Annotated in this window: 47 protein-coding genes and 2 tRNA genes (2 of these 49 cut by a window edge); 11 read left to right on the top strand and 38 right to left on the bottom strand. The window is 44.7% G+C overall.

Features of this window, described 5'->3' with window-relative positions; translation table 11 throughout:
* A protein-coding gene (sppA, locus tag DWB79_RS06415) for a signal peptide peptidase SppA (protein WP_016523221.1) crosses the window boundary here: on the top strand, positions 1–637 show its end. It extends 1,184 nt beyond the left edge of the window; the window shows 637 of its 1,821 coding nt (coding positions 1,185–1,821); the start codon falls outside the window, past its left edge; the stop codon is at positions 635–637.
* A 228-nt stretch (positions 638–865) separates the two neighbouring features.
* On the opposite strand, the gene DWB79_RS06410 is transcribed toward sppA, so the two are convergent.
* The 5 genes from DWB79_RS06410 to DWB79_RS06390 all read right to left on the bottom strand — a co-directional run bounded on the left by DWB79_RS06410 (position 866) and on the right by DWB79_RS06390 (position 6,905).
* A complete protein-coding gene (locus DWB79_RS06410) occupies positions 866–1,876 on the bottom strand; it encodes an ABC transporter ATP-binding protein (protein ID WP_016523220.1) in 1,011 nt (336 codons plus the stop codon).
* 14 nt (positions 1,877–1,890) lie between these two features.
* Entirely contained in the window at positions 1,891–2,997 is a 1,107-nt protein-coding gene (locus tag DWB79_RS06405; protein WP_084762281.1) for an ABC transporter ATP-binding protein, read from the bottom strand.
* Between the two features lie 2 nt (positions 2,998–2,999).
* Complete coding sequence (locus tag DWB79_RS06400) at positions 3,000–4,100, bottom strand: ABC transporter permease (protein WP_016523218.1); 1,101 nt, start codon at positions 4,098–4,100, stop codon at positions 3,000–3,002.
* A gap of 8 nt (positions 4,101–4,108) precedes the next feature.
* On the bottom strand, positions 4,109–5,038 hold the full coding sequence (gene oppB / locus DWB79_RS06395) for an oligopeptide ABC transporter permease OppB (protein ID WP_016523217.1): 930 nt from the start codon (positions 5,036–5,038) through the stop codon (positions 4,109–4,111).
* Between the two features lie 265 nt (positions 5,039–5,303).
* Positions 5,304–6,905, bottom strand: a complete 1,602-nt coding sequence (locus DWB79_RS06390; RefSeq protein ID WP_016523216.1) for a peptide ABC transporter substrate-binding protein — start codon at positions 6,903–6,905, stop codon at positions 5,304–5,306.
* 469 nt (positions 6,906–7,374) lie between these two features.
* Here DWB79_RS06390 and DWB79_RS06385 point away from each other — a divergent pair, with 469 nt between their 5' ends.
* From DWB79_RS06385 to DWB79_RS06375, 3 genes are all read left to right on the top strand, one after another.
* On the top strand, positions 7,375–8,280 hold the full coding sequence (locus DWB79_RS06385) for an alpha/beta hydrolase (RefSeq protein WP_016523215.1): 906 nt from the start codon (positions 7,375–7,377) through the stop codon (positions 8,278–8,280).
* A gap of 2 nt (positions 8,281–8,282) precedes the next feature.
* Positions 8,283–9,527, top strand: a complete 1,245-nt coding sequence (locus DWB79_RS06380) for a peptidase U32 family protein (RefSeq protein WP_016523214.1) — start codon at positions 8,283–8,285, stop codon at positions 9,525–9,527.
* A gap of 525 nt (positions 9,528–10,052) precedes the next feature.
* A complete protein-coding gene (locus DWB79_RS06375; RefSeq protein WP_016523213.1) occupies positions 10,053–11,246 on the top strand; it encodes a ZinT/AdcA family metal-binding protein in 1,194 nt (397 codons plus the stop codon).
* A gap of 200 nt (positions 11,247–11,446) precedes the next feature.
* Here the strand turns inward: DWB79_RS06375 and xdhC are convergent, their stop codons facing one another.
* The 14 genes from xdhC to fic form a co-directional block, all read right to left on the bottom strand.
* Complete coding sequence (gene xdhC / locus DWB79_RS06370; RefSeq protein ID WP_016523212.1) at positions 11,447–11,950, bottom strand: xanthine dehydrogenase subunit XdhC; 504 nt, start codon at positions 11,948–11,950, stop codon at positions 11,447–11,449.
* A 2-nt stretch (positions 11,951–11,952) separates the two neighbouring features.
* Complete coding sequence (xdhB, locus tag DWB79_RS06365; RefSeq protein WP_006188014.1) at positions 11,953–12,834, bottom strand: xanthine dehydrogenase subunit XdhB; 882 nt, start codon at positions 12,832–12,834, stop codon at positions 11,953–11,955.
* 1 nt (position 12,835) lies between these two features.
* Complete coding sequence (xdhA, locus tag DWB79_RS06360; RefSeq protein ID WP_016523211.1) at positions 12,836–15,133, bottom strand: xanthine dehydrogenase subunit XdhA; 2,298 nt, start codon at positions 15,131–15,133, stop codon at positions 12,836–12,838.
* A gap of 10 nt (positions 15,134–15,143) precedes the next feature.
* Positions 15,144–16,901, bottom strand: coding sequence for an adenine deaminase (gene ade, locus DWB79_RS06355; RefSeq protein ID WP_016523210.1), 1,758 nt, complete (start codon positions 16,899–16,901; stop codon positions 15,144–15,146).
* A 1-nt stretch (position 16,902) separates the two neighbouring features.
* Positions 16,903–18,186, bottom strand: a complete 1,284-nt coding sequence (locus tag DWB79_RS06350; RefSeq protein WP_016523209.1) for an amidohydrolase family protein — start codon at positions 18,184–18,186, stop codon at positions 16,903–16,905.
* Positions 18,187–18,392: 206 nt separating this feature from the next.
* Complete coding sequence (locus tag DWB79_RS06345; RefSeq protein WP_016523208.1) at positions 18,393–18,647, bottom strand: BrnA antitoxin family protein; 255 nt, start codon at positions 18,645–18,647, stop codon at positions 18,393–18,395.
* Positions 18,619–18,924 (bottom strand): BrnT family toxin, encoded by a 306-nt coding sequence (locus tag DWB79_RS06340; protein ID WP_016523207.1) that lies wholly within the window; start codon positions 18,922–18,924, stop codon positions 18,619–18,621. Before DWB79_RS06340 ends, DWB79_RS06345 begins: the two co-directional genes overlap by 29 nt.
* 388 nt (positions 18,925–19,312) lie before the next feature.
* A tRNA-Thr gene (locus DWB79_RS06335) sits at positions 19,313–19,385 on the bottom strand.
* 142 nt (positions 19,386–19,527) lie between these two features.
* Complete coding sequence (locus DWB79_RS06330; RefSeq protein ID WP_016523206.1) at positions 19,528–19,974, bottom strand: N-6 DNA methylase; 447 nt, start codon at positions 19,972–19,974, stop codon at positions 19,528–19,530.
* Positions 19,975–20,233: 259 nt separating this feature from the next.
* The gene (locus DWB79_RS06325) at positions 20,234–21,280 is read right to left on the bottom strand and encodes an SIR2 family protein (protein ID WP_016523205.1); all 1,047 of its coding nucleotides are present in this window, start codon (positions 21,278–21,280) and stop codon (positions 20,234–20,236) included.
* A gap of 9 nt (positions 21,281–21,289) precedes the next feature.
* Positions 21,290–22,453, bottom strand: a complete 1,164-nt coding sequence (locus DWB79_RS06320; protein ID WP_206180980.1) for a Piwi domain-containing protein — start codon at positions 22,451–22,453, stop codon at positions 21,290–21,292.
* A gap of 19 nt (positions 22,454–22,472) precedes the next feature.
* Entirely contained in the window at positions 22,473–23,156 is a 684-nt protein-coding gene (locus tag DWB79_RS06315; protein ID WP_206180977.1) for a hypothetical protein, read from the bottom strand.
* The gene (locus DWB79_RS06310; protein WP_016523203.1) at positions 23,134–24,456 is read right to left on the bottom strand and encodes a restriction endonuclease subunit S; all 1,323 of its coding nucleotides are present in this window, start codon (positions 24,454–24,456) and stop codon (positions 23,134–23,136) included. The genes DWB79_RS06315 and DWB79_RS06310 overlap by 23 nt, the downstream gene beginning before the upstream one ends.
* 96 nt (positions 24,457–24,552) lie before the next feature.
* Positions 24,553–25,428 (bottom strand): protein adenylyltransferase Fic, encoded by an 876-nt coding sequence (gene fic, locus DWB79_RS06305; protein ID WP_016523202.1) that lies wholly within the window; start codon positions 25,426–25,428, stop codon positions 24,553–24,555.
* A gap of 290 nt (positions 25,429–25,718) precedes the next feature.
* Here fic and DWB79_RS06300 point away from each other — a divergent pair, with 290 nt between their 5' ends.
* On the top strand, positions 25,719–27,227 hold the full coding sequence (locus DWB79_RS06300) for a carbon starvation CstA family protein (protein WP_016523201.1): 1,509 nt from the start codon (positions 25,719–25,721) through the stop codon (positions 27,225–27,227).
* A gap of 266 nt (positions 27,228–27,493) precedes the next feature.
* Here DWB79_RS06300 and DWB79_RS06295 read toward each other — a convergent pair whose 3' ends face one another.
* From DWB79_RS06295 to grdC, 5 genes are all read right to left on the bottom strand, one after another.
* A complete protein-coding gene (locus DWB79_RS06295; RefSeq protein ID WP_016523200.1) occupies positions 27,494–28,597 on the bottom strand; it encodes a D-alanine--D-alanine ligase family protein in 1,104 nt (367 codons plus the stop codon).
* Between the two features lie 93 nt (positions 28,598–28,690).
* The gene (locus DWB79_RS06290; RefSeq protein ID WP_016523199.1) at positions 28,691–29,833 is read right to left on the bottom strand and encodes a tetratricopeptide repeat protein; all 1,143 of its coding nucleotides are present in this window, start codon (positions 29,831–29,833) and stop codon (positions 28,691–28,693) included.
* A gap of 51 nt (positions 29,834–29,884) precedes the next feature.
* Positions 29,885–30,703: a PilZ domain-containing protein gene (locus DWB79_RS06285; RefSeq protein WP_016523198.1), complete on the bottom strand. Its 819-nt coding sequence runs from the start codon at positions 30,701–30,703 to the stop codon at positions 29,885–29,887.
* 197 nt (positions 30,704–30,900) lie between these two features.
* A complete protein-coding gene (gene grdD / locus DWB79_RS06280; protein WP_016523197.1) occupies positions 30,901–32,049 on the bottom strand; it encodes a glycine/sarcosine/betaine reductase complex component C subunit alpha in 1,149 nt (382 codons plus the stop codon).
* Complete coding sequence (grdC, locus tag DWB79_RS06275) at positions 32,046–33,596, bottom strand: glycine/sarcosine/betaine reductase complex component C subunit beta (RefSeq protein ID WP_016523196.1); 1,551 nt, start codon at positions 33,594–33,596, stop codon at positions 32,046–32,048. The genes grdD and grdC overlap by 4 nt, the downstream gene beginning before the upstream one ends.
* 320 nt (positions 33,597–33,916) lie before the next feature.
* Between grdC and DWB79_RS06270 the strand changes: the two genes are divergently transcribed.
* Both DWB79_RS06270 and nudC read left to right on the top strand, forming a co-directional pair.
* Entirely contained in the window at positions 33,917–34,441 is a 525-nt protein-coding gene (locus DWB79_RS06270; RefSeq protein WP_016523195.1) for a cysteine hydrolase family protein, read from the top strand.
* 76 nt (positions 34,442–34,517) lie between these two features.
* Positions 34,518–35,309: an NAD(+) diphosphatase gene (gene nudC, locus DWB79_RS06265; protein ID WP_016523194.1), complete on the top strand. Its 792-nt coding sequence runs from the start codon at positions 34,518–34,520 to the stop codon at positions 35,307–35,309.
* 90 nt (positions 35,310–35,399) lie between these two features.
* On the opposite strand, the gene DWB79_RS06260 is transcribed toward nudC, so the two are convergent.
* From DWB79_RS06260 to DWB79_RS06230, 6 genes are all read right to left on the bottom strand, one after another.
* A complete protein-coding gene (locus DWB79_RS06260) occupies positions 35,400–37,166 on the bottom strand; it encodes a thiol-activated cytolysin family protein (protein WP_016523193.1) in 1,767 nt (588 codons plus the stop codon).
* 698 nt (positions 37,167–37,864) lie between these two features.
* Positions 37,865–38,782: an AEC family transporter gene (locus DWB79_RS06255; protein WP_016523192.1), complete on the bottom strand. Its 918-nt coding sequence runs from the start codon at positions 38,780–38,782 to the stop codon at positions 37,865–37,867.
* 279 nt (positions 38,783–39,061) lie between these two features.
* Positions 39,062–39,361 (bottom strand): acylphosphatase, encoded by a 300-nt coding sequence (locus DWB79_RS06250; protein WP_016523191.1) that lies wholly within the window; start codon positions 39,359–39,361, stop codon positions 39,062–39,064.
* A 49-nt stretch (positions 39,362–39,410) separates the two neighbouring features.
* The gene (locus DWB79_RS06245) at positions 39,411–40,205 is read right to left on the bottom strand and encodes a histidinol-phosphatase (RefSeq protein WP_016523190.1); all 795 of its coding nucleotides are present in this window, start codon (positions 40,203–40,205) and stop codon (positions 39,411–39,413) included.
* Between the two features lie 594 nt (positions 40,206–40,799).
* Positions 40,800–42,437, bottom strand: coding sequence for a hypothetical protein (locus DWB79_RS06235; RefSeq protein ID WP_016523189.1), 1,638 nt, complete (start codon positions 42,435–42,437; stop codon positions 40,800–40,802).
* Between the two features lie 80 nt (positions 42,438–42,517).
* Positions 42,518–43,378: a flagellin N-terminal helical domain-containing protein gene (locus DWB79_RS06230; protein ID WP_016523188.1), complete on the bottom strand. Its 861-nt coding sequence runs from the start codon at positions 43,376–43,378 to the stop codon at positions 42,518–42,520.
* A gap of 334 nt (positions 43,379–43,712) precedes the next feature.
* Between DWB79_RS06230 and DWB79_RS06225 the strand changes: the two genes are divergently transcribed.
* Positions 43,713–46,145, top strand: a complete 2,433-nt coding sequence (locus DWB79_RS06225) for an endonuclease MutS2 (protein ID WP_016523186.1) — start codon at positions 43,713–43,715, stop codon at positions 46,143–46,145.
* Between the two features lie 78 nt (positions 46,146–46,223).
* On the opposite strand, the gene DWB79_RS06220 is transcribed toward DWB79_RS06225, so the two are convergent.
* On the bottom strand, positions 46,224–47,396 hold the full coding sequence (locus DWB79_RS06220) for an HD-GYP domain-containing protein (protein ID WP_016523185.1): 1,173 nt from the start codon (positions 47,394–47,396) through the stop codon (positions 46,224–46,226).
* A 76-nt stretch (positions 47,397–47,472) separates the two neighbouring features.
* Here DWB79_RS06220 and DWB79_RS06215 point away from each other — a divergent pair, with 76 nt between their 5' ends.
* Complete coding sequence (locus DWB79_RS06215) at positions 47,473–48,336, top strand: hypothetical protein (RefSeq protein ID WP_016523184.1); 864 nt, start codon at positions 47,473–47,475, stop codon at positions 48,334–48,336.
* A gap of 327 nt (positions 48,337–48,663) precedes the next feature.
* Here the strand turns inward: DWB79_RS06215 and DWB79_RS06210 are convergent, their stop codons facing one another.
* From DWB79_RS06210 to DWB79_RS06180, 7 genes are all read right to left on the bottom strand, one after another.
* Entirely contained in the window at positions 48,664–50,685 is a 2,022-nt protein-coding gene (locus DWB79_RS06210) for a motility associated factor glycosyltransferase family protein (protein WP_016523183.1), read from the bottom strand.
* The gene (locus tag DWB79_RS06205; RefSeq protein WP_016523182.1) at positions 50,666–52,543 is read right to left on the bottom strand and encodes a penicillin-binding protein; all 1,878 of its coding nucleotides are present in this window, start codon (positions 52,541–52,543) and stop codon (positions 50,666–50,668) included. The genes DWB79_RS06210 and DWB79_RS06205 overlap by 20 nt, the downstream gene beginning before the upstream one ends.
* Positions 52,534–53,061, bottom strand: coding sequence for a signal peptidase I (gene lepB / locus DWB79_RS06200; RefSeq protein WP_084762280.1), 528 nt, complete (start codon positions 53,059–53,061; stop codon positions 52,534–52,536). Before lepB ends, DWB79_RS06205 begins: the two co-directional genes overlap by 10 nt.
* An 85-nt stretch (positions 53,062–53,146) precedes the next feature.
* Positions 53,147–54,349, bottom strand: coding sequence for a coenzyme F420-0:L-glutamate ligase (locus DWB79_RS06195; protein ID WP_016523180.1), 1,203 nt, complete (start codon positions 54,347–54,349; stop codon positions 53,147–53,149).
* 61 nt (positions 54,350–54,410) lie between these two features.
* A complete protein-coding gene (locus tag DWB79_RS06190) occupies positions 54,411–54,785 on the bottom strand; it encodes a hypothetical protein (protein WP_252722468.1) in 375 nt (124 codons plus the stop codon).
* A gap of 11 nt (positions 54,786–54,796) precedes the next feature.
* Positions 54,797–55,189, bottom strand: a complete 393-nt coding sequence (locus DWB79_RS06185) for a (deoxy)nucleoside triphosphate pyrophosphohydrolase (RefSeq protein ID WP_016523178.1) — start codon at positions 55,187–55,189, stop codon at positions 54,797–54,799.
* Positions 55,190–55,192: 3 nt separating this feature from the next.
* Positions 55,193–55,591, bottom strand: coding sequence for a hypothetical protein (locus tag DWB79_RS06180; RefSeq protein WP_016523177.1), 399 nt, complete (start codon positions 55,589–55,591; stop codon positions 55,193–55,195).
* 354 nt (positions 55,592–55,945) lie between these two features.
* Here DWB79_RS06180 and DWB79_RS06175 point away from each other — a divergent pair.
* Together DWB79_RS06175 and DWB79_RS06170 are read left to right on the top strand one after the other, a co-directional pair.
* Positions 55,946–56,019: transfer RNA gene (locus DWB79_RS06175), tRNA-Ala, on the top strand.
* 49 nt (positions 56,020–56,068) lie between these two features.
* Positions 56,069–57,671, top strand: the 5' portion of a protein-coding gene (locus DWB79_RS06170) for a hypothetical protein (protein ID WP_016523176.1). The gene runs 56 nt beyond the window's last position; 1,603 of the gene's 1,659 nt are visible here — the first part of the coding sequence; it begins with the start codon at positions 56,069–56,071; the stop codon falls past the right edge of the window.

Here is a 57,671-nt window from a genome sequence, read left to right as displayed (position 1 = left end):
CGGCAAACCTGTTGTTGTGTCGATGGGCGATATAGCAGCCTCGGGTGCATATTGGATTGCGTCTTCCGCCGATTATATTTTTTGTTCACCCTATACCATTACCGGTTCAATCGGTGTCTTTGCCGTTTCACCATCTATTCAAAAGGCTGTACAAGAATACTTCGGAATCCATGTAGATGGAGTAAGTGTTTCCGGCCGCATGCCCTACTCAATTTTCCGCAATCCGACCGACGCAGAAAAAACACAATCGGAATTGGAAGTTATGCATACATACTCAATCTTTTTAGATACGGTAGCGCAGGGCAGAAACCTGCCGCGTGCGACGGTCGAAGAATTGGCTCAAGGGAAAATCTATTCCGGTACGCAGGCAAAGGAGCTACAGCTCGCTGATGAATTGGGCGGTTTTACCGATGCCGTCAATTATGCTGCGACCAAAGCAGGTATAAAGGAAACATATTCGTTAAAAGTTTTATACAAAGAGCCGCCTGTAACCGACGAAATCTTAAAAACGTTGCTTGCCGACAATGTACGGTTCTACAAAACCGCCGACCTGCAAGTACTGTATGAGCTTTTCCGGCTGCGCTCAAAAAAAGGCTTTTATGTATATACCCCCATCAAAGCACCAACGGAAGAGTGAAATCAAGCAAACGCATCAGACATTTTTTTGAATTCCCCGCAAAATCAACATACCCCGACGCTTGCGTCGGGGTATGTTGATTCCGTCTGATGCGTTTGCTCTGCTAGTCCTGAAAAAAGTGTGCGAAATTTTTTCAAAATTTCGCACAGATAGAAAACACTTAAAGGTTTACCGCCTTAGTCCTTACAGCATTGCAATTTTCAGTTGTTTGCCGAAAACGGCGACAGCTTATTCGCAGAGGAAACACGCAACTTGGTGTCCGTTACCTTTGTCTTTCAGCTGTGGAATAGTGTTTTTGCAGTGCTCCATACGCTTGGGGCAGCGATCATAAAAATAACAACCCGTGCGCTTTTCCGCAGGAGAAGGCACATCTCCCGACAAGATAATCCGCTTGCGCTTGCGCTCAATTTCCGGATCCGGGATAGGAGCAGCAGACAGCAGCGCTTCCGTGTAGGGGTGCAGCGGCTTTGAGTAGAGCTCTTCGGCATTCGCAATTTCTACGATAACGCCAAGGTACATAACCGCAACCCGCGTGGAAATATACTGAATAACGGCAAGGTCGTGCGCAATAAACACGTAGGTAAGCCCGAATTCATCCTGCAAATCCTTAAAGAGGTTAAGAATCTGCGCTTGGATAGACACGTCGAGCGCACTGACCGGCTCGTCTGCAAGGATTAACTCCGGCTGAAGTGCAAGCGCACGGGCAATACCGATACGCTGCCGCTGCCCGCCTGAAAACTCATGCGGGTACCGGTTGCGGAAAAAGCGGGAAAGTCCAACCTTTTCCATTAACACCTCGACACGGTCATCAATTTCTTTTTGGGTATACGAAAGGATGCCGCGCTTCGTTAAAATCCGCATCGGTTCCGCGATAATATTTCCTGCCGTCATGCGCGGATTCAGCGATGCATACGGATCTTGGAATACCATCTGCATATCTTTTCGCGCCTGCATCAGCGTGTGGTGTGAACAACCGGCAAGCTCCATCCCCTTAAACAGGACGGAACCCGATGTCGGTGTATACAGCTGTGCAATAGCACGAGCTGCAGTTGATTTTCCGCAACCGGACTCCCCGACAAGACCGAGCGTTTCACCCTTTTTGACCGAAAAACTGATGCCATCTACCGCACGGATCGCACCTTTCTTACGAGAAAAGAGGCCGCCTTCCGCAAACGGAAAATGCATCTTTAAATCCTTGACGGTCAATAATGCTTCCGATTCGTTATATTTTTCTTCCATAAAAAAGCGTCCTCCTATTCGTTATTTTCCGCAGATTCAGCTGCCGCATTGTTCGATACGGAAGCAGCTGGAACAGCCTCTCCGCCTTGCGTTGAATCTTGGAATACGGCGGCCGATTCCTTCGCAGCGTTGCCCGACTGATAGAGCCAACAACTCGTGCGGTGACTGGGCGAAAGACTGTATGAAGCGGGATACTCCGTCTTACACTGCGGCATCGCTTCACTACAGCGCGGATAGAACGGACAGCACGGCGGCAAGTCGATAACATTCGGCGGCTGCCCGCTGATAGAGAACAGGCGTCCTGCATTTTTCTTGTCCATCCGCGGCACCGATTTAATCAACCCGCGCGTGTAGGGGTGTGCAGGATTTGCAAACAGTTCATCCACCCCACCCTGCTCTACAATACGCCCCGCATACATAACGCACACGCGGTCGCACATACCGGCCACCAATCCGAGCGAGTGGGTAATCAAGATAACGGCAGTGCCGAGCCGGGCGCTCAAGTCCCCGATTAAGTCCAAAATCTGTGCTTGAATGGTAACGTCCAACGCGCTGGTCGGCTCGTCGGCAATCAGCACTTCGGGGTCGCAGCTTAATCCCATCGCAATCATAACGCGCTGCCGCATACCGCCTGAGAACTGGTGAGGATAGCAGTCAACCCGCTTTTCCGCTGCGGGGATGCCGACAAGCTTGAGCATTTCAATCGCCCGATCACGTGCATCTTTTTTCGATAAGCCCTGATGCAGCCGAATTGTTTCTATCATCTGCGTCGAGATTTTTAAGAAGGGATTAAGGCTCGTCATCGGATCTTGGAAAATCATTGAGATTTTATTTCCCCGCAGCTGCCTAATCTCTTGCTTATCCATCTTGAGCACGTCTTTACCGCCAAACCACACCTCTCCGCCGATAATTTTCCCCGGAGGATTCGGAATGAGGTTCATAACTGCTAAGTTGGTTACGCTCTTTCCTGAACCGGATTCACCGACTATGGCGAGCATTTCGCGTTTATGCAAATCGAAAGAAACACCGTCAACAGCCTTTACGATGCCGGCATCAGTCCAGAACCATGTTTGTAAATTTTTAACCTGTAATATTTTCTCGTCTGATTTTTGATTATTCATCATTACACCCTGTTTTTACTCTGAGGATCGAAGGCATCGCGGAGGCCGTCGCCGAGAAAGTTCATTGCAAATAAGAAAACCGTCATTGCGATTGCCGGAACCAACAGCTGCCACGGATAGATCGTCATTACGTTTACACCATCGGACACAAGCGACCCCCATGAAGCGCGCGGAGCTGAAACACCAAGTCCCAAGAATGAAAGAAAACTCTCGTTCATAATAAAGCCCGGGATGGAAAGCGTTGAGTAAATAATGATAATACCGAGCGTGTTCGGCAGTATGTGACGGAAGATAATGCGCGGCGTAGAAGCGCCCATCGAACGAGCTGCTTCGACAAACTCAGCATTCTTTAAGCTGATAACCTGTCCGCGTACAACGCGCGCAATAGTCAGCCACGAAACAAGCGCAATCGCGACAAATAGGATGACGATATTTTGCCCCAAGATCGCCATCATAATGATAACGACGAGCATATACGGCAAACCGTACATAATATCGACAAAGCGCATCAATACGTTATCGAGCCAGCCGCCGAAATAACCGCTCACCGCGCCGACCAGTACGCCGATAAAAAGCGAGGTAATCGTACCGATCAATCCGATCATAATCGAGATACGGCCGCCATATACGACACGGGCAAACATATCCCGACCGAGCGCATCCGTACCTAAAAGATAGCGGCGGTTATGCACCGGATTGTTCGTTACTTCCCGCTGTAACGCAGCGAGCTCTTCCTTTTGCTTTTGAGAAAGTTCCGCGCAACCTTCTTTTTTTGCCGTACGCATCATATCCGCACGGAGGACACGCACCATCATATCCCCTGCCTTACTAAGAGAAGGAGGCAGGTTTTGGTGGATAATCGTCTGCTCGGAATAAGAATAAATCGGCAGAATTGGTGCTAGAAGAGAAAGCGCTGCATAAAAGCTCACAATGAACAGCCCCATAAGCGCCATTTTGTTTTTTTTCAGCCGTCGCCATGCATCATCCCAGAGAGATATCGGCTTCATCGATTGGTTGAATTCATTAACCGGAAGATCACCCTTCGTTTTAACCGGTGTGCCTTCCTGAGTTTGGTTTGTGCCGTCCGTTTGTTTAACGTCCATCTTAAGCCTCACTTATATGAAATGCGGGGATCGATAACCGCATAGAGAATATCAACAACAAAATTCATCAAAATCAAAATGATGGAATACATAACTACCGTTCCCATAATCAGTGTATAGTCACGATTAAGAGCAGACTGTACAAAGAAGGTACCAAGCCCGGGAACTAAAAATATTCTTTCGATAACAACAGAGCCGGTAATAATACCTGCAAAGGCAGGCCCAAGATAGCTGATAACCGGCAGCATTGCACCCTTTAATGCATGCTTAAAGAGCACTACCGGATACGAAAGCCCCTTTGCATAAGCTGTGCGGATATAATCCGAACGCAGCACCTCCAACACACTGGCACGGGAAAGACGGGCAATGTACGCAAAATACGGCAGCGATAGTGCAAGCGCCGGCATAATAAGTGTCTTTAACCCTTGACGGCCGGTAATCCAGCCGGAAGTCGGCAACCATTTTAATTTTACTGCAAAAAGGAGCATCAAAAGCGGACCGACAACAAACAGCGGCACCGAAATACCGATAACAGCTATAGACATCGCCGCATAATCGGCAACAGAATTACGCTTTACCGCAGAAACAAGTCCCACCAGCAAGCCGAAAAATAGAGCGCTGCAAAGAGCCGTAATACCGAGAATAAGCGAATTCGGCATTGTATTGCCGATTAAGTCATTGACGGTATAATCTTTATATCTGAACGACGGACCGAGATCTCCCCGCAGCATATTCCCCAAATACCGCACATACTGCTTCGGAATCGGTTCATCCAAATGATAGACCTTATTGATGTTTGCAAGCACCTCAGGCGGCGGATTCCGTTCAGCGGAAAAAGGTCCCCCGGGCGCAACTTTCATGATAAAAAAGCTGAATGTTACAATTAAAAAAAGCGTCGGAATCAAACTGATTAACCGGCGTATGATAAATCGAATCATGCTTCCCCCAAATTCATACGTGTTTACGGAAGCATTGACAGGATTAAAAAAGAAACACCGATTCTCCGTTCATTATAACAAACCGGTATCCTTGCGAATAATATCAATACTCCACTCAATTTTTTAATTTAAAGAAAGCTCGGAGATGTCTCAAAAGTGGTTACTTTTTCGCCATCCCCGAGCTTCCGCGGCGCCGGAATATTCTGTTCAGGAATCAACCGACGCCATGGGACGTCTTACAACCTCAGGTTTTAAGAGCGCCTCATTATTTTACTTTCTTCAGACCGACATACGGATTAATATTCTGCGGATTGGTATACCAGCCTTCCCACTTGGTCGTGTCGATAAGGTTCTGGCTGACATACGAATACATCGGCAATATTCCCTGATCTTCGGTTAAGAACACAGTTTCTGCATCGTGCAACACTTGGAAGCGTTCCGCCCCACCTTTCATAGTAGCAGCTTTACGGATCAATTCATCGAACTTAGGATTGCTGTATTCACCGTCATTGTTGCCGCTGCCGGTTATAAACAGTTCCAAGAAGGTGTTGGGATCCTGATAGTCGCCAACCCATCCGGCACGGGAAATATCAAAATCATGCTGATTACGCATATCGAGGAATGTTTTCCATTCATAATTCTGAATCTTAATATCGATACCGAGGTTACGCTTCCACGAAGCCTGTACATATTCAGCAATGAGTTTATGACCTTCCAGCGTATTGTAAATAACCGTCATTACCGGGAACCCTTTTCCGTCGGGATATCCAGCCTCTGCAAGAAGCTTTTTCGCTTGCTCAGGGTCGTAGCCTGCGCCTTCACCGGGTGTATAACCTGCCATCGGAGGAACGATAGAACGAGTTGCAAGCTGACCTGCTTTTGTTACCTTTTCCACCAATTCCTCACGGTCTAAAGCCATTGTTAATGCCTTACGTACACGAACATCCTGCAACGGCCCGCGTTTTACGTTAAAGATGTAGTAATAGGTAGAAAGCTGGGGCGCTACCTGATAGTCGGGCAGCTGCTTAACTTCATCGATACGGGGAACAGGAATACCGGTATCCCAATCTATCTCTCCGGCCTTATATTTTTCAAAAGACGTATTACTGTCTTCGATCGGTAAGAACGTTATGCGTGAAAGATGAATATTTTCCTTATTCCAATATTTCTCGTTCGGCACAACGGTAACTTTTTCCTGAGGTACCCATGATTCAAGCACAAAGGGACCGTTTCCAACAAAGTTGCCGGGTTTAATCCAGTCGGCGCCAAATTTTTCAATTGTATGCATCGGCACTGCATTGAAAGCATAGTGTGCAATAACATCGGCCGCATAAGGCGCCGGACCGGTCAGTTGTACTTCAAAGGTCTTATCATCCACAGCTTTAATTGCAACAGCAGAAGCATCCGCCTTACCGGTGTTGTAATCTTCCGCTCCCTTTACGATTAAACTAATCATAAAGGCATACTGCGAACCCGTTTCGGGCGCAAGTGTACGCAACCATGAATCGACAAAGGTCTGTGCGGTAATCGGCGTACCGTCACTCCATTCTGCATTACGTAGGTGGAAGGTATAGGTCATGCCATCCTCACTGATATCCCACGATTCTGCAACACCCGGTATCGGATTACCGGTTTTGGGATCATACGTTACCAAGCCTTCAAACAACGCCATATTGATGCGGTGTTCGGGCACACCCTGAATTTTTGCAGGATCCAAGCTCTGCGGTTCAGCGCCGTTACCGATAATAAATTCCGCATTGGCATTACCGGCTGCTGAAGTTTTTTCACCGCTCTGCCCGCCGCAGCTTGCTAAAATCAGCGCGACGCTTACCAAAGCAGTTAATAAGCATACCATTTTACGCTTCATACTCTACTTCTCCTTTTAAGTTATAGTGAGTGATATTATTTAATTATACATAATCTTGTCATTATATCAAGTATATTTATACAGTAAATCAGGAAAAACCGTATATTTTTGCATTTTCTGCCAAGACAAACGCATCAGACACTTTTTTGAGTATCCCGCAGAATAATGAGGCTGTTCAACCAGAATAACGCCAAGGAATTGCCATCCGTGTCAATTCCTTGGCTGCCGGTTTTTTCAAAAACCGGTTTCTGTTTATCACCTCTGCCATCCTTGGCAGTTCTGACTGCGGCTCAAATGGTCTCACAGCCTCATTATTCTGCGATTCTTATCTATCCTATCCGATGCGTTTGTCCTTCTCTCCAGATTAAATGTGCAAAATTTTTAACAAAATTTTGCACAAGAAGTAGATACCCCGCATATTTGCAAAAGGGGGCTGGAATGAGCGAGGAAGATTTTGTATACTACCCCGATGGATGGGACAAATTCATTACGTCAGATTCAAAAGTCATTCAAAAAGGCTCTTTATTCTCCTAAAATACCATTGAGTACCATTCGAGAAGAATACGACTCCTTTTTTTATGCGCCGTATCTACCAAACAATACGGATATAACACGCGATACTATCGGTTCAGTACCGCTAGAGATATTAAAACCGGAAGTAGCGGCGGCAAACCGTGTTATCCTTTATGCCCACGGCGGGTCATTTGTAAATGGTTCCTGTAAGGCTTCGCGGAACTTTTGTGCTTCGTTTGCTCACGAATGCGCGTGTACATTGTTTTTGCCGGAGTACCGCCGTGCGCCGGAATATCCTTTTCCTGCCGGCTTGGAGGATATCTTTATTACCTATCGAGGAATACTAAAAAAATACGATTTTCCTCCGGAATCGGTCGTTATTGCAGGGAACGAGGCGGGAGCAAATTTAGCGGTTGCGCTTGTCCATTACTTAAAACAGAAAAAATTGCCGCAGCCGGCAGCACTCGTGCTTATTTCTCCATGGCTGGATGTTTCATGCTCAAACGAAGAAATACATACATTACAAAAATCCGATAAATTTTTGCTGAAAGAGTCGCTTCAGGCAGTTGCCGGACGCTATACAGCAGCTGACAATTTCCAGAACCCGCTGGTATCTCCGCTTTATGGCTCCTTTGCCGGTTTCCCTCCGGTCTTTATTCAATGCGGCGGCAAGGAAATCCTGTCGGCAGATGCAAAAGCGCTCGCACAAAAGATTGAGGCGGCCGGCGGACAGGTACAGTTAGATATATGGCCTGAGATGTGGCATTTCTTTCAGGCGATGGACGCACAGGCAAAAGAAGCTCACTTAGCGGTAGAAAAAATGGGGCAATGGGTGCAGTCTCTTTTTATTGAGGAAGAATAACGATGGAATTGGTAGCCCCTGCCGGAAATCTGGAAAAACTGCACTATGCATGGGAATATGGAGCGGATTCCGCCTATATCGGTCTCAAAAATTTTTCCTTGCGAGTAAAAGCAGACAATTTTTTTACCGACGAATACAAAGTCATCAACGCACTGAAAGAGCATTATGCAAAACAGGGAAAACCCAAGAAACTGCTCTGTGCACTGAATATTTCTTTTCATAATGAGGACATTAAGGCCTTTTTAGCGGAAACCGATTATTTTAAGCTTTACCCCATTGACGCCTTTATTATTCAGGATATCGGAATGGTTTCCGTACTGCGCAAGCATTTCCCCAATACTCCGATTCATCTCAGTACACAGGCAAACTGTATCAATTATGAAGCGGTACGGGTATACCGCGACTTGGGATTTAAGCGCGTGGTGCTCGGCAGAGAGGCTTCGCTTGCCGATATTGCCGAAATAAAAGCGCATGTGCCGGAGATGGAGCTTGAATGCTTTGTACACGGTGCGATGTGCATTGCATATTCGGGGCGATGCCTTATCAGCGCATACCTTACCGGTCGCAGCGCGAATGCGGGGGCTTGTACTCACTCCTGCCGGTGGGACTATTCGCTTGCCGTTGAAGAGAAAGAGCGTCCGGGAGAATACTTTCCCGTAGAAGAGGGCGGCGGCTATACGGCGCTTTTTTCGTCCAAAGACCTCTGCATGATCGACTACCTTACCGACCTGAAAAAGGCGGGAGCCGATGCGCTTAAAATAGAAGGAAGAATGAAAAGCCTCTATTATACTGCGCTCGTTACCCGCGCCTACCGGAAGCGGATCGATGCCTTATGTGGCAAAATCTCTCCTGCCGAAGCGGAACCATTTGTGAAAGAGCTGTACAATACGGCGCACCGTGCATTCGGTACCGGCTTTTATTTTTCAAAGAATGATGCAAATAAAACCACCCGCGGGGAATCAAAGTCGCCGTATAGTATGGCCGGTACTATCGGGAAAGACCTCGGCAATAACCGCTACGAATTTATATCTATGAATAAGATTACCGCAGATATGCCACTTGAATATATCGGCCCCGACATCTGCGCAATCGAAGACCGCAATTACACACTGCTCGATCCCGAAACCGGCGCCGCCCGCGACTGGGTATGCCATGGCCATCCCTGCATTATCGAGACGACCGTCCCGCTGAGCAGCGGCTTTATTGTGCGGACAAAGAGCCGTGAAAATTCGGAAACGACGGCATAGACCTTATATTACTATAGGAAACCTCGAAAAACTGAAAGCCTATCGGCTTTTTCTATAAGGAAATTATTCATTATATCCGCTAAAGCGGATTGCAAAACGGTTTTTGGACAGTTTCCTTAAGCTTTAGATGCGAGTTTAAAATTAAGTCATTACTATATAAAGACTTAATTTTAAACTCGCTATCAGCTATGCTGATGGCGATGTCCAAAAAGTAACCAACTTTTGAGACATCCCCAAGTGATTATGATCCAAACTGTTAGAAACGGTTGACATTTTAACTAAAGCTTGTTATTATAAGCATACACTATGCAGCTATGAATCAATGATATGAATAGTAGATGTTATTCCTCCCAAAATAAGTGTTAGAGCGGTCTTATTTGTCCCCATAAGGCCGCTCTTTTTTTATTCCTGCGGGTTTTTAATACCATGGCGCTCTGCATCGGGGTTATGGATTATACAATCTGTCAGAAGTGGTTGACATTTTTTACAAATTTTGTAAGTATAGGCAAACATTAGGAGGTTTAGATGTTACCTAAAAAACATATCGTATACGGAGCGGCAGTATTGCTGCTTGCCGTATTTTTTACCGGATGTAAATCGACATCCGCGGCTGTAAAGCTCGAAGCGGGAAATGAACTTTCTGCGTGGAAGGGTGAATGGCAATCCTTTAGCGCGATTTCCGGCGCAACTCAGCTGAACGACGCATATAGAATGCAAGCGGAAAAGATGCCGTACTATACCGAAGACGGATTAAAGGCAGCGGTTTCCAAGATGTTTGCAACGCCTATCGTAAAAGCAAAGTTTGACGGTTCCAACACCGTACTGTTTACCGTAATGGACAAAGACGGCAATGAAAAACAAATTCCGTGCGAATACCGTTATACCGGAATGAAACCCATGCAAGGGGTTGAAGGCCATTCATGGTATGCATTTGAGGCGATCAAACCGGTGCAGGGCTTAGCGGAAGCGCAATATTTTATTATCGTACCTCCGCATCGAGATTCCGAAGACAGCTTATTGCACTGGCATGCACGGTTCGGCAGCAGAGACATTAAGTCGCTGGTAGAAAGCGATCCGCTCTGGTGGCCGACCTACGCCGATACGGCAGTCTCGAACGAAAACCTGTTAAAAGAAATAACCGATACGATTAAGGAAGTTGCGGAGATGTTGCCGAAAGCGCCCCTTATGCCGTATACGGGTAAATGGGTCAACACTGCACTGATCTACGACGATCCGCGTCCTGCCGTTCAGGAAGCATATACAAAGCTCATTAAAGAATTTTCCGGCAAGAAAGACGGCAGCGACTTTACCAAAGAAGAAATCATTATGATAGCGAAGAAAAGCTACGGCACCGCTTCTGACTTCACCCATCTTGAGTTTATTACCGACAACGATAAAAACGAAATGGTTGTATGGAAGGGTGATACCGAACTTTCGAGAGTTGCTTACAGCCGCGACGGCGCCAATAAACTGCGCGCTATGGCAAATGCATTTGTTGCATCCGACCGGCAAAAAGCGGGAAAATTCGCCTTTTTATCGATGACGACACCGCACGGCAGTCCCGCACACATGCATGTATGGTACGGTATGAAGCCGAGCGAAATCGAAAAGACGGACGGTAAAAAGCCGACCTGTATTCCGGCAGACAGCTCTGAAGAACTGGTCGCAAAGCGCGTACTCGATACATGTCGTAAGCTTTTAAAAGAGGCAACAAAATAATCTAAGGAAAAAGTAGGAGAGAACCTCTAAAAACCGATTCGTAGTCTGCAAGGCGAACAAGTTAATGAATTTCCTTACAGAACAAGCCGAGAGGCTTACAATTTTTAGAGGTTCCCCATTACATTAAAAAGCGCCGCTAAAAACATCATCGCGGATAGGCTTACGATTTTTAGCGGTACCCAATACTCAAGCCCCGAACCTTACGCGCCTGCCTTTTTCATTTGTTCAAGGTTTTCAAGATTTTGCTTCATCGCTTTTTCAACAGCGCGGAGAATGTTTTCGTAGCCGGTGCAGCGGCAGAGGTGTCCGGAGATAAGCTTACGCAGCTCCTCCCGTGTATACAGCTTTCCGCTGCCGACAATTTCTACCGCCGTCAAAATAAGCCCGGGAGTACAGAAGCCGCATTGAACCGCCGCTTCATCGATAAAGGCCTGTTGTATCGGATTGAGTTCTCCGTTTTCACCCTGCAAGCCTTCAACCGTCAAAATACTCTTACCGTCCGCCCATACTGCAAGGTAAATACAGCTATCGACGGACACTCCGTCTATCAACACGGTACAGGCGCCGCACTCCCCTACTTCGCAGCCTTTTTTAACACTGGTCAACGCAAGCCTATTGCGAAGCGCGTCGGCAAGCGATTCCCGAACATCAACGGCAAGCTCGCGTTGCTTCCCGTTTACCTTCATACTAATAATTTTTAACATGCTTACACCTCCTGCCGCTCGACAGCTTTCCGTAAAGATCGCACCGCTATTTGCTTGGCGGTATTAACTCTGAACGCTTTTGACGCGCGCCACGAGTCACGGGGATTGATATCCGTGAGAAGCACTTCCTGCAAGCCTTCATATAATGCATCATTGATTTCTTTACCGGTCAAAAAAGCCTCGGTATTTTTACAACGCAGCGGTACCGGAGCGGCAACGCCGAAGCACATACGCACCTCATCGATTTTTAAGGCGCCATTTTCCCGTTTGGTTTTTACAAGGGAAGCGCAGCTCAAGTTCGCAATATCCATCGCATTACGCATCGCATACTTGATGTAATCGCCGGTAAAGCCTTCGTAGTCCTTCTTTTTAATGAGGAATGAGGTTACCAACTCGCCTTTTTGCAGTACGACCTTTCCGGCGGATACGTAAAATTCCTGCACGGGAACCAACCGCACTCCATCCGGGCCGGTAATTTCGACAACCGAGTTATAGCATTGCTGGCTCGGCGCGGTGTCGGCGCTGGTTACACCGTTAGAGATGTTCCCACCTGCGGTTCCCATATTCCGTATTTGAGGCCCACCTACTTGATCGGCCGCATAGCCGAGCATCGGTAAGTGCTTTTGCACGATGGGGCTTCCGGTTAATTCGCTAAAGACCGTCAGCGGACGGATGCGGATCGTACCTTCCTCGTCTATGCTCACACCGCGCAATTCGGGGATGCCGAAAATAGACACGACATTCCGTCCGGCAAGTTTACCTTCCCGCATTTGAATCAGCACGTCGGTGCCGCCGGCAAGAATAACCGGATTTTCGGTACGGACTAAGGCGCTTACGGCATCGGCGATTGATGTCGCTTGATAAAAACTTTCCATATCGTACATATTAGATCACCTCCTTCAGCAGCCCGCTTTCGCTGAACGCTTCAAAAAGCCGCTGAGGATTAAGCGGCAGCTTGTTAATGGCGACACCGGTTGCATGGAGCAGCGCGTTGCGGATTGCCGGCGGCTGCGAAATAATCGGCGGTTCGCCTAAAGATTTATTCCCGAAGGGGCCGGTAGGATCGGCATTTTCGATAAACAGCTCGTGTAAGTCGGGAAGATCCATCGCCGTCGGCAGCTTATAATCCAAAAGATTCCCGTTCAGCAGCTTGCCTTTATTATCGTAAAGCATCTGTTCGGCAGTTGCAGCGCCGATTCCCATTCCCATGCCGCCGTGTACTTGAGCTGCCGCCAACTGCGGATTGATAAGCGTACCGCTGTCGTGCAGGTTCAAAATATTCAGTACCTTGATTTTGCCGACAGGGATATCAACCTCAATCTCAACAAAGGTTGCACCGAACGAGAAGCAGTTATCGGTACAATGCGACGTTTCTTCCGCACTGAGATGATTGGATTCCTTCATACTGTAACAGCTTTCCATTGCGACCTCTTCCAAGGTGAGCCGCTCTTCACCGGTACTGCGGACAATAATTTTTTCATGCTGCAGATCAAGTTCATCGGCCTTCATATCGAGCATCCACGCCGCATAGTCCAATATCTTTCGTTTAAGCGATTCGGCAGTTTTTTTAATCGCCTTACCGCTCACGTATGTTTGACGAGAAGCATAAGCTGCACTGTCGTACGGGCTGACATCGGTATCCTGTTCGGAGAAAATATAGACCTTATCCATCGGCAGCGAAAGCACTTCGGCAGCCATCTGGCAGAACACCGTATCGGCGCCCTGCCCTATTTCCGTCGCCCCCATCTGAATTTGAATACTGCCGTCCTGATTGAGCATGATACGGGCGGAGGCGGTTTCGAGCGAGATGGGGTAAACGCCGGTTTTGTAGTTAAAGCAGGCAACTCCGACACCGCGGCGCACCGGCCCTGTTTGATTTGCATACTTTTTCCGCAGCTCATCCCAGTGGAACACCTCGCGGCCTTTCTGCAAGCATTGATAGAGCCCATCCGAGTTTGCTCTAATCTTTGTAACGGGATCTTCGTACCCTTCCCGCATACAGTTCTTGAGCCGCAAATCGATAGGATCCATATTCAGTTTGAGCGCCATATCATCCATAAAAGATTCAAGGGCAAAATCCGCTTGCGGAATCCCATACGCGCGCATAGCCCCTGCGGTAATATGATTGGTAAACACGGAATACGCTTCGGAAATGATTCCCTTTTCCGCCGAATAGAGCTGCTTAAACTCGTTGGAGGCATTCGCGGTAATGGCGTGTCCGTGTGAAGCGTAACCGCCCTTTGTGGAGTAGCAGAGCATTTTGCGCGAAATGAACCTGCCGTCCGACTTCCGCACTGTTGTCTTCATGTGGAATTCCATTGCATGGCGCGTGCGGGTACACATAAAGGTCTCTTCCCGCGAAACAGACAGCTGTACGCACCGTCCGCCGACCACCGTACAAAGGTAGGCATTTAGCGGCTCATACAAGATATCCTGCTTGTTGCCGAAGCCGCCACCGATATACGGCTTGATAACCCGTATTTTTCCCCAGTCGATACCGAGCGCCTGTCCGCAGATACGGCGGCAGATATGGGGCAGCTGTGTGGAAGAAACTACAATAATTTTGCCGCCCTTCATGTAGGCATAAGAACCGGGATTTTCGATATGACAGTGAGAAATAGGAGATACCGCATAATCGCCTTCAACCATGATAGTATCGGGATCATCCGGCGTTTCTTCATACTCGCCTACGCTAAACACCGTATGCTTCAGCACATTGCCCGGGAACGCTTCGTGTAACACGGTCGCTTCGGGGGACATCGCTTGATGCACGTCCAGAATAGGAGGATATTCTTCATATTCAACGGTGATAGCCTTTAACGCGCGTTCGGCGGCCACATTATCTTCCGCAATAACGGCAGCAATATCATCGCCGTAATACCGTACTCTTCTGTTGAGCAGCTTGCGGTCGGCAATATCCTGATGCGCCGCCTCGGTAGACCACGGGTGTCCCGCAGTCGGAAAACAAATGTCCGGTACATCAAAACAGGTAACAATCTTAACCACGCCGGGAATTTTCTCCGCAGCGCTCGTATCGATCTTTTTTACCAGTCCGTTCGCGATGGTACTGTGCAATACCTTTGCAACTAAAAAATCACTGTGAAAATAATCGTCTACATACTTTGCCCTGCCGGTTACCTTATCGTAAGCATCGACACGGGGCACCGCTTTTCCAACTATCATTTTTACCTCCCTATATAAACTGAAATTTTACTACATCGAACAAACCGGAATCCGTCAATTTTAATTCGGGGATAACCGGCAGCGCAAGGAACGACAATCCGATCAGCGGTTCTACTTCGGGGTATACGCCGATAGTATGCGCTTTCTCGGCTGCGTCGTGAATACAGTCGGCGAGCTGCACCGGTTCCATAGCGCTCATCAAACCGGCAATCGGCAATGCAAACTTGCTGAGCACCGTGCCGTTTTGTACAACAGCCACGCCGCCTTTCATATCGATTACTTCTTCTACGGCACGGTGCATATCAGCCGCATTGGAACCGGCTACGATGATATTGTGAGAATCATGCCCGATACTCGACGCGATGGCTCCGTTCGACACTCCATAACCGTGCAGCAACGCGCGGCCGATATTGCCGGTGTTCTTGTGCCGCTCCAGCACCGCCAAATAGCAGAGCTTGCCGTCTTTGAGCATCTCGGCGCATTCCTGCCGCGGAAACACCAAATGTTTCGTAAAAAGGGTTCCCCGCTGCATTCCGATAACATGGAAATTATCGGAACCCGACGGCATAAAATGGTCGGCGCTAAAGGCGCTCCGAGATACGGGAACAACGTGCACGCTGTCGGTAATCCGTTGAATGGAGAACGAAGACGGTTCGTCTGCCGCCGCCGATTCCGTTTCTTGCGCCATAGGAACGGAAGAAACTTCGATACCGGCCTTATACACCGAATTGATTGAAAAGTCCGTTATATTATCAAATACGACAATATCCGCATAGTGGCGCGGAGCGATAGCCCCCCTGCCGCTCAAACCGTAACACTGCGCCGCATGGAAGCTTGCCATACACAGCGCATCTTCCGGTGATAACCCGAGCGACACCGCTTTGCGTACATTATTATTGATATGTCCGTTCGCTAAAATGTCGCTCATTTTTTTATCGTCGGTACAGAACGCAAAGCGGCTTGTATCGGTTTTATGCTCCAGCATACCGCGTACGATAGGCTCCAAATCCTGCGCGGAAGAGCCTTCGCGTATCAGGATGTACATTCCCTGCTGCAATTTTTCGAACGCTTCGTCGTAGGATGCGCATTCGTGATCGGTACGGATACCGGCGGCGCAGTATGCCTGTAAATCTCGGCCGCGCACGCACGGCGCATGACCGTCGCATATCTTTTTCTTTTCCCGAGCTGCAGATATCTTTTTCAATACGGCTTCATCCCCACAGATGACTGCAGGATAATTCATCATCTCTCCGAGGCCGAGTACGTTCGGCTCATCTAACAGTTTTTCTATATCGTACACGGTAATAGCGCCGCCGGTGTGTTCAAAGTCGGTAGCGGGCACGCAGGAAGGAATCATAAAATAGATGGAAACAAGCGGCTGGTTCGTACCGGCAAACACCGCCTTCCGCGCATCCTCCAGCATATAGAGAATACCGTCAACGCCCGCGACGTTGGCAATTTCGTGCGGGTCGGCAATAACGGCGGTAGTACCGCAGCGGAGCGCCTGCCGAGCAAAATTCCGCGGGGACGCCATCGTGGACTCAATGTGTAGGTGCGCATCGATAAGCCCAGGGCACACGAACTTGCCGGTTAAATCTTTTTCTACAACGCCTTCGTACTGTCCGACTCCGGCGATATAGCCGTCCGCTATCGCAACATCCTGTTTAATAAACTCTTTGGTAAACACATTAAGCACAAAAGCGTTTTTTAACACCAGATCGGCTTTTACCCGCCCTGCCGCAATATCGATAAACCTTTTTTCATCCATATTATATCTCCTCCCGTTTATCCCATACGCAACGGCCTTGTACGAATTTTGCAACCATGTTGTGCCGTTCCGTCAAATAGAGCGCACGTTCCAGCCGCTGCTCAACGGAAAAATCGGTACGTACACTCAACTGCGTATCATCGATCACTACCGCATCGAACCAGAAGTTTTTTTCAAAGCTGCCGGTATCGCCGAAGAAGGAACCGCCGCCTTTCGTTCCAAGGTATAAGGCCTCCGATACGGAAAGTGCGCGCTCTCCTTCATAAAAATACCGCCGCATTTTTGAAACTTGAAGCGCTGCCATCATCGCCTTAAAAAGAGATAGTTGAGAACCGGCAGCCACATCTGAGCCGAGCCCGATATGAACGCCCGCATCCAAAAGACGCGCGATCGGGGCAATGCCGCTGGTTAAATTGATATTTGATTCGGGACAATGCGCAATATACGTGCCGCGCCGAATCAGCAATTCTATTTCTGCGTCGGTAGGATGCACACAATGAGCGAGAATGGTTTTATCGGTTAAAAGACCGTAGCGGTCGTATACCTCAGCATAGTTTTTGCATTCGGGATGAAGTTCCTTCACCCATGCGATTTCTTTTTTATTTTCCGAAAGGTGGCTCTGTATAGGCAAGTGCCGGGTTGCTGCCAACTTGCCGAGATTATCCATTAAAGCGGGCGTACACGAAGGTACAAAGCGGGGCGTTATAATAGGAGCAACGGTATCATCATTTTTAAATGAATCAACAAAGGCTTGGGTCGCGGCAAAAGAAGATTCCGCCGTTTCGCATAAGTAGTCGGGCGCATTCCGATCCATATTCACCTTGCCGACGAGGCACTGCATCTTTTTAGCTTTTAGTAAATCCGCCAACACACGGTTGCCACTGTTATGAATGGTACCGAAGATTACCGCGCGGCAGGACGGACTCGCTTCAAGGTCATCGGTAAAAAGCCGATAGCTCTGCAAAGCGTAATCCGCATCGGCATATTTCGCTTCTTCGGGAAAAGTATAGGTATTCAGCCAATCGATGAGCTCAAGCTCCATCCCCATGCCACGGAACGCATACTGCGGCGCATGAACGTGTAAGTCAACACAGGCAGGCACGATAAGCATATCGGAAAAATCAAAACAGGGGACATGCTCCCATGATCCTTCCGGCAATGCGGTAACAAAATCGATTATTCTTCCGTTTTCGCAAAGCGCATACGCATTCGGATGCGCTACAAGACGGTCTTTTGTTACGGCTGATATAAAATCACCCTTAACGACAAACTGTGTCTGACTCATACTGCAATACCCTTATACCAGTATAGCACGGTTCACCGCAAAAACAAGCAAAAAAACGCAAAAAACTAATTTTTTTTTAGGATATCTCACAATATATGAGAATTAATGAAGTAATTAAAAAGGAAAAGATAAAAAAGCCAACTCTCGGACTTGAACCGAGTACCTGCACGTTACGGCTCGGTTATTTTTGCGTTTAACAAAGTCGATTAAATTTGTCCGTTGTTGACGGCATCCATTAAGAAATCATTTACCTTTGTTTGCCAACCTTTTCCCATTGCTCTAAAGTGGTCAATAAGATATTTGCTCAATCTGATTGATACTTGCTCTCTTTTTGGCTTGAAGTATTCAGGGTATCGAGGCTTAAAACCGGAAAAGTCCGTAATTTCAGGAATATCCGATAAATCAATGTTCTTACGGAGTTCCGCCACTCTTTCAGCAGTTAAAGTTTTTTCTTTGCTCATAATAAAAAGCCTCCTCCTTTTTTGTTGCCAGACGTGAAGAAATAAGCCTTGTTCTATCACGTTCCGTATACACAATCGTGATTATTACAAAACCGTTCAAACTCCCAATCCCTATTAGTCTTTCTTCCTCAAGTGTTGAATGTTCAATATCAATCTTTTCGATAAAGTATGGATCATTAAACACTTCAAGAATTGCATCAAATGAAAGACCGTGTTTTTTGATGTTTATCTCATTCTTGTTACTGTCCCATTCAAATTTTCCGTGAACAACCATCATAAAAACACCTGTTTTGATATGTCTATATTGTATTTCTTTTATGTATTTCTATCAAGGTATGCATAGTAACAAAAAAAGCAGTATACTAATCTACCACGGTACAGTCTCTTGTCTGGTTATTTTAAAATCTAAATCAACACCCCCGATGCAGAGCATTGCCGAGGAACGGCGGGTATTAAACCTTCCGCACGAATAAAAGTCTTTTTTCTTTGTTTGGGATTGAAAAAGGATATGAGACAGCCATAGTAAAGACTTTTATCGCAGATACTGAAAGCGAACATGTATTGGTTTTATGTACCGGGGCATAGCATAATCTTTAATATTATCGTCCCAATTGTTCGAATAACGTATTTTGTAAATAATGATAACACAATCACTTACTAAAAAAAGCCAACTCTCGGACTTGAACCGAGTACCTGCACGTTACGAGGGTGCTGCTCTGCCGGGTGAGCTAAGTTGGCAAGTAAAACAAGCTGAGGCTAGTTTACCAAAAAAGGCTTCCTCAGACAAAGTTTGAACAGTATACGGAAAAAGAACCGTTACGTCAAGGAAAAAATTGACAAACTTATTCAGATATTTTTAGCTCTTATAGAGATAATGCCCCTATCTCAGCCATTCCTTCAAATCCGCTAACAGCGCATCGCTTTTCATAAATGACTGGTGCAGTAGCTCCAGCAATTCCGCCGTGGTGTGCGTCACTTCTTCTTCCTTTATATACGGATTTTTTATATCCATGTTATAGCTGTTGCTTTTTAAGGTTTCAATACTGACCTTCCAGACGTGTTCATTTTCGACACGGCTATTCCACCATGCTTTCAGCGGTTCAAACTCGCTCTTCCGAATAGGCTTTGTTTTGGAGTAGGATTTCTGACTCTCCGGCAGTTTATGCTCCCAGTACCAGATTTCCCGTGTCGGCTCGCCTTTTGTAAAGAACAGTAAATTTGTCGCAACGCTTGCATAGGGCTGAAACGCGGAGTTAGGCAAACGCACAATCGTATGCACATTACACTGTTCCAAAAACTCCTGCCGGATTCTCTGCTTCTTTGTCATCAAGAATTTTAAGCGTAATCATCCACCCCAGCTATTCAATGCGCGGCGCATCCCCCGAAACTCCCTGATCTTTCCGCATAATGTTTTGCTATGATTTTATAATTCCACCAATATTCGGCATATATACTCCTGTTATTTTTTTCATTTGGGCGTTCCCGCCGCAAGCGGCGGTCGGGCTTTCCGGGGTTATCATTCCTCCGCTGCGCTCCGGAACACGCCTCCGGCGTGCCCCTCCAATCCCTAACGCTGGTGTGTTTTTCTAAAAAGGATCATCATTTTCTCCCAATAAATCTTCAATTATTTTACAATTGAGAGAATCCAACCACGCTTTTGCTTTTTCAGGGATAAATTGAATTCTATTTGCTATTTCTTCATTAATTTTTTTTATTCTATTGCGTTCTTCGGCCTCGTTTATAACTGGTGCAACTGAAATAATTTTTTTATTCTCACCTTTTTTTAATGCTTGTGAAAGCATTCCATTAATATGTTCATCGTTAAAACTATAGCCTATGCAGATAATTCCTTTTGTATTGCTGGACAATGTTTTTTTTCTGAAAACATTTACTAAGTATAAAAAAGGATCAACATATTGTAATTTATATGCAGTTCCAAAGATAATTGCAGTTTCCTCAGGGATTATTTTTTCAGATTCTTTAATTTCACCCGTATCCGTTTTTTTCCAATCTATCGATCCATGCAACTTATATAAGATTATCGGTTCTTCTATAGTTGAAGATTCATCAAGATTTTCCCAATGCCATATATGGTCAAATCCAAAACCACGCTGTATATTTACCTCACCAATCGATTTTTCCAAACACAGATCATAATTCAAGGAAAAAATTGAAATAGGAAAAGTATACTCTTTTTGAAAATTGAAAAAATTATTATAGTATTCGTAATCTTCTGATGTTTCACACTTTGTCCAGACATTGCATAATTTATCAAGAATAAGAGTTTTTAATTCTCTTATATTAATCAAATTTTCTCCACATAATTCGGTTAATCGTGGTATCCAAGAGCCTATGAAAGGATATAATGGATGCCCATAACTTTTTAATAATTCTTCCATTGTGTTAACAATTGTCTCAATATTAACTGCATCTGGTGAGAAAATTCCTTTTATACCAGCAGCATTTACTATCCCACTTTTAATACAATAATATAAATCACGATATTTTCGCCATTTCTCATCAGATATTACTAATTCCTCAACATTTTTCATCATATCAGAAGAAATTGGTATATGAGCATCACAACTTGCTCCTGCACCCAATAAAAAAATAAAACTATCAGACTTTAACATATATACCTCTTATAAGAACCATGGTGTAAAATTTTCAATATTAATAGGCTCAAGATTATACTCATCGAACGCAGAAACAAATTTACTAATTAGCTCAGCATATAATAAAGAAATTGGAATTGATTTTGCATTAAAACCTCTCCAATTTGCTCCTGACAGATTTATTGAATCTTGTAAATAATCATTTATTTTTTCTGAATCAAGATCATCAGGATAATCTATATCTATTTTTATAGGTGCACCAATTCTATGATGTACTGCAAATTGACCATATTGCTGTCCTTCAAACCATATAAGAAATCTATAAAAAGATAAACAAATTTTTGTACTTTCGAGAGGAATCAAACTATTATAATCTTGATCGAAGCATATATAATCATGATGATCATCAAATCTTAATATCGCTAATGTTGAATTATTAGTTATTTTAATATTATCAAGAGTTTTTTTTATTATTTTTATATCCTTATTTTTCATTCTAAAAGATGTATGTATCACAAAAGAGGAATAATCATTATTATATTCTTCAACTATCTCTTTTATAGACTTTGATAAATTATATGCATAGTCATCTGGATTATTAGTATTAGCTAATATTCTAATTCCTTTAAACAATCCTGTTGTATCGGTCAGTATGGAATAAGAAAAAAATCTATTTATTTTTGAATTTTCATTCCGTTTATATGTTTGCCCAATACCAATTATTAAACAGTTATTAGTTTTTGGAATTACAATCCAAGGACTACCACCAAGTTTTGAAAAGATTTGAATTGCAAGGCTTGAAACACTCCATTTTAAGATATTATCATTCATGACTTTTGCAGCACTGATAAATTGACTTGGCATTTTATTAACTAGAAATAAATATTTTAATTTGTAATATAACTTTTGTTGTTCGGAAGTTGCATTTTCCTTATTCCAAGGAACGATTAGGATAGGAACGATAAAGCTATCTGGAAAATTCATTTTTAATTCAGAAATAATTATATTAATTGCATCTTCTGTATATTCATCAACACCTCTCCCTAAAACAGTATTTTTATTTAAAGGAAATTGAAACATTTTCTCCATCCCAAGAAATGTTGAATATGTTTTCCCTTCAAGAGCATTATATAATTTATATGAAAAATTTTTTTCATTATTTTTATAGATGAAACAAATTTTTGATTTCAAACTATCAGCATTCACTTTACTAAAGGGACCAAATTTTTTTAATTCCTTGGAATTGAGAATTATCTTGTTGTCGATTACCAAATTCATATCTTTTTGTCATTAATGTTGTTGCTATAACTGTTTCAAATGATTTTTTTACAAGAACACCTTGAAAATAAAAAATTTTCTCATAGTATTTATTTATAAAGTTAGTTATTTTAATATTTTTATCAATATAATAGTCCTTATTCTCATGTCCATTTTTATCTAACGATAAACTTCGTTTTTGTATTTCTATAGAAAAAGGCATTTCATCTCTTTTTTTAAATCGATAATTTAAAATAAACCCAAAGTTCTTGTTTGAATTTAAATATGTAGGTGTAATTGAAATAACTTCATCTCCATAATAATCTGAATTCACTACAACATCAATACGATACGTAAATTTTCTAAATATCTGAAAGTTCATTTCTTGTGTTTTACAATTTTCATGCAATAAGTTAAACAAATACCATTTTGTTAAATCTATATTATCAAAAGATGTGAACTCTTTTTTTATATAATTTTGATATTCACAAAAAGAAATTCCATATAATTCTCCATTAATCCTTGTAAAATACAACAATTCATTTTTTTCAAACTGATTATATTTTTTACAAAACATTGAAAATGAGAAGCTGTTATTCTCAATAGGTAGAATATTAATTTGCAGTTGTTTTTCCATAAGACATCTTCTCCTTCAAAGCATTTTTTAAAACGCCTTGCATGATTTGATTTATATATCTTTTGCATTGTGAGACTTCGTGTTCTAGTTGTTTGTACTTCGTAAACACTGTTTCGATTTTCTCAGCTATTTTATTTTGTTCTGCTAATGGTACAATTGGAATTTTGATAGAAGACAATTGAGATTGATTAATTTTGGGCATTTTTACCCTATTATCAAATTTATAAACTTCAACATCAAAATAATCAGAAAGCATAAGATATTTTATAAAATGCTTGTTCATTTTTGTATTAAGTGGATACATATCGGCAGAACAAAGACCTTCAAAATCTACATAAACAATTTTTCTTAATCGAGGACGATTTTTTGAATATAGTAATACATCTTTGGGAAATAAGTGATTTACACTGATAACTCCTTTTTCTCTGACAGTCCGTAGATTCTCTAATAATTCACCAGTACCTTTTTCTATATCATCCGGGGCAATTTGGATTAAATCTAAATAATCAGAAGAATTTACAATATGTGTTTCAATCGAAATAACATCTCCCCATCTCACCCACTTCCACCCGGTAGGAAGTTCAAAAGGTTTTTCCGCATCAAGAATCGGCGGTAACGCTTTCCGTTTTTTATCAACTTTCCTTTCCTTCTGTATCAGCTCAAACAAAGCCTCTGCATCGTAGTCGGAATTGCCTTTCTGCACCGGATGTTCTTTGCGCCAATCAGCGGTAAGTTTGCCTTCTATAGCATCCTGTAAAATATTCCGGCGAAGCTGTTTTGCGTATCCTTTTTGAGTTTCTATTTCTTTTGCAAGTTCATTTACTCGTTTTAGATTTTCAGAAATTCTTTTTACAATTTGCTTTTGTGTTGGTAAATCCGGAAGTGATATTTCTAACGGTAAAAATACTTTCGACTTTATTTCAGTCTTTATTCCGCCTTTTGCTTGCTTTTTCAGTGTTTCGATAAACGCAGGACTTTTGACAAAGTATTTAAAATACTCTAAATCAACAACTGAATCATCGAATATATATGAAGAATAGTGGATTGTTGCTGTAACGGGTTCTGTTCCCTGATATACTGCAATAGCCCCTTTTGCCACGTTAATTCCGGAAATAACCAAATCACCCGGCTGAACAACAATCATATCGGTTTTAGAAGGTTTTTCGGAAATATGAATTGTTCCGGAAAAATCTATTTTATCGAGACGTTTATATGTTGCGATAGCGTTATCATCGGGTTTGTATCGGCCTTGCCGTTCTGTCAGGAACTCCCCAATCCTCACTTTCTTCCATTTTCCCATCTTTTATTCCTTCAGTAAATCACTCATGCCCCAAGTATACCCCTTTTTGGGATATATAGCAAAGATATGTACCAAACATTCGGAAAATGGTGCATATTACTCCGCTTCTTCGTAATAATAGGAATAATCAATCCCTTTCATAAACATTTCACGGTCATTGATTTTGTCCGTCAGAGCATTTTGCAGCAAAACCTTTATTTTGCTTGACTCGATTACGCTTTCCGCCATAGCTTCCAGATATTCTCTTTTATTGATTTTGCTCCAATCGATGCACTTTTTTAATGTACGCTTAAGGATTAAATCCAGCCATATCCTTGTTGTTCTTCCATTACCTTCACGGAAAGGATGGGCGATATTCATCTCGACATATTTTTCTACGATCTGTTCAAACGTTGTATCCGGCATTTTCTCTATTCCGGCAAGATTTTGTTCAAGGAACTCTGCTGCCGCAAACTGAAAACCTCCTTTTGAAATATTTACGGTTCTTATTTTACCGGCAAAATCATAGAGCCCTCCAAAAAGATAGGCATGAATCTGCTGTAATCCCTGTATCGTCCCAACTTCAATACTATCCAGCAATGAACTTTCAAAAAGCGCGTATGCCTTTGTTTTACTTTTTGCATCTATTGCTTCTTCAGAATAGGTAAACCACTGGATAAACGGCACGGATTTATTGTTCGGAAAATTTTTTGCAAGCTCTATTACTTGATTGTAATCAATGACGTTTGATAACCGTTTTTTACCGTCAGGCGCGGTAAGTTTAAACTGGGTAGTAACACTACCCAGTTGATTATTCTCTTTTTTCAGTTTTGCTTTTAAGTATTTCCAGTAGTTACGGTTCTTTTCGTATTCGCGTTGTTCGTTTAAGACCCCGATAATATCAAGCACACTAAACCACCATTTGGACTGTTCTTCATCCCAAACGGCGCGAACTTCCGTATCATTAAAAAATCTAATCGATATTTTATCCATCTTGTTCTTTATTATACCACATTATACCACGGTTTTCTTCCATTATGTAGTGGATATGTATAGGTATGTCGTAGGGGAAATCATGATTTAGGGCATCGCTAAAAAACTGAGATTTTTAGAGATGCCCTTGGATATCCGCGCCGATTTTTTAATATCTTTGCGCGTGCAATAAAACTCTGTTTTTTTATTTACAAATAGAATAAACGGATTTATACTTTATATGTAATGGCTCAATAGTAATGCAAGCTAAGGGGTCATTCATAAATTCAATTCACAGGAGGTACTCTTTTATGGTAACGTTTTTGCTGTGTGTTGCAGCGCTCATTGTCGGTTACTTGGTGTACGGTACGTTTGTAGAAAAAGTTTTTGCTCCGAATGAAGCAAATCGGACGCCTGCTATGGCTAATCCTGACGGAATAGACTATGTTCCGATCTCAAAACCAAAAGCTTTTTTAATCCAGCTTTTGAATATTGCCGGTTTAGGGCCGATCTTTGGCGCAATTTCCGGCGCTTTATGGGGGCCGAGCGTTTACCTTTGGATTGTCGGCGGAACGCTGCTTGCCGGAGGTGTCCACGATTATCTTGCAGGTATGTTATCGGTGCGTAATGATGGCGCCAGTATTACCGAAATTACCGGTAAGTACTTAGGGCATACGATGCAGAATATCATGCGCGTATTCGGCTTGGTACTGCTTGTTATGGTCGGCGTCGTATTTATGGTAGGGCCGGCAGGTCTTCTTGCGCTGTTAACTCCCGAATGGCTCAATGTAAAAGTATGGACAATCATCATTCTTGTATACTATTTCCTTGCGACTCTCCTTCCGGTTGATAAGGTTATTGCACGGTTCTATCCGATTTTCGGTATTTTCCTGATTTTAATGGCTGTTGGCGTTTCGGTTGCGACAATGCTGAACAATGGCGTCCGCCCAATGATGGAATTGACGCTCGAAAACTTGTATCCGAGTGCGCATCAGCGCCCCATTTGGCCGTTGATGTTTATTACGGTAGCGTGCGGCGCTATTTCCGGTTTCCACGCAACCCAGTCCCCGATTGTTTCACGTACATTAAAAAATGAAAAAGAAGGACGTTGGGTTTTCTACGGCGCAATGGTTGCCGAAGGTATTATCGCAATGGTATGGGCATCGGCAGCGATCGCTTTCTTTTGGAATAAAGACGGCTCAGGTACCGGTCTTAAAGCGCTCCTCGATATCGGTGGCGGAAATTCAAAGTCGGTATACACAATCTGTACCGGTCTCCTCGGAACGGTCGGCGGTGCAATCGCCATGGTCGGCGTTATTGCATGTCCCATCACTTCGGGCGATACCGCGTTCCGCAGTGCGCGTATGATTGTCTTTGACTGGTTTAAACTTGATGAAAAGAATCTGAAGACACGGCTTTCAGTTGCCGTACCGCTGCTGCTGATTGGATACTGTATTTCGCTTATCAATTACAATGTTGTATGGCGGTATTTCTCGTGGTCAAATCAAACGCTTGCAATGATTGTGTTATGGACGGGCGGCGCTTACCTTGCGACAAACTATTCTAATCGGAACCGATGCTGGATCGCGGTTATCCCCGCAACCTTTATGTCGGCCGTTTCCGTTACCTATCTTATGTATGCGCCGGAGTGTTTCAATCTGGTTCGGCTCGGTATGCAGGGAATTACGATTTCTTATGCAGTCGGTATTGTTGTTGCAGCGGTGTTCTTTATTATCTTTATGACAAGAATTTATATGCGGCCTCAACAGAGCCTCGAAAGTCAACAGAAGATTATTATCGGACGTGCTCATAGTAAATAGTAAATAAAAAATCTTTAAAAATCGTTTTTAGAGATGCCTAGCTATTTTACTAAGGAGAAGCCGCCGATTGTTTCGTTCGGCTTCTCCCTTACAGTAAACCTGTTCGGAAACTTCCGTTTCTGAACAGGTTTCCTTGAAATGCGATGTTCACGCATCGTGCTATTTGTGCGATTTAGAACTCATCGACCTATTCGAAAACGCAGTTATCGAATAGATCTAGTGGTAATCTTTCACCCGCTTTTTTAAAGCGAGTACACCGTCCGCTTTTACTTCCAATCCGTTCTGATTTGCCGTGTGGAATTAAATCGCTCTATCGCAAGATCGAATAAATGCATGATGAGTTCCCGATATGGCATTCCTGAGGCTTCGCACATCTTTGGAAACATCGAGATAGCGGTAAAGCCCGGAATGGTGTTTACTTCGTTTAGATAGATTTTCTTTGTTTTTTTATCTATAAAGAAGTCAACCCGTGATAAGCCGCTTAAATCAAGCGCTCGGTAGGCTTTGCCTGCAATACTGCGGATTTCTCGACGCTGTTCGTCGTCGATATCGGCAGGGATTTTCAGCTGCGCTCCGTCAGGATCAGTATATTTTGCATCATAATCGTAAAATTCATGCGAGGGGATAATTTCTCCCGGCGTATAGACCACACATTCATCATTGCCGGTTACGGAACATTCGATTTCGCGCGCGGCAATACAGGCTTCGATCAGTACCTTGCTGTCCCAGAGAAACGCTTCCTGCATCTTTTGCAGCAGCTCGGTGCGGTTGGCTGCTTTACCGGCGCCGACGGAACTGCCGACCCTACAAGGTTTGACAAACATCGGGTATTCCAATTCTTTTTCTGCCTGAGTGATAAAACTTTCGCGTTCTCTCGGGTTATCCCATTGGAATTTTCTTACACATAAGAATGGAACAATCGGCAACTGCTCATGCTGCCAGATTATCTTTGTCTTTTCTTTGTCCATTGCAGCGCTACTTGCAAGCACGCCGCCGCCGACATACGGGAGATCAGCCATTTCAAATAAACCTTGGATGGTGCCGTCCTCTCCAAAACTGCCGTGTAGCACCGGAAAAACAACATCCGTAGCAATCGGCTTACCGTTTACTGATAAACCGGATGTAGTACCTCCACCCGGGATAACGGCAACACGTGCTGTCTTATTACGCTCTATTGTTAGTACCGCGGATGTATCCTTGCGGATGTGTTCTAAGAGAGACTCAGGCTGCAAATACCATTCACCGTTTTTGGTAATGCCAATTAAATGTACGGTATGTTCGCTACCGATAGCACGGACAACAAAAGAAGCGGAGACCAGCGATACCTCATGCTCGCCCGATCTTCCGCCATAGATAATTGCTATATTCATAGTATACTCCGCATTATTAGGATACTGCTGCTTGCCTCAAAAACTCTGTCGAATTTTTGAGCGATGACCATTCATACCTCAGTATCGTATCCTTTATGTATTTTCCAATTTTTTTAAGATTTCACCGGCGAGCGCATCTTCGGGATAAATATCAAGAACTGTTCTAAAAAAAGCCTTCGCTTCTTCCGTTTTTCCTTCTTTTAACGATATAGTCCCTAAATTTGAAATAATTTTGATATTCTCCGGTTCCTGCTCAAGTGCGCTCATCAGCCACCGCCGGCTTTCACCAAATTGGTCAAGCTCCATTAAACAGATGGCAAGCTCGTTGCAAATATCGCAATAGGCAACAGCTAATTCTTTTGGAGTCTTTTTTCCAAGTTCCAGACAATGCAGGAATGCTTCCGAAGCGTCCTTCCATCGTTCCTGACGGCGCAGCGCCCAGCCGAGTAAAAACCACGCATTCCATACCTTAGGATGAAGTTCCAAAAATTCTCGTATTTTTTCAAGCGCCTTTTCTTCTTCGCCCATCTGAATAAAATCAAAAGCGCCTTTAAAAAGCTCATCATCAAGCGCCTGTGTTTCTATCCATTCAATGAGTTCGGAAGCCTTTTGCTTACGCTGTGCCGTTAATTCATCTTGTGCCGTTTCAATATGTAAATATGTTTCAAATACGCTCTTTGCTTTAGGAAAGCTTTTCTGGCGGATAAAGAAAAAGCCTGCATTAAAAAAGGCATCAGGTAACGGCGGTTCTGCTGCTAATACCTCTTTATACGTTTGAAAAGCTTTGTCGGTATAGTACTCGGCATAATCCTCTGCTCCCGCTTGTTCGTAAAAATGAGAACGTTCATCCATCAGTAAGGCAATGTTCAATTTTGTCTGGATATGTTCGGGGAATAGCCCTTCAAGTGCAAACAGCAGCTGTTCGGCTAAGTCAAAATCGGCGTTTTTTATCTTTAAAATTGCAGCATTGGTCATTTCTTCGAGGATATTTGGACGTAATTCCTTAAAAATATCCCGATAGTACGCAATATGCTGATTATCTCTTTCGTATGCAAATACATCAAGCATACCGGCTAAAATCATCTCTTCAGAAATACTCTCCGCTGTAAAATCTTTCTCTTCATCTGTTAGAAGGAGCGGAAGCGGTATCGATGAATCAAATCCGGGAATTTTTGCCGCTAAAGCATATTCATCAGGCACTTTGATATAAATAAGTTGCTTATCGGAGTTTTCCATTTGTATGTATCCTATTGCCTTACGAAGGTTTATTTGTGCTGATTAACCTCGCTAGAGGTAGGTTTTACGTTGCTGGTTAAAGTATTGAGTTAATCGTATTTTATACGCAAGCGGCACTGTTGAGGGTGTATACGTCATCGCAACAGCAATCAGGTCTTTCCGTTTTTCTACCAACTCCGCTCTGATAATTTTACCGCGCAATCCAACAATGACGGTAGGATCATCAAAGTCGAACTTTAGCACACAATCTTTATTGAGCAAAAATGGAGCAATACCTGCCATAATGAACTTTGCACCGGAAAATGAAATATCTCGTACAATACAGCGTCGAGGAATATTTTCGATGTAAACAATTGTTTCTTTTTTTGCCAGCGAGAGTTTTCGCATTGCTTCTGCGTTTAATTCGATACGTTCATCACCACGCTTAGTGGTATTCGCTTTTGCATCGACAAGAAGCCCCAATTTTTCAATTAAATCGTCGGGAGCGCGCTGTGTGTATTCAATATTAAGCAGAAGTAAATCGGGTGTTACCGTATATGGTGTGCAGCTAACCACTTTACCGGAGACAAAGAAAGAGAGATCGCTTTTTCCATTCATTTGTAAAAAAGAAAACCACAGTGAAATTGCTGTGGAACCTGCGCATATTTTTTCGTATATTCCACAATGCTGCGGTACGATGACCTTTGCTCCTATCATCGAAGAAGAGTTAATGACGCATGGCCAGGGTCCACCTTCGGAACCGACGCAGCGTATTGACGATTGCTGCGCGTTAAGATTCATCGCTTGAATGACTTCTTTTGTAAAAGTTATTTCTGCTTTTTGGAAAAAATCGTAATACCTATTAAGCTGTTGACTTGTCAGGAAACCCATACTAATAATAATAAATTTATTTTATTAAAAGGTCAAGCGAGCTTCAACAGGGTAAACGCATCAGATTTTTGAGAGTATAATCCCGCAAAATAACCGGCTGTATCAGCAGAATTTCACCGCTGCGCGGTTCAAATGCTGCTCCAGCCGGTTATTTTGCGATATGTTTTTAGCTGTCTGATGCGTTTACCCGATTTTGATTATATATAGTTCGCTGCGGTTAAAATCTTACGCGCTTGTTCGGCGTCTTCACCGGCAAGCAGGATGACGGGGCCGGTACAGCCCATGCCCGCTTCTGCATAGATGTTCTCTTTCCAGAGCGTCTTGCAGGCATTTTCTATGTCGATAACGTCGATGCCGTGGATTTCTTCCGTAACAACCTTCTTAGGCGGTACTGCGACTGTCTCGGCGCTTGCTTCTTTTGCGGCGCCGAACGAGTCGAGTATGGCTTGCAGCCCTGCTTTTTCGGCGGCTTGTATCTCGGCACGGCACAGCGCTTGTAGGTTTGCCTGAGCGCTGTGCGCAGCATACGCCAAGGCTGCGGCGATAACCGGAGCGCCCGATGCACGGGAAACAATCGCGACGACATCGGTCATATCCTTACCGGCGCAGGGGCCGTAACCGGAACCGGAGGCTTCGTAACTACCGCCTGTTAAGAAGGAGCTGAAAAGCTTCATCAGCACATTGCCGGTTAAGGTATCGCAGACCATCACATCGGGGGTGCCCTGCAGCAAATCGTTGCCGCGCATACGTACCCCGCCGTCGGCGCGGTGCGATTCGGTAAAGTGTATCGGATAGCCCGCTTTTTGCAGCTTTAACAATGCTTTTTCAATCGTTGCAACGCCGTCGATGTTTAAAAGCCCGACCGTCGGATTTTCAACACCGTTTGCTTTTGCAACGGCAATTCCGGCAAAGGTGTTTAACAGCATTGCCTTATACCGGTCGGCATCGGAGGCGCCGGTAGTGGACGCAATAAACATCTCTTTGCCGAAGCCGGGCGTTACTACTTTTCCGATTGTCGTAACGCCGAGCGGGAAAGTGTAGTGCATTGTTACAGCGGCTTTTATTTCGCCCGTTTTAAACAATTCTTCCATTTTATGATGCGCGTCCTCCAGCGTCGGCGCTTCATACCAGCGGAACCCCTCGGTTTTCGGGCCGCCGATCAGCACAATATCCAATCCGGGATTGGCATGGGCTGCCAGCTTTGCCGCGCGGATAAGCTCCGCTTCTCCGTGCTCGCTGCCGGGGACGGTTAAGCCGACCGGAAAAGCTTCCGCAAAGGCGCCGGTTTCCAGTCCCTTCGCCATCAGGCTGAAGACATCGGCTACTTGTTGTTTTGTACTGCTCATTTTGCTCCGTCCTCCGCTAAGATACGGGCAGCAACATCGCGCATAGCATCGGCTACAATCTTCTTAATTTCCGATTCACCGGCGCCGCCCGCAGCACCGGAACTTCCCTTGCCGCTGTTTGCTTCTATTAAAAGGCTTAAACCGTCAAAGAGGTTTGTCAAACGGCCGAGGAACAAACTGCCCTTTCCGATAATCATCGCACGGTGCAGACTGCCTGCGAGCATATCCCGCCGTGCATGGCCGATAAAGGGAACGCCGGAGGGAATATGTCCCTGCGTAGGCGCAAAACCTTCCACGCCGTATTGCTTTACAAATTCCGCGATTTTTGCGCGTTCGAGCTGTCCTTTCATAACCGCAAGCGCGGCGATCATCTTTGTGTTTGCTTCCGGCACATTTCCAGCGCCCGCAGGAGCGGTAATTTCATGGTTCTGCAATTCCGCAGCGAACTTTTCGACATCGGTAATCTTCATCCCTGCGGCGTTGAGCGGATCGTAGATAAGCGCTGTCATAACCGCCTGCGGAGAAGAACCGGAAGAAATCGTATGTTTACCGATGACATCGGTATTGATAACGGGATTTACACCATCGTCTTCCGTAATTAAAACGGCGAAACCGCCCACCATATCCTCAAGGAGCGGCATCTCTTTTTTAACATGATCTTTACCGTTCATACCGAGCTTAGGCACGGAACCGCCGGCGACAACCATCACGTTCTTAAAGATACCCGACCGCACAAGGGCGGCGGCATTTGCCAATGCGTGTACCGGCGCTGCACAGAAACCGCGGATATCGCAGCCGGTTGCATGAACGCATCCCGCTTTTTCACCGACGGATTTTGCGATATTTCCGCCTCCGCGCTGGTTCACATCGCCCGCAGCTTCCTCGGAACACTCGATAATATAATCGATGTCCGCTGCATTGATGCCTTCAAGTTCTGCGAGGTGCCACGCGGTTAAAATACCGCTTCCCTTGGTAACAAGGTTTTCGAGCATCGTATGGGCGCTCAAGTTCGGGTCGGTGTCATGCGCTTGCTTGACACAGCCGACCAGAATGTCATTGTCGTATAAACCTTCCGCTGTATGCGATTGCACCAATTTTTCGATATCGGCCTTGGAATGGGCTTCTCCCAACGTAATCGCCTTATCTTTCATTAACGGATGATTTTGAATAATCGTTGCCGCTTCGGCAGTAAATTCTTCGGTTAAGTATACCAGTTCAAAGACGTCGGCATACTTCATCAAGATGTAAAGTTCTTTTTGCGTTGCAATTTCGCCGAACGGCCCAAAGCGGTCGGCTTTTTCGGTGCATTTAAACCACGGCTCGGGGATGCCGGGCAAATCTTCAGGTTTTTTGTTTCCGATATACACCTGATTGGGCGGATATTGAACAGCTTGCTCAAAGGTTCGTAAGTGAGACGGAATTGCGGCAATATAGGGATCGGCAGGATCTTTTGCAATCGCTGCGGTCTGAGTTGAACCGTTCCGTTTTAACAGATCGGGGCTGTATGCTAACGTATAGCTCGCCCCTTTAATCACTGCGTTTTTCATAATACATCCTTCTTGATAAGATATTGAAGCACCTCAAAAAATTTTAATTTTTAGAAGGTACTCAGTTAGAAAAATACCGTCTCATATCGATACACGGTTTTTCCTATAATATGGTAGCATTAACTTAATTTCATAGCCTACACTTTGAAAATGCTCTTGTCAAGCATTCATTTTTTATAGAATTTTTTATAGAAGACAGTGTTCGGTTTCTTATTGATACATGCCCTCGTCCGTATTTGAAATAAATGATATAAAGTTATATATGGAGAGATACATCCAGTTGTTCCATCAATAAATTTGAGATAGACGGAGGATTTTCTATGAATGATGTGTTGGCTGTTATCGATATGCAAAATGATTTTGTCAGCGGGAGTTTGGGTACAAAGGAAGCGCAAGCGATTGTTCAAAATGTCGTAAAAAAGATTGAGACTTTTAAGGGGCACATTGTATTTACGCAAGATACGCACCAAAGTTCATATCTGCAATCTCAAGAAGGAATGTTTTTACCTGTTCAGCATTGCATAAAAAATACGGAGGGATGGGAACTTGTTGCTCCGATTAAAAAGCTCATAACCGATCAAGTCTATGAAAAGCCTACCTTCGGTTCGCTTTTGCTGGCGGAATCTTTAAAAAGTTTGCATGAAAGAACCCCAATCCATTCTATTACACTGATAGGATTGTGCACGGACATTTGCGTTGTATCGAATGCGCTGTTGTTAAAAGCCTTTTTTCCCGAAATCCCCATTCATGTCGATGCCGCTTGTTGTGCGGGAACAACGCCCGAAAATCACAAGGCGGCGCTGCAGGTTATGAAGATGTGCCAAATTATTATCGAAAATGAGTAAGCATCATTTTTAGCAATCGGGATATGTTGGGATATGTCGATTTGACTTAAACCGATAAAAGGATATACTGAAACACATGGCGCTTATAGATTGTCCCGATGGGGCTGATTTTGAATTCGGTGTTTTAATACAAAAGAAAAATATTTTTATTTTAGGAAATGGACAGTTGCCGAACGGTAACGAAGTATCTAAAGTTCTTAAAAAATATAATGATAGTGATATTCTCGGTCTTTACGGTGAAAAGGCATATCACACCTTTGCGGCAGCCTTATCGCCTGATGCGGCAGAGCCGGAAGGCTTTAAACGAATACCGTATCGAAGCCTATTTGTAACGGAACCTGCTCAGTATGCTGCGATTGTAGCACGGGCAGCGCTTTTGCTCGATTGGCTGCAGCATACAAAGTATTGTTCTTCTTGTGGCAGCTGTCTGCATTTAAGTGTAACCGAAACAGCGCTGGAATGCCCACAATGCCGCAGGGTATGTTATCCCGTGCTTGCGCCGTGCATTATTGTGCTTATCAGCAAAGGTGAACAAATTCTTTTAGCGCGGCATGTACAGCACATCTCCGACCTTTATACCTGCATTGCGGGCTTTATCGAAGCCGGTGAAACGGCAGAAGAAGCCGTTGTTCGAGAAATACGCGAAGAAGTCGGCTTAACTGTCAAAGATATCCGGTACCGCGGAAGCCAAGGCTGGCCGTATCCCAACCAGTTGATGCTTGCCTTCCGCGCCGAATATGTTTCGGGCAATATTACCGTACAAAAGGAAGAGCTATCGGAAGCGGCATGGTTTACACGCGATGCATTGCCGCCGATACCGCTCCCCGGTTCTGCCGCGCACCGTCTTATCTGCGGCGATTGGTTTTAAGGTTACTCTGCTTGTGTCTAATAACCTGTACAAAGTTTTATCTAAAACTTTGCACAGGTTGTTTAAAATCAGTGCATCGCCCTTTTCTTGTTAACTCTCTTTTTCAACTTTAAATCGAACATCGAATACCAGTGTTTCAGTGGGATATCCTTCACGATGGAGCATAAACTGTTGTAAGGGGCTTTTTTTGAATGTATTGACCGTACGAATGGGCAGCTTGGGGCTGTCTCCTTGTGGATATCTTACAAAAACTTGTTGCCCACCGCCTATCTCTCCTTTTATATCGAAGGAAAGCTGAATAACAGAAGATTCGTCCGGTACGATAATACTGTTCGGCTGCGCTTGCGGTTTTACATTATCATTGCGTTTAACCGTTAGTTTCGGTTTTGTATTATCGTAGTTAAAGATGATTTGCCTCAGCGTATCCCTATCAAGCGGCTGCATATCGACTGTCCCGGTAATATGGGCGGACGGGAATCCGCTACCTTTGATATTTTCTACCGTTGCAGTTACCTTGTATCCTTTTGCAGGTATCTCAATACGTTCGACAGTCTTATATTTTTCACCGTATTTGATATAAGCGATGGCATTATCATCCAAGAACCGTAGTTGATACTTAATAATGTGTCCCGGATTCTTTGCGGAAAAGCCTTCTTTTACAATATATTTTTGGAACTGTTTAAGATCGGTAACAGCCTCGCTACCGCCTCCGATAATATTGATCGTAATTGTTGTTCCCTTTTCCAGTCTTTTGATTGCAGTATCAATATCGGCTTCGGCATGGTTTGTGGTCGTAACTTTAAATACGGTATCGAGATTGGCTTTAAGCTCGGACTTTTCCTGATCGGATTCAATGGTAAGATAGGCGATGCGCCCGTAAGAAACCGACGACACATACACCGGCATCCGGTTCCCCACAGCTTCGCGCGGTATATTGATCATAAGCGGAGCCGCTTCTTGATTTACATCGACGGTGTAAAACGTTTCGACGAATTTGATAAGACGCCGTTCTTTTTGTTCTCCTTTCTTAAACTTAAACCCTGCCGCTATCTTGCTTTTAATTCCGGCTGCACCGAAACCTACACCTATTTTAAGCTGCGCCTCGAGGCTTTTTTCATTGGTAATTTCCATCTCTTCATAGCTTGAATGGGCAGAGGCATGATAGGTAATACTTTGGCTGAGAATCTGATTTCGTAACTCGCGATATGCTGCTAGATTCGGGATGATTTTACCGGAAGTAATGCCCGGTTTCCCGGTTTTTCCTTCTTTATCTTTTACTCCCTGTAAATCAAAAGAGATTGTTGCGGTGCGTTTATTACCTTCGGTAATTTCTTGATAGCTTTCTTTATCAAGACTATCACCTCGTAGAACGGCGCCGGGATAGATTGAGTTCTGGGCAGGATCGAGTAGGAGATTGTCGTCAAAAGCGGCTGAAATATCATACTCGACCTCTTTTTCAATGTACTTTACTATCTTTCCTTGTTCATTGAATTGCGGCTTTGTTTCATCGCCGATCTGTCGTTCTTGTATAATCATTTCGCGTAACTTCTGCGGCGACCGTGAAAGGATATCGGGAATATCAAGTCCTTGGTAGGTAATCTTTCCCTGCTCATTGTTTTGATTACCGGAATTACCGCTGTTTTGCCCACTATTCGTATTTTTTCCATTGTTAGATTTATCCGTTTTGGATGAAGAATTGTTTGTAGGTTTTTGCGGTGTTTTTTCCGTTTTTACCTCTTTGAGTAACGGCTTTGCCGGTTGTTGACATCCTGTTATGCTTATTGCTATAAGCCAGAACAGCAATACGGCACAGTATTTGATACACGTCGCGGATTTTATCCGTTTTTGTTGTTGCATAAAAACCTCCTTGCGGTTGATGCTATATGTCTTATAAAGCACGCGACGCAAACTGGCTTGAAATTCAGAGGAAAAAATGAAAATTTTTATAAAAAATTTGAAGGCAACCGCATCAGGTCGTTTTTTTAGAAACCTCGCAGAATAATTGTAGGCTGTTCAACCTTTCCTTTTAAAAATATACGGGCATCTACTTCGTTATTTCACAAAAATTAGTCCTCGACGTGCAAAAGCACGCCTGCGGGTAATTTTTGTTCATGCCTCGTATCTGCCTCGCCTATTTTTAAAAGGCTAACGAAAAAATAATTTTCAAACTTAGATACAATGATTCTGCGCTTTTTATCTACTCTGCCTGATGCATTTACCCGATTGTTAGGAAAAAGTATGAGAAATTTTGTTTCCGTAAAATGCAACGATTGAACAAAATATGCATTTTGGAAACCGTTGCATTCGTCCGCGAAAAGCGCACACGTCAATGCGCAAGTTTTCGAAAGAAAACTTGACGGTTAATACATCCGCCACGGACGGCGGTGGTTAGAGCAGAAGCGATATTTTGGCTTTGCCAAAATTCGTCATCAACTGATGGACAGGGATGTTCATCAGTTGATGAAGGCGTCATTGTAGACGCTCACCTATACCCATGAAATTTCTCATAAAAGGAAGGCTCCCGCTTAAAATATTCCTGATGCGTTTGCCATGGTTTAAAATAGCAGTCTTGTTGCTACAATATATATCGGGATAAGCACTAAACTCAACAGCGTTCCCCACGCGGTAAGTCCCGCAGATTTCCCCGTATGGCAGTAATGTGTTTCAAGCACGATAATGTTGGCGGCAGGCGGCAAGATACAGATCATATACAGCGCCTGCTTATTAGCGGTTACCAATTCCAAGTGCAGTAGCCCCGCAATAAAGATAAACAGTGTCATCAGACAAGCAACCGTAAGCGCTCGCAGTATCGCCAGTTTAAGCGTTAGTTTTAAATCCTTGATTTCAAGCTTAATTTTTGCAAGCCACATACCGAGTACGCCCATACCTAAAATACTCATAACCAATTTAAGTATGCGATATAAGGGCGGCAAATAAAGCTTGATACTGTCCCCGAAAGGAATACAGATAATCCCGATAACGAGCGCTGCAACGGGAGGAGATTTCAGTGTCCGTTTTATATCAATCTTTGCAGCGCCGTTATTGATCAACATACCGGCGCCGATGGAATTTCCGAAAAGAGAGTTTCCGATATACAGCGAAAGTACGGCGGTTGCGGCGTCGTCTCCCCATACCGTTGCAACAATCGGCAACGAAAGCCATCCGATATTTAAATAGAAAAAACATAACTGTTCGACGGCATCGGCGCTGAAAAGACGGCTCATATACATCATTACCGTCATCATAATAATCATAGCAAATATACTGAAAAATAAGTCGGCACGGCACGTTGAAATATTGTAAATAATGATCAGCGGAATAATTATTCTGGTAAGCAAATATGCCGTCTGATTTTTTATATCGATCGGCGTTTTTCCCACAAGAAAACCGAGCCCGAGATATAAAAATGGAAGCACTATTTTGAACACCATTATTTCCCCTTTTTCCAGTGCTTTTGAAAATATACGGTGCATCTACTTCGTTGCTCGTTCAGCGAAGTACGTCCTTGTACTTCGCTGAACACAAGTTCGACCATTGTCAAACTTGTTTCTGTTTAAACCAGCGGCATCCGTGCCGCTTCTGAAAATCCTCAACGTATCAGAACTGCCAAGGAGGGCAGTGGTTTCAAGCAGAAGCAAGTTTGTTCCTACAAACTTGTAGCCCAAAAATGAACAAGGATGTTTATTTTTGGGCGTACCTGCGGTTAATTTATGCTCGCGCCTCGTATCTGCATCGTCTATTTTCAAAAGTTCCTAATGCTGTATTTTAAACGAATGCCAACCCTCATACCGTGCAGCCGTAACGGTAAAGTTGGAAATATACGCGCGGGGATGACTGTGTTGTACCGCATCAAAGAATTCATAGAGCGCGGCGCCGTCTCCTTCCGCAAATATTTCCACCGAATAGTCGGGACAGTTCCGCACCCAGCCGGTAATGCCGAATTCCCGTGCAACTTGTACCGTCCAATAACGGAAGCCCACACCCTGCACCCGTCCTTCCACAACGGCACGAGCGGCTTTCCGTTCGGCAATATGCGGCCTATCCTTACGCATCGTATATCCTCAAAAAAATTCCCTCTTTCAACATACCGGTGATTCTGTCCTATGTATGTGCAAAGCCCAGTGCTTCCGCCGCACCGATTATCGGTATGCCGAGGTCTTCCGCATAGTCGATACCGTTCTGCACTCCTGCTAAAACCTGTTCTATTTGGTGCGCATCGGCATTGCAGATAATACGGGCATTTTTTTGCGCTGCCCGTTTCCAAAACGCCGCTACGGGATATTGATAGTCCGCACCGTAATCCCGCCGCACCTTCGATTTAATCAGTCCGTACCCATTGATTTCAAGCGGCATACCCAAATCATTTGCCGCATCGATGAGCGCATCGACACAGGCAAGACAGTCTGCGTCGATAGACCGGATGCTGCTCAAAAACAAATCGGGATGAGCCAAAAACGCATAGAGTCCCGACTTCATCCCTTCAATCGTAAAATCGATATAGGTATGCAGCAGACGTCTTTCCGTAACGGTCGCAATATATTCAAGTTCGCCATCCAGCGGAAACCAGTGGGAACCGAACACCAAATAGTCGGCTCCGTAGCGGCCGATTAACTCATCCTTAAACCAGCTGCGGTGCTGCGGCGACCATTCGCATTCAAACCCGAAGTACACGGGAAAATCAGCTTCCTTTTTTGCGTCTTCAACAAGGCGCTTATACCGTGGTATATCCGCCGCCGCCATCCGGCAATAAAGCCACATATCGTCGTGTGGATAAGGACAATGGTCGGAAAACCCGAGCGCGGAACAACCGGCAGCTGCAGCCTGCCGTACATAATCAACCGGAGTACCCTCAGCGTGTTTGCACAGATACGTATGAGTATGAAAATTACTGAGCATAAAAAAAGTATAGCGGTAAGCACTTCAAATGTCAAACTTCCGCCGGGTAAATGCATCAGGCCGTTTTTTTAACAACCCCGTGGAGAAATTGAGACTACTCAACCAGAACTGCCAAGGAGGGCAGTGGTTCCATATAGCAGCGATATTTTGGCTTTGCCAAAATTCGCCTTCAACTGTTGTACACGGATGTACAACAGTTGAAGATGGTTCAAATGGTCTCACAGTCTTAATTTTTCCACGGTTTTTATCTACTCTACCTGATGCGTTTACCCGCCTGTTGAAAAAACTGTACGAAATTTTAACCAAAATTTCACACAGTTTATTCGTGCGGAGAGTTTAATACCCCGACGCTCTGCGTCGTAACAAAGGGTATTAAAGCCGACTGCAACCACCTTATGAGAACAACATACCCCGACGCTCGCGTCGGGGTTGTTGATTTTAGAAGAAGGACAATCGCATCAGACAAATAAATAAAAATCGAAAAATCAGGAGGTTGGGCAAGCATTTGAACCGCGAAGAGGTTCAACTCTGCTTGAACGGCCTCCTGATTTTTCGGGGATATTGCCAAAGCATCTGATGCGATTGTCCTGTGCGTCAGAGGTTTTCTTTAGCCCAAAGGCGGATAATCGGTTCGAGGCTTTCGATGCGGAAGCCCTGTGTGAACACATCGGCTTGTTCTTTGCTGCCCTGCCATTGCTGATAGGGATTGTCGTAATTGGTTTCTAGAAATCGATAAATGATATTTTCGGCATTGTTTTGTTCGCTGCCAAAGAACGATAATTTTTGTACTACCGAATGCTGAAGAATTGTACGAATTGCCGAACGGACTTCTTTGAAGAAGAGATCACGGTAGATGCCGTAGCTTTTGCCTGTTACTTTTTTCACCGTTTCGGCGATAGACACCGGTAGACCTTTAGGCTCATTAATGGGATATATTTGAACGGAACTCGATGCTTTTTCACCGACTGCTTGTTCCTGAGCGATTTTTCCGGATTCTAGTATTGAAGCTGCTGCAACCGGTTTCGTACTATTTCTTGATTCGGATGCTGCTACTGTGTTTTTTTGCAATACTTTTTTTGCAGACGGCATTGCAGCTCCGGACACGGAAACGGAATTAACCTGAACATTTTTTTTCGTCTCTTTTTTCTTACGTGTGGAAGCAGTTTCCTTTTCCGCTTTATTCGTTTTTTGAACCGCTGTTTTTTCAGTCTGTTTTTTTGACCGTTTTGCCGCTTTTGCTTTTTTTACAGCCGGTACGGGCAATCCTTTAGCTTGCGAAGGCGGAGACGAAGGTCCCAGATTAAGCTTTAACTGCTTCCAAGCTCGTTGTAAGTATAAATCACCGGAGATGCTGTAATAGTATCCCTGTGCTACATTCGCGAGCACCGCATGGAGCAGTTCCTCATCTTTCCAATTACGCACTCTGCCTACTTTTACCGCATGGAAAATCGCATAATGATTAGTGCCGTACTTTCTGCTGTACAAAAGCAGTATATTTTCAAAAGCACCGTCGGCATAGCGATTCCAATATTTCATAGTATAGGCAAGTACTTTATCCTCGATACGGATTATGGATGAAGGTATGGTGATTGCTGCAATCTGTTCTTTTGTGAAGACAATTTTTGAAAAATCGACAACGGAAGCTTTCGCCTTTTGAAGCGCTCTCCGTGTTTGCTCTTGAGCGTTTTTCCGATCCTGTTCTTCACGGTATTCCCGCACAGAAGAAATTGTATCGGTAATATACATGCGGATGATATCAGCAGCTTGCCGCATATCGGCAGCATGGTATTTAAGCTTCTCGGCATACCGCGTATATTTTTCAGTAAAACTAATAGCGGCAAATCGATTCGGAGAAATAGCATTAATGACTTTTTCGCATACTTTAATAATGGTATAGACCTCTGCACGCTTTAATGGGGCAATGGTGTCTGCAAAGAAAACGATAACTCTTTTGACCTGAACAACAGTCCGATCGGCGAGCTGAACAAGCGAATCGGTCAGCAAAATATGGAATCGATAATCGTGCTTTCGGTAATAGGTCATCAACTGTACCCGTATCTTATTATCAGGATATCGATGTACCAATTTTGTATTATAGAGCCGCAATGCCTCCGCTTGTCTATTTAAAGAGCGAAATTCAAAATAGCGTTCAATATCAGGGTCTTCGGTAAGGCTGAGCTGAGGGAATTCTTGTTTTAATATATAAATATCCAGTTCGGTAAGTTGTCGCATAATGTATAACGGAGGCGATTATAATAAAAAAAAAGGTTGCTTCCTAGTAGGAGGCAACCTTTTCCGTCACTCTCTAATGCTTAGCGCAACAGAGACATTACGCTTTGTGTCTGCTGGTTCGCTTGTGCAAGCATTGCCGTACCGGACTGCGTCAGGATCTGGTTTCTGGTGAATTCTACCATCTCCTTAGCCATATCGACATCACGTATGCGTGATTCCGAGGCTTGGAGGTTTTCCGCTGCAACATTGATACCGACAACACTCATCTCGAGTCTGTTCTGGTATGCACCGAGATCAGCCCGCTGTTTGTTGATCTTCTTGATGGCTTCATCAATGGTACCGATTGCACGGTTTGCTGTTTCAGGCGTATCGATTGTAAGAATCGATTCGTCACCAATGTCGCGAACACCGAGTGCTTTAGCGGTCATTGTACCGACATAAGCACGTACGCGCTGATCCATGTTGGCGCCGATATGGAACCACATAGAAGCGGTAACGGTGTTTTCTCCTGTTTCACGAGCGAAACGGCCGGTAAGCATATTCATACCGTTGAACTGTGCGTGACTTGCGATCCGGTCAACTTCAGCAACAAGCTGAGATACTTCAACCTGGATGTACAAGCGATCTTCAGCACTGTAAATACCGTTCGAAGACTGAACGCTTAATTCACGGATGCGCTGCATAACATCAGTTGTTTCCTGCAAGAATGCTTCTGCAACTTGAATAAAGGAAATGCCGTCTTGAGCGTTGGCACTTGCTCTATTTAAGCCGCGGATTTGGCTTCGCATTTTCTCGGAAACTGCTAAGCCGGAAGCATCATCCCCTGCACGATTGATGCGTAAACCGGATGAAAGTTTTTCTATGTTTTTCTGAGTATACACGTTGGTCTGGCCAAGAGTTCTCTGTGCAAACATAGCGCTCATGTTGTGATTAATGATCATATTGCTACTCCTTCGGCGATTTTTGACGATTTTTTACCTTACGGCGTCCGTCACGGCATCCCTGCCGATATGTCAATAATTATTTTCAGATCCTCTGCTATCCGACACAGAAGAACGTAACACAATGAAGGGTGCACAACCTTTTCACTGTGCTTATTACATATATCGGAGTTATCGCAAAACACTTAAGAAGAAAAAATAAAAAAATGTGTGAGTTATCGAGATGTTATTTGTAAATCAGTATATCGGAAAGCACTATCGAGAAACCGCAAAAACTGATAAACTGCTTACCGTTTATAATGGTAGTGAGTAAGTAAAGTAAGTAAGGAACGTAATGACACCGCATACATTAGAAGTTTTAGAATTTTTCCGCATTGCGGAGATTATCGCAGGATATTGCAAATCGGAGGAAGCGCGAGAACGCTGCCTACAAAAACGGCCGCTACAGAATGCTGCGGAGATTACCGCAGTAAAGGAGTTGGGGCGGGATATTCTTTCGTTTTTACAGGCTGATGAACCGCTCCCGATTAAAAACCTCCCGCCGCTCAATTCCGTATTAAAACAGCTCCATACCGCAGGCGTCTGCCTTACTATAGAGGAACTCTACGCGGCGGGGCTTTTAGCGCTGCAAGTCGGTGAATTGAAGACTTGGGCTATAAAGCAAAAACGGACGGACAGCACCGCCTGTACACTCATCGAATCGATACCGCCGCTTCCGCAAACCGAGCAGGCGGTGTTTTCGTTTATCGACAAGAACGGAACGCTGCGCGACATTCCCTCGCTGACGGCTATCCGAAAAAAGATGCAGCGTATCGAAGCCGATATCGAAAAAACAATGCGGAGTTACTGCACCGACGATTCTACCAAGGGAATGCTACAAACACCTGCGCCCGTGCTGCGGAACGGCAGGCAAGTTATCGCCGTGCGTTCCAACTTTAAGGGGCGGATTAAGGGTATTATCCACGAATACTCCCAATCGGGGCAAAGCTTTTACCTTGAACCTGAAAGTATTGTACTACGTAATAACGAATTGATGCGGGCGCAGGCTGAGTATGAACAGGAGCTGCACCGCCTGTTGGTGAGCATCAGTGCAAAACTCGCGGAGGAAGCGGATGCCCTTGAGCAGGCATACAAGCTTGTGTTAGAGCTGGACTGTGCCGCCGCCGCCGCTCGCTGGGCATATACGGAAAACGGCGTCTTTGTACCCGACACGGGGAATTCTCAATACTTTTATTTACAGGCAGCGCGGCATCCGCTGCTCGGCGCGGCGGCGGTTCCCATCGACCTAAAACTGGCGGCGGAAGAGCGGATACTGATTATTACCGGACCGAACACCGGCGGCAAAACCGTCAGCTTAAAGACTGCCGCCCTCTTTGTTCTATTAAATCAAACCGGCTGGCCGGTACTCGCAGGGGAAGAAACACGGCTGCCGGTATTCCGCTATGTCGGCTGCGCTATCGGAGATGAGCAATCGCTCGACCGCTCGCTTTCCACCTTTTCCGCCTATATGCGTACCGTTGGGGAACTCTTGGAAGCGGCTGATGAGGAAAGCCTTATTCTCCTCGACGAACTTGGCAGCGGTACCGACCCTCAAGAGGGCGGCGCGCTCGCTATGGCGATTTTGGATGAACTGTTTACCCGTCGTTCGCGGGTCTTTGTAACGAGCCATCACGGTGTGCTGAAAAACTATGCGTACCGGAAAAGCGGCTGCATAAATGCCTCCGTATCCTTTGATGAAGCAACGCTGCGCCCTTCATACCGGATACTGATGGGCATCCCCGGTGAAAGCCGCGCCGTCGATATTGCGGAAAAAAACGGATTAAGCCCCGACGTTATCCGCGCCGCGCGTGCGTATATGGCGGACAGTTCCGCCGATGCCGCCGCCCTCATCAAGGGGCTGATGGAAAAGCATGAGCAACTTGCGGTCTTTGAACGGGAAAAAGACGAGACAGAAAAAGCATTGCGGGAAAAGCAGCGCCGCTTCGATTTAAATGCGCTCAAGCTCCGCCAAAAGGAGCAAGTTCTCCGCTCGCAGGGGTATAAACGCTTGAACGATTTATTCGAGCAGAAGCGCAACGAAATAGAAAACCTCGTGCGGGAAATTCAGGAAGGGGAGCTGACACACGAAAAGACGAGTAAGCTTAAACAGTTTTTTGCCGATTTCGGAAAAATGCTTGCAGAAGAGCAAACGGATATCCGCACTGAACAGGAGGAACTTTCCGCTCTACAGCAGGCGCTTCGAAATCGCGAGCAGGAGCAAGGACACGGGAAACCGGCAAACGGTATGCCTGCAACCGGCGCTCCGGTAAGCGAAATACTGACCGAAGGTATGGAGGTACTTATTCCTCAGCTGCATCGGCGCGGCGTCATTATCCGGAAAGAAAAAAAGAACTGGCTGGTGGCGGTCGATACCGTTAAAATGACATTCCCTGCCGATAAACTCGAACCGCTCAACTTGTCCGGCACCGCACCCTTACGCACGCCGCAGGTTGTGGTAGAAGCGGAGCTGCATAAGGAAAGCCGCCCTGAACTTGAACTGCGCCTACTAGGAATGAGGCTTGACGAAGCGGAAAAGCACCTGCAAAATCAACTCGATCTTGCTTTGATGCATAATATGCAGGAATTTTCGATTGTACACGGGAAAGGAAACGGCGTACTGCAAACAATGGTACACGAAAAACTTGCCGCCGCTCCATACATCGCAGAATTTTTCTTTGCCCGCCCCGAACACGGCGGCACCGGCAAGACTATCGTGCGGTTACGGTAGTGTGTAGCGCATATATAATCCGTGATGTTTTATCAATTTACAACACGGATGTATAATCCTTGATGATGGCTGCCGAAGTTACGCCTTTTTCTTGCCTTTGCTGAGGGCGGCGATCCATTCCTCTTTACGTGCAGGACGCATAATACGAATACCGTCCATGGCAGTACGAATAGCTTCCGAAAAAGTTGTTTTTGCAGATCTATCGATAACACGTACAATGGGAAAACGGGGATCCTCTGAATTATTGTCGATTACCTGCGCAACGGTATTATTTGAAAGATATACGAAACTGCCGATTGGAAAAAACGACAGTGCATTCAAGAGTGCTTTCAGCACCTCTTCATCATATTGCGAAGGTTCCCGCCGCAAAACATTTAATAAGCCTGTCGCAGGATCATCGGCTTTCTTATATTTACGCTCGCCGGTCATCGCTTCATAAGAACAGACAACCGCAATAATCTTTCCATAAAGAGAAATTTTTTCACCGGTCAGTTTTTGAGGATACCCCGTACCGTTCTCTCGTTCGTGATGATCAAGCGTGCCAAGACAAACCGGCAGCGGGAATTTTGCTTTCTTTAATATTTTACAGGAAAGTACCGGATGCACATGGAGATACTTTCTTTCTTCATCAGACAGTTCGCCGGCTCTGGAATAAATATCTTCGGCAATATGAATAAGACCTATCTCATGCATTAATGCAGCAGTTGCCAATTCAACCAGCTGATGATTTTGCATTTTAAGTTCCATACCGACTACGATGGCATAAACTGCCGACCGAAGCGAATGGGTAACGAGAAAATTGTCCACGTTATATGGCATAATAGATTGTAAAATAAGTACTGCCTGCCGGTTTTCTTGTACAAAGGTACACAGTTCCTTCATTTTGGCAATTACGTTTTCTGTATTAAGCGACTGTCGGTTACGATAGGCTTCATACACTTCGTTGGTAAAAGCATAAAATTTTTGATAGGTCTTTTCTACTAATTCTCCCGAAAGTTTTTGTTCTGTTAGAACTTGGCCTTTTTCGGGTGTATCAGTTTTTTCTTTGTTCTTCTTTTCTTTTTTTTGAGGATTTGTTTCGGTGACGGTTCCTTTTGTATAGAGAAGCGTAAATTGCCATTCGGACAGGAGTCTTTTTAATTCATCTGTAAAACAGCTTTCTCTTGTAAATAATAAAAACTTTTTATCAATGTACACGTCCTCCGTAAAATATACGGGCGGTTTCAGCTCTAAAAGTTTTAATGTATTCACTTAAATACGCTCCTGTAGTACACTGACAGTATGATCGAAAAATTCATACCACTATATAGATTATAGGAGATTTTGAATGAAATTAAAAGTGCTTATTATTATCTTTAACACTGTTCTATTAACCATCTTCTTTACAGTGCTTTCTTTTTCATTCTTTACTGCCGGTACTGAATTTATCGGCAGTTTTTTTAAAAACTATTGGATATTCGTCCTTTTTTTCATGATTCTCTTGCTGGGAATGAATATGTTCTTTATCAGCAACTGGAAACTCATAACGACTCTTGAAGCTGAAGATTGGCCTGCGCTTTCACTCTATTTGGAAACGGAAATTTTTGAAAAACATCATCTTACCGCTAAAAAAGTACGGCTGCTGTGTGAAATCAGTATTTTATTGGGAGATTTTGAAATATTAAAACGGCTTGAACGTGTACTCGAAAAGTATAAACCTGAATATATTAGAACCTTTGGTTCCCGTTTTGCAGCAGCCAAGCTGCTTTCAAACGATTATCAAGGGCTTGCTGGCTTTATGGCTCGTATTGCCGGACAACCTTATAAAAATTCCCCGTGGGTATCGTTTTATGATGCATTCTCGGCACAGATGCTAAAACGCTATCGCGAAGCAGCGGAGAAATTTTCATACGTGCTGGAAACAGAGCAAGACCCGCTTGTTCGATTGCTCAGTATTTATTTTATGGCATGCGGATTATATCATTATATTGATGTGAGCAAAGATGAGGTATGTACACAAATCGAAGAAGAAAAACGAAAATTAAAAAAACATTCATTGCAACACTGGAAAAAATATGCGCAGAAAGAAAAGCAAAATATTCATGTGCTCGTCCTCACAAAAGCAATCGATGATGCACTGATTTGGCTTTTTAAAGAAGATGACATCAAGGCAACCCCATCAGAAACTTTTGTGGATACCCCCGCAGAATAAGAGACCGTGTAACCAGAGTTGAACCACTCCGCGGTTCAAATGGTTCCCCTGTCTCTTATTCTGCGGTATTTGCTTTATGCTTCTGATGCGATTGCCTTTATTCTAAGATAAAGTGCATATAAAAAAGAAAAGGACGGCTTGATCAACAGCATCAAACCGTCCTCATTTCGGGTGTATAAGAAACGGCGTCTGGATGTTGATACCGCCGTTTAATGTCCCCCTTCTGTTTTCATTATCGGCAGATACTTTAAAATATTTAGAATTTTTTTTGTTCTTTTTCGGGAATCTTGAAATATTGAAGCTTTTAAAGATGCCCAGAGGTATTATCTACTTATTTTTAAATATCTCGTGTACCTGCAGCGCCATCTGATGAATTCTTTTGTATATATTTTCTGCGGCAACGATGGGCTGCAGTTCGCTGTCTTTGCTCGTTTCGTCATTAAAAAAGAGCACGGCAACCAAATCTTTTGCAAAACCATTCTTTATGTTCTCGTCTATTTTGTTGAGTTGTGCAATTAAGGCAGCCTGTTCACGGGCGCAGCTCCCGTTACCGGAATGCTTACTCTTGCCTGCGTCTTCTTTGTTGTATTCTACTAATCGGCGGCACAACGTTTCGGCTTTTTCGGCTTGGGCTGCGAGACCGGCGGCACTCTCGGTCATTGCCTTGACCGAAGCGGCTAACTGCCGCTTCCGCGCGTCGCATCCGTCTAAAAATGCTTGGGAATACACGTTTTTTACAAGGGTTTCCAACCGTTCATCGATTGCGACGCGCGGGAGGCCGCCGGTCATGCCTGCAAAATCTTCCGCAGAGCAGGCGGGCATTCCGGGAATGAACACCCCGTGCGGCATAAGATTGAAGGTTTTAACCTCCGGATATTTGGCAAGCGTGCTTTCAAACCACCACGCATAAAGCAGCATCCGGCGGTCGGTTAATACCGTACCTCCGGCGTAATCTTGATACAGCGAAGGAAAGGCCGAATATAAGCTATTAAAGTTTGCCTGCTCTGCGGAAGCAACACGGGTGGAGCGGGTATGGGCGGCTTCTTCAAAGGTGCTGCCTGCAAAGTGCGTTTGCTTACCGGGATAGGCCAAATCCAACCCCGCCATGATAATGGGCTTGGCGCCGATATACCGTGCAAAATCCCACGCAGTCGTTGCAACCGAACCTCCGGCGGCGAGTACACAGTCCTCATCGCCGTTTTGCTTTTCGCCTTTGCTTTCAAGATAACGGGCAAAGGGCACCGAAGATTCGGAGAGGAACACTGCCCGGTAGCGCTGCCGGAGTACCGCCGGAAAAACCGCCGCCTCGCTGATTAAAATGGACTTGCCGGTATCTAATCCGGCGGTGTGCAGGTAGTTCCAATATTGAGGGTCGAAGCTGAGGATAAAGTCAGGGGTAATGCCTGCTCGCAGACATGCCCGCATTGCCGTATCCACCGCAATAATCAAAAAATCCTTGCTACTTTTTTTAATCTGCTCAAGATGAGCGGTTAAGCTCGGCCCACCGGCAAGGACGACGGCAGCCGTATCGGGAAAAGCATTTTTAAAACAGCCGATCTTTGCCGCCGTGCAAAGCATATCGAGGTTCTTTACCGTATTTTTTAACCACAGTGTACCGAAGCGTTCCAGTGTTTTTGCATTGATGCTGTTTTTCATTTTATTCCGCTCAAGCAGCGTAAAAAAAGTCCCGTACCACGGTTTATACGCTTCGGCAGAAACGGGTGCTTTAAACAGTATCTTGTTATTCCATCCTGTTGAGGCGAGAAATGAGGCGGCTTCTTCCGGCTGTGTTCCGATCAGAAGACTTAAGCGCCGGTGCCGGAAAAGGGAATCGAGGCGGCGGGCAGCCAAGCAACACAGAAAAATGTTCCGATCTGCTTCGATGATTACCGCTTCGGCGGCGGGAAACCGTTCAATATACTGCGAAGCAAGATAGCCTAACCCGAATCCCGTAAAGATACAGCGACTCTGCACCTCTGCGGTTTGAAAAAATTCGGAATCGAGGATACGGCGGGCTTCTTCTTGAGGGTTATATTTTGAATGCACAAAGCTGCCGTTTACCGCCAGCGTCGGCGTACGCTCTATACCCTTTGCTTTTGCTTGTACTAATTGGTATGCAGGCGGTACGGCTTGTAAACATTGGAGAGCCGTTTCCGACCGATTGAGTCCAAGCCTTGCCGCCTGTTCGGGAAAGCGGGCGGTAAAGTCGTTACAATTTCTGAGAAATACCTCGGTATCGATAGTAAAGGGTGCGCCGGTAGAAGCTGTTCCGGCACCGATGGAAGCACCATTGTTACCGGTAGAAGCCGCACCAACAAAAGCTGTGCCGTTATTCAAGGGTGAGTTCAATGATCATTCCTTTTACAATCGGCGTTCCCGCCGCTGGGCTTTGAGCCGTTACATAGCCGTCTCCGGTTAGCTTAACCGTAATATCGGTTCTCCCTAATAAATCGAGGAGCAGCCGCTTGGGAGTTCCGAGCAAATCGGGCATCGTGTCGCCGACGGTTACGGGTGTTTGGCGGTGCGATTGAATAATGCCAGTATGGGTTACATTCGGCGCATTTGCCCGCCCCATTCCACGATAATCGATAATTACATTTGCAGCTTCCGAGATAGCCGGCGCGGCGACCAGTGAACCGTATGTTTCTCCGACCGGACGGATAACTGCCATATACAAAATAATCTGCGGATCATCGACGGGAAAAATACCGATACAGCTGCTGAGGTAATCGGTGGAACTGTAGCCGCGCCCATCCGCTTGCGCCATCTGCGCCGTACCGGTCTTAACGGAGATAGGTACGCCTTTAATCGAAGCTCGAAAGCCGGTACCGTCATCGGCAGCAGTCTGCATATAACCAAGTACCGTTTTTGCCGTTTGTGCCGAAATAACCTGTTCAAGTGATTTCGGTTTATGCCGGTAGACCGGTTTACCTGCCGAGTCCAGAATTTCGGATAATAGGCTGAGTTTTAATGTTTTGCCTTTATTGGTAAATGCCGTTGCCGCTTGTACAATTTGCAGGGATGTAACGCCGATTTCTTGTCCTATTGCAATCGTATGTTTAGTACGGGCTGACCATGACGACACCGGCGCAAAAATTCCTGCCGCTTCTCCGGGTAGCTCAAGTCCGGTTTTTTTCCCGAACCCGAATGCCCGCAGCTTTTCGGCAAAGGCTGCGGCGTCCGTTTTGTCGGCAATCTGTGCCATCCCGTCGTTGCAAGAAAACCTGATAATGTCACGCGGCGTTACTTGGCCGTGTACCCGCAAACAGCGGATCACATTTTGGTCTTTTTTTTCATTGGCTCGACGCGGTTTAAACGCAAATTGTGCATCGCAGGTGTAAACATCGGAATCCTTCGTTGTGCCAAGCTCTAAAAAAGAAGCTATCGAAAAAATCTTAAAAACGGATCCCGGCTCATAAATAAAATAGGCGGGGCGGTCAAACCGTTCTTCTTTTTTACTGGATGTAAAATGAGCTAAATCGACTGACGGTTCGTTTATATACGCAAGGATTTCACCCGTCTTTGCATCGGCAGCCAAAAAAATGACAGCCTCCGCCTTTGAGTTCTTCATTGTCCGTTCGGCTATTTGTTGCAGCATATATTGAATGGAAGCATCGATTGTTAAGGCAACCGTATAACCGTTTCTGTCGGCACCGGCAGTACCTTCAGGCGGAGAGAGGATGTTCTGCATAGAGTATTCAATACCGGCTAACCCCTTGCCGTCATCGCCCAGATAGCCGATCAACGTTGAAGCGAGCGCATTTTCGGGATAGATACGGTTTGCTACCGCTTCAAGCCGTAATCCTTTTAGTCCATATTCCCGTATTGCATCTTTTAAAATATCTTTTTCATTTTCACTCAATTTCTTTTTTAAATACAAAAAATTTGATTTGGAATCTTGAATTTTATCAAGCAGCTCGGATTCCGATATTTCGAGAATCGGTGAAAGGATATTGACAAGTCGGTTAACATCTCCAATCAGTGTTTTATTTGCCGATAGGTTATACAACGTTGTCGCTGCCGCTAAGATTTTTCCGTTCCGATCTAAAATTGCTCCACGCTCACGAGTTTTTTTAACGGTGCGTACTTCCGGTTCCGCACCAAGCATCGCTCGTGCATATTTTGCGACGATTAAGCCGGTAAAGATGAGCAAAAGGCCGATAAAAAAAGCAATACGTTTTTTAGAAATAAAATGATTTAGTTCCATAGTAACCGACCGCAGATACTATCGACCGAGACAAATCCGTAATCGCGGGAGTCGCGGGACTGGGCTGCATTATCGCCGAGTGCCAAAATAAAACCGGCAGGAACATATTGTTCGGCTTGCGGTAAAAATCCTCCCAAATTTCTAAATTGCACACGGTTAAGCGCAACAGTTTTGTTATCATCTAATTTAAGTGTTCCATAACTTTCCGGCGCTTCTTGCGAGGCCGCAAGAAAATGCAGTTCCGTATTTTCTATTTTTACGCAGCGTTTTACCACAAACCGCCCGTCTATATGATAGAGGACGGCATCCCCTGTTTTCGGCATTCCCCAGCGGCAAAGATACCGGTTCGCAGCAGGAAATTGAATTCCATACGCCAATTTCCATATAACAACAAACTGCCCATCGGAAAGGGTGGGTTCCATCGAATGTCCCGAAATCCGCCTTATATCTAAAACATAGCTTTTTAAAAAGAGAAGGCCGCCTATTAACGCAAGGAAGCACAGGAGTTTTCTTTTCACCGGTTAAAGATAGCAAAAAAGCAAGATTTTTTCCAGCGGGGAGCTTACAGGGAGCTGGATATGGCAGCGGTTTTTAGCATCTCATTTATTCACCGAATTTATTAAAGTAACCTTGAATAAAAATGATCGGCGTCCCTTTATCGCCGCTGCCGGAAGTAAGGTCGCACAGCGAACCGATGAGATCGGTTAATTGGCGGGGGGTCGTACCTTGAGCTTCTTTTTGATCAATCTGTGATGAAAGGGCATGTTTCTTATGCTCACTGATGTAGTTAATCATTGCTTGGTACTGTTCTTTATCGGACAAATCCTTAAAGTTGTTGTCCGCAAGGTATTTCAATTTTACCTCATGCGGTGTGCCGGATAATCCTGCGGTAAAGCCGGGGGACACAACAGGATCAGCAAGCTCCCAAATCTTCCCGACAGGATCTTTAAAGGCTCCGTCGCCGTATACCATCACTTCAACCGTTTTACCGGTTTTTTCTTTAAGCATAAGCTGAATTTTCTCTACCAATGCTTGGCAATCGTTCGGAAAGAGCTTGATAGAATCTTCCGTCGCCTTATTTGAACCAAGCAGCCCGTACTTGTTGTTATATCCGCTGCCGTTAATCGGTTTAGTGAGTATATTGTCAAGACCGTACACACAAGTTGCGCCGTGTTCTTTTAACCGCCGTTTTGTACTTTCCCGTGTGTGGATATCGCAGGCGAGTACATATTTTGTTTCAGAAAGAACGGCGCACGGATCATTGGCCAGTAGAATAGAAGATTGTGCATTGTATTTTTTGATGATTGAGTTATAAAAAGAGATGTAATCGATACCGGTAAACGGGTGTTTATATACCCCGAAACGCTGGGTAAATTCTTCAGCCGTAAACGTATCCTGCCATGGATTTACCGCCTCCGCTTTACCCGTATCGGGATCCATTAGCCGGTTTCCCACCTCGTCGGAAGGATAGCTCAGCACAAGCGTCAGCCTGTTGCCCGCTTTTGCGATACCCTCTAAACAGATTGCAAAACGGTTTCTGCTCAGGATAGGAAATACCAAACCGATGTGCTCGTTTCCGAACTTTTCCCGTATATCGGCGGCAATCTGATCGGTAGAAGCATAGTTCCCCTGCGCTCTCGCCACAACGGATTCTGTTACAGCAAGTATATCCCGATCGTGAATGGAAAAGCCTTCCGTTTCCGCCGCCGACAAGAGCATATTTACTGCTATCGTCGCAATATCATCTCCGGCATGTACAATGGGCGCTATCAATCCCCGCGAAATCGTTCCGATCTTCTGAGGCATAATCTCTCTCCTTAGGGTACTCCCTTAGAATGCAATAGGGTAGTGAGAGTATCCTTCCATTTTATTTTAACCGAGCGGCGGCTGTTTCGGCTTTTGCCCTGCTCGGATATAACTCTACAAAGGAGCGTTGCAGCCAGCCATCCGTAAGATGCACCCACAGCTCGCTCTCCGAATCTTTTGATACGAATTGCGTCCCCGTTACTTCGTATATTTCTTTCCGTCGTGCGTGGTTGACAATGATACCGTTCGCCCCCGGACTATCTTTTAATGAGATATAGGTTTCGACAATAACAGCAAACCGGTCGGCGTCATTTACGGCTGAATCAGACGGCAGGATAATAGAATCCAGTGTTGTATGACGAGTACAGGAGAACAAACAGAAAAAAAGGCACAGCACAACAATGAGGTGTCTGATACCCCAGTCGCTTCGTATCACTTTTTTCACGATTATAGCTGATAAAACTTTCGAAGTTCAGAAATGAACAGAGCATCTGACGGCACTATTGGAATATTCTGCAACTCATCAAGCGAAAACCATTTCAATTCGGAGTGTACGGAAGAAACACACGTTTGATTTTCCGGCAGAATCACTTCGTAAGCAAAAAGGTCGAAATTACGGTGTTCATTTTGAAAATGTTTACGCGCAATAAACCGCCCGACAGATATGTGGACAGCAAGTTCTTCTTCATACTCGCGGATTAATGTCTGCTCGTGTGTTTCGCCTGCTTCACACTTTCCCCCGGGAAATTCCCAATGTTCTCCGACATCGCCGCCGGGCGTCCGCAAGCCCAGCAGAAACTTATTATCCTTACGGACGATACCTACTACCGATTGACGCATAGACTATAAGAACAGTACCTGCGAAAAAAGCAGGTGAGTAACACCGGCAAATAAGCAGAAGAAGCCAATCGGCTGTTCGAAGTTAAGAATACGGGTTAAGAACGGTGGCAGTGTTAGCTGATTTTCCGAGGCTTTAACCCAACGTTCAAAGAAGACGATACAGCCGAGAATACCCGAAAGCGCGGGGATAAGATCGCCGACCAACGGTGTATTTCCTGCGACGGGGCTGAGAAGTTTAAATACGGCCGAAATTCCTGAAAAAATCAGAAGTACCAGCAAAAATGTCGGATCGTTTAAAAGAGGGTATTTGATGGTGAATTCCTCTTTGTTTTTTGCAGAAAGGAGTAAAATTCCTCCCATCATAAGGTTTGTGGTAACAGAAAGAAAATAGAAAGGTAACATATATGTGCCCCCGTAACGCATAATAAGCGCTTTTATAATAGAATATCGTATTTATAAAAAAAAAGCAATTCATAACGAGGCATTTATCAGGGTAAACGCATCAGTCGGTCATTTTACCAGCCCCGCAGAATAATGAGGCTATCCAAGCAGAGTTTCGCCGATTGGCGGCTCAAATGCTTGTCATGCCTCATTATTCTGCGGAATTTGATTTACTTGTCTGATGCGTTTACCGTGTTTCTGAAAAAGATTGTGCAAAATTTTATCTAAAATTTTGCACAAAAGGAATGCAGCCACATCAGAATCGAGGGGTTGACCTAAAATGGAATTTCCTTCATAATCACTTCGTTGCCTTTTGGGGGTGTAGCTCAGTTGGCTAGAGCGCTTGCATGGCATGCAAGAGGTCAGGGGTTCAATTCCCCTCACCTCCAAATAAAATAATCCGGATAAAATAAAAAGAAGGAAGGCATAGAACCGCGTATGGATATATCAAATCTTGATCCTGATCTTGCAGCCTTATTGGAAGATATTCCTGTAGCCCCTTCTCCTTCTGCTCCATCTCTTGATCTCTTTGGTGATATTGGCGATGATATCCTTTTATCCGCTTCACCTGAAGCTTCCGGCAGCTTAGAACCAAGTCCGGCCAGAGTTGACCTAACCGTTAAAGCGTTTCCCAAAGTTGAACGTTTTTATAATGATACTCCACACACCTATTTTGATTCGGCAGATTTTTATAAAAAAGTGCTAAGAAATTGTGGTGAAACTTCTCAGCGTTTACACAATACGCTCACAAAATATCTTACAACCCGTGATCAAAAAGACCGTGCCGTATACCGGCAGCAGCTTGTTACAAACTATTGGCAGTTCATTTCCGTGCTTGTGTTAAAATTACCGACAGATGAATCCGCAATCGAAAAAAAGTATGCGTTACGGTACGGACTCATTTTGCCGACGCTTTTAACCGCTGAACAAAAAGATACGTTTGCAAAGATTATTGATGAAAATTCCTACAATGAACCTATTTATTACCTTGATGAGTGGTTCCATGATATTGCTGTCGGATTGATTAATCCTTCTTCCACTGATGAGGTGCGGACAAAACAGAAGAATATGTCAACTCATTTCCAGCAACTGCTTAATAAGGCTCAGGGAAAATTGCAAAGTGCGGAAAATTTGCTTCGTGCCAAATCGGATGAACGCTCCAGTGCGGAAGAATTGGTAAAAAGTCAAGTCCATGAGCTGTTTGTACATGACAGTCTTGCGGGGTTTGCAGGAATAAAAGCGCCTTTTACTGAAATACAGAAGCGCAATGTAAGCGATCTGGGTGACAGTCTGAGACGGATACTTGCGCTGGATAAAGAACTGACGAACTTTTTGAATGAGTATCACCGTGTAGATGAAGATGTCCGCTTGTTAAAAGAAAAAATCGAGGTGAGCGGCGATGGTGAATTGAATGTCTCCGACGTAAATACGGAGCTGGAAACTGTTCGGCAAATGGTTAAGATGACTTGCGGACGGCAAGGGAATCACTTTCCTATTTTATCGCGCGAATTCTTCCGCTGTACACCGAACGAAATCGGTATTAGAGAAAACGTATTGGAGATTATGCGCTGGATTGAAAGCATTGACTGCGAAGCGTATTGTCGCCAGTATCGCTCTCAGCTGAATAGAATCCCCCCGTTCGTGGTGCTTATTCCCTCTTACGGTGATATCGGTTTTTGTTGGGAACCCTTCGATCGGTATAACCGCGTAACCAGTCGCGGGCGCATTGCAATTCCGATGTATACAAAAAATTTGAAAAATGCGCTTTTAACGGCTACAGCCGATCTTCGATGGCAGGTTGCAAAAGAAAAGGCTTCATACTATTGGATGGAAGAAGGTTTAACAGGTAACTATTATCAATGGTTCCAAGCCCAAAAACTGAAAGGTGATGTAAAAGAATACTTTATCGAAGACTATTTAATCTGGATGACTAAGGAAAGCGAAGGAATACAGAAGCTCGATAGGGAAGTGCGGAATGTATTCTGGCGCTATATGCCGTTCAGTAAGACGGTTAAAGAAGAACTGAAAACAAGAGCTCCTG

The organism is Treponema medium, from assembly GCF_017161265.1.
Classification (GTDB): Bacteria; Spirochaetota; Spirochaetia; order Treponematales; family Treponemataceae; genus Treponema; species Treponema medium.
The sequence above is the reverse complement of the archived record's forward strand: the minus strand, read 5'-3'. Positions and strand labels throughout refer to the sequence as shown.

Coding starts and splice junctions, on each gene's coding strand:
- ade (WP_016523210.1), bottom strand. CDS start 16,901: ATGGATGAAAAAAGGTTTATCGATATTGCGGCAGGGCGGGTAAAAGCC.
- DWB79_RS06185 (WP_016523178.1), bottom strand. CDS start 55,189: ATGCGTCAATCGGTAGTAGGTATCGTCCGTAAGGATAATAAGTTTCTG.
- DWB79_RS06310 (WP_016523203.1), bottom strand. CDS start 24,456: ATGGGAAAATGGAAGAAAGTGAGGATTGGGGAGTTCCTGACAGAACGG.
- DWB79_RS06350 (WP_016523209.1), bottom strand. CDS start 18,186: ATGAGTCAGACACAGTTTGTCGTTAAGGGTGATTTTATATCAGCCGTA.
- DWB79_RS06285 (WP_016523198.1), bottom strand. CDS start 30,703: ATGGGTTTCCTGACAAGTCAACAGCTTAATAGGTATTACGATTTTTTC.
- xdhC (WP_016523212.1), bottom strand. CDS start 11,950: ATGTTAAAAATTATTAGTATGAAGGTAAACGGGAAGCAACGCGAGCTT.
- oppB (WP_016523217.1), bottom strand. CDS start 5,038: ATGATTCGATTTATCATACGCCGGTTAATCAGTTTGATTCCGACGCTT.
- DWB79_RS06250 (WP_016523191.1), bottom strand. CDS start 39,361: ATGCGTAAGGATAGGCCGCATATTGCCGAACGGAAAGCCGCTCGTGCC.
- xdhA (WP_016523211.1), bottom strand. CDS start 15,133: ATGATAGTTGGAAAAGCGGTGCCCCGTGTCGATGCTTACGATAAGGTA.
- DWB79_RS06225 (WP_016523186.1), top strand. CDS start 43,713: ATGACACCGCATACATTAGAAGTTTTAGAATTTTTCCGCATTGCGGAG.
- DWB79_RS06385 (WP_016523215.1), top strand. CDS start 7,375: ATGGATGGGACAAATTCATTACGTCAGATTCAAAAGTCATTCAAAAAG.
- grdD (WP_016523197.1), bottom strand. CDS start 32,049: ATGAGCAGTACAAAACAACAAGTAGCCGATGTCTTCAGCCTGATGGCG.
- DWB79_RS06345 (WP_016523208.1), bottom strand. CDS start 18,647: ATGAGCAAAGAAAAAACTTTAACTGCTGAAAGAGTGGCGGAACTCCGT.
- DWB79_RS06290 (WP_016523199.1), bottom strand. CDS start 29,833: ATGGAAAACTCCGATAAGCAACTTATTTATATCAAAGTGCCTGATGAA.
- DWB79_RS06180 (WP_016523177.1), bottom strand. CDS start 55,591: ATGTTACCTTTCTATTTTCTTTCTGTTACCACAAACCTTATGATGGGA.
- xdhB (WP_006188014.1), bottom strand. CDS start 12,834: ATGTACGATATGGAAAGTTTTTATCAAGCGACATCAATCGCCGATGCC.
- DWB79_RS06235 (WP_016523189.1), bottom strand. CDS start 42,437: ATGCGACAACTTACCGAACTGGATATTTATATATTAAAACAAGAATTC.
- grdC (WP_016523196.1), bottom strand. CDS start 33,596: ATGAAAAACGCAGTGATTAAAGGGGCGAGCTATACGTTAGCATACAGC.
- DWB79_RS06315 (WP_206180977.1), bottom strand. CDS start 23,156: ATGGAAAAACAACTGCAAATTAATATTCTACCTATTGAGAATAACAGC.
- DWB79_RS06325 (WP_016523205.1), bottom strand. CDS start 21,280: ATGTTAAAGTCTGATAGTTTTATTTTTTTATTGGGTGCAGGAGCAAGT.
- DWB79_RS06260 (WP_016523193.1), bottom strand. CDS start 37,166: ATGCAACAACAAAAACGGATAAAATCCGCGACGTGTATCAAATACTGT.
- DWB79_RS06340 (WP_016523207.1), bottom strand. CDS start 18,924: ATGATGGTTGTTCACGGAAAATTTGAATGGGACAGTAACAAGAATGAG.
- fic (WP_016523202.1), bottom strand. CDS start 25,428: ATGGATAAAATATCGATTAGATTTTTTAATGATACGGAAGTTCGCGCC.
- DWB79_RS06245 (WP_016523190.1), bottom strand. CDS start 40,205: ATGCTCAGTAATTTTCATACTCATACGTATCTGTGCAAACACGCTGAG.
- DWB79_RS06255 (WP_016523192.1), bottom strand. CDS start 38,782: ATGCACCGTATATTTTCAAAAGCACTGGAAAAAGGGGAAATAATGGTG.
- DWB79_RS06230 (WP_016523188.1), bottom strand. CDS start 43,378: ATGATCATTAATCACAACATGAGCGCTATGTTTGCACAGAGAACTCTT.
- DWB79_RS06270 (WP_016523195.1), top strand. CDS start 33,917: ATGAATGATGTGTTGGCTGTTATCGATATGCAAAATGATTTTGTCAGC.
- DWB79_RS06295 (WP_016523200.1), bottom strand. CDS start 28,597: ATGAATATAGCAATTATCTATGGCGGAAGATCGGGCGAGCATGAGGTA.
- nudC (WP_016523194.1), top strand. CDS start 34,518: ATGGCGCTTATAGATTGTCCCGATGGGGCTGATTTTGAATTCGGTGTT.
- DWB79_RS06300 (WP_016523201.1), top strand. CDS start 25,719: ATGGTAACGTTTTTGCTGTGTGTTGCAGCGCTCATTGTCGGTTACTTG.
- DWB79_RS06390 (WP_016523216.1), bottom strand. CDS start 6,905: ATGAAGCGTAAAATGGTATGCTTATTAACTGCTTTGGTAAGCGTCGCG.
- DWB79_RS06410 (WP_016523220.1), bottom strand. CDS start 1,876: ATGGAAGAAAAATATAACGAATCGGAAGCATTATTGACCGTCAAGGAT.
- DWB79_RS06380 (WP_016523214.1), top strand. CDS start 8,283: ATGGAATTGGTAGCCCCTGCCGGAAATCTGGAAAAACTGCACTATGCA.
- DWB79_RS06215 (WP_016523184.1), top strand. CDS start 47,473: ATGAAATTAAAAGTGCTTATTATTATCTTTAACACTGTTCTATTAACC.
- DWB79_RS06405 (WP_084762281.1), bottom strand. CDS start 2,997: ATGAATAATCAAAAATCAGACGAGAAAATATTACAGGTTAAAAATTTA.
- DWB79_RS06205 (WP_016523182.1), bottom strand. CDS start 52,543: ATGGAACTAAATCATTTTATTTCTAAAAAACGTATTGCTTTTTTTATC.
- DWB79_RS06330 (WP_016523206.1), bottom strand. CDS start 19,974: ATGACAAAGAAGCAGAGAATCCGGCAGGAGTTTTTGGAACAGTGTAAT.
- DWB79_RS06375 (WP_016523213.1), top strand. CDS start 10,053: ATGTTACCTAAAAAACATATCGTATACGGAGCGGCAGTATTGCTGCTT.
- DWB79_RS06400 (WP_016523218.1), bottom strand. CDS start 4,100: ATGGACGTTAAACAAACGGACGGCACAAACCAAACTCAGGAAGGCACA.
- DWB79_RS06195 (WP_016523180.1), bottom strand. CDS start 54,349: ATGCCTCAGAAGATCGGAACGATTTCGCGGGGATTGATAGCGCCCATT.